This is a genomic window from Streptomyces sp. T12 (assembly GCF_028736035.1).
Lineage (GTDB): Bacteria > Actinomycetota > Actinomycetes > Streptomycetales > Streptomycetaceae > Streptomyces.
The window spans coordinates 4,175,876-4,233,034 of record NZ_CP117866.1 but is presented as its reverse complement, the minus strand read 5'-3'; the positions used below and the strand labels follow the sequence as shown (position 1 = coordinate 4,233,034).

Below are 57,159 nucleotides of genomic sequence, written 5' to 3'. Positions count from 1 at the left end.
GAGCCGGAAGGGGCCATGGCCGTCGGCGACGTGGGGCCGGTCGAGCTCGGTGAGAGGGTGCCGAGCCGGATGCCACCGCTTCCGCCGTTCTACATCCGCCGGGATGAGTTTTCGGATGTCTTGGATGTGATCCTCAAGGGCAACCGTTCGGGGTACAGACGCAAACCGTTGCAGTACGGGACGAGGTGTGTGATCGAGGGAGCTCAGGGCATCGGCAAGACCGCCCTGGCCATCGACTGTGCGCAGGCGTTCGCCCGTACGTTCACCATGGTCCGCTGGATCCGCGCCTACAACGGCGAAGTCCTCCTCGAAGACCTCACCGCCCTTTCGGACGACCTCGGCCTCCCATCTCCTGCAGACCGGGCGGAGTCACGATTGGGCCCCCTCTTCGACTATCTGCGCGACAACCCGGGCTGGCTGCTGATCTACGACGGCGTCACTTCGGAAGCCTTCGTAACCCGCCCTGGGTCGGCACCGTCGTTCCTGTGGTTGCCGCCGTACGCCGGCAGCTTGCTGATCACCGTCTCTGAGGGGACGCCATGGCGAAACAGGGCGCATGAGGCTCTGGAAACGGTAACGGTGACCCTGGGCAACCTCAGCCGTGAATCAGCCGTGAACTACCTCCAGGGGGCGCTTGCCCGATATCGCGGAGAGTTGTGGCACGACGTCGCCGAACTGAACCGCCTCGTCGATGTCACGGGAACGAATCCGCGCATGTTGACTCAAGTTGCGTCGACGTTCGAGACGGGGCCCTGGACGGGCAGTGACCCTGTCCAGTGGATGCTGGTCGGCCGCCCGGAAATCAACCGGTTCCTGGATTCTCTCGTCTGGATCACCGAGGCCGACGTCGTCATCGGTACCGGGATCGCCGTGCGGTCCGACGCGGTTTTGACCACCGTCTTCCGCCCGAGGCGCGGTGTGCTTTGCCACGTTCACGCGCGCAGCGGACCGCCCCTTCCGGTGCGTGGATCATGGGTGCGAAGTGACCATCCAGAGCTGTTCATGCTGAGGGTCGACGAGGGCATTCTCCCGGCGGCGCCCCTTGCCCACCCGGACGATCGCGCGGTCGCCGCGGCGTGGTGGGAGAAGTTCGGGAAGGGCTCGGCGACGGTCATGATGGGCCACGCAGAGTCCAGGGCCCATCCCCCTCCTCCGGGCGCCGCTCTGATCGACGCGAACGGAAGACTGCGCTCCATTGCCGCGCAGTCCGCTGAGGGCGGGGCGCGGATCGACATCACGTCGGCATTTGTCGAGGGCTTTTCGTGGCAGGACGGACTGAAAACCGAGACCCGCGACCGTGAGTGGGAGCTGACGCCGCCGGATGCTCCGCAGCGACGGCCGATGTTCTATCTGAGCTGCGCTCGATCGCACGGTGAATCCCTGGACTCAGTACGCCACTTCTTCGACGATCTGTGCGACGTCCTCTTGGAACTGAGCAGTGCGCGGTCGGCGCCGGGCTACGGCCCCGGCTTCGACTTCAGCGGAGGAGTGCTCCCGGGCATGCGCTGGGACGGGCCGACACAACGCGCACTGGCAGGGGCCCAGGTGTTCGTGCCCCTCTACTCCCCGCAGTACTTCAAGGACGAGCGTTGCGGCAGGGAGTGGGACGCCTTCAGCCGGCGGCAGGTGAGGGAGAAGCGCTCGGCGATCGTGCCCGTGTTCTGGACACCCGTCGGCCCTGTGCCGCCACTCGCCCGGAACCTAGCGCTACGGAGCCGTAGCCGTGACTACACGCGCAGGGGCCTGATGGCTTTGTGGGAATCCGATCGCGTCGAGTACTACAGGGCGGTGCGGGAGATCGCTGAGGGCATCGTGGCAGTGGCTCAGGCGACCCGGCTCAGCCCCTGCGAGCCCAGCCTGTTCAACGGCCTACGCAACGTCTTCGAGGAAGAGCAGGCCTAACGGACCTCGTCGACGAACGCCGTCCAGGCGGGGGCCGAGAAGACGATCGCCGGCCCGGTGGGGTTCTTGCTGTCGCGGACGGGGACGTGGGTGGGGCGGGCGGTGTCGTTGACTTCGAGGCAGTTGTCGCTGCTTCCGCCGCTGTAGCTGGACTTGCGCCAGCCGTGCAGTGCCGATGCGTCAGGGGTGGTCGGCTCGCTGCTCTTCATGTTCGTAATCCTCTGCGACGGACCGGAGCAAGTCCAGGGACTTACGGTGCGACAAGGCGTCGCCCAGTGCTTGATCGTAAAGCTCTTGGCATGCGCGCACTGCGGACGGAAGCTCCAGCACGCGCCCGCTGTTCACGCCCTCTGCGTACGCGATGGGCGGCTGGTCGTCGAACCACATGAGGGAAAGGAAGCCAGCCTGGAGGGCGTGGGCGCCCACGGAGTACGGGAGTACGTGGACCCGGATACGGCGGCTCGCGCCCAGCTCTGCAATGTGACGAAGCTGTTCGCACATGACGCCAGGTCCGCCGACGACCCGCCGCAGTACGGCTTCGTCGATGAGGAAACACGCCTCGGGCGAGTGGAACGTGTCGAGGATCCGGGCCCGTTCGAGCCGGGTGGACACCAGCTTGTCGCGTTCCTCGTCGCTCGGGCGCGGATAGCCGGTGCCAAGCACCTCGTACGCGTACGCCTTCGTCTGCAACAAGCCCGGCACCAGATTGGGGGCGTACTCCTTGACGATCGTGGCCTTTCCCTCGAACTCCAGCGCCTCCTTGAAGTGCTCCGCCACTTTCTTGCCGTCGAGCGTCGGCAGGAAGTTCACGAAGAACCCACCCGCATCCAGCACCTGATCCAACCGCCGCGCATCATCCGGATCCGGCCTCCGCCGCCCACCCTCGATATGCGCAATGTGCGTGCGCGACATCACCGCACGCTGGCTCAACTCCTCCTGCGTAAGCCCCGCCGCCTCCCGCCGCCGCTTCAGCTCCGCCCCGTACTGCTCCCGCGAACGCGGATTGTCCTCGATCGCCACGCGTGCAACTCCCCTCAGTGCAGACACCGTTGTCACGCTGAGCCACCTTCCGAGCGTACCCGCGGTGACGCCACTGTGTGCAGGCAACAGCACGCAAAGTGAAAGGCGTTGGCGTGGAGCGACCCGACCAGGCTGAAGAGCAGGCGCAGGACCCGTGGGACAGCGTTTCCGGCCCCTCCCTCACCCTCCGCGTCTCCCGCGACAGCGGCCGCACATGGGGACCCACAGTGACGTACCAGCCCTCCCGCAAGGACACGCCGTTCGACCTCGCGGGCCGCTTCCCGCCCTGTCAGTGCCCGAGATGCGAGCGCCGATAGCGGATCCCGGGCCGGCCGCCCACAACGACGTCTTCCACGACGGCGAAGGAGTTCCGCTCCAGGACGGCCCGGGACGCCAGGTTGTCCAGGTGGGTGACCGCGACCAGGGCCGTCAGCCCGTACGCCGTACCGGCCAGCCGGCACACCTCCGCCACCGCCGCCGTGGCGACGCCCTTGCCCGCCGCGCGTTCGCCGACGCGGTAGCCGAGTTCGGCGGAACCGTCCTCGACGTCGACCAGGTTGACCCGCCCGACGAGGCGCCCGTCGGCGTCCAGCACGGCGTGGAAGTGGCAGATCCCGGCGTCCTGTTCGGCGAGCAGCGCCTGGAGTCGGGCGTCGAAGTCCGCGAAATAGGCGTCCCCGCGATCCGGGATGGAACGGGCGAAGTACTCCCGGTTCTCCCGCTCGAAGGCCAGCAGGGCGTTCGCGTGGTCGGCGCGTAGGCGCTCCAGGGTCAGCATGGCGGACAGGGTATGTGTACGTCTGTGGTACTACCGGGCGTCCAGGACAGGGGACTCCAGGGCGACGCCAGGTCACGGGCCCGCGGCCTACCGTCCTCCGCATGAACAGATCACGCTTCTTAGCGGTCGCGGCGTCCGCCGTGCTCGCGCTCGGACCGGCCCTGACCCTGCCGATCGCCGCCGCGGGGTCCGCCTCCGCCGCCCCCGCGAACCCTTCTTCCCCCATCGTCTCGGCCCAACTGCCCCGCCCCACCGGCCCCCACGCGGTCGGCCGCAGCACCCTCCACCTCGTCGACGCCGACCGTCCCGACCCGTGGGTCCCGTCCGCCGGCGCCCGGCAGCTGATGGTGTCCATGTACTACCCGGCACGGCCCGGTGCGGGCGGTGCGACGGCTCCCTACATGACCGACGAAGAGGCCCGTCTGCTACTGGAGTTGAGGGTCCCGGACGCCACCATCCCGCCCGAGACGATCAGCGGCGTCCGTACCTGGGCGCACACCGACGCGCGCCCGGCGCCCGGCAGGTTCCCGCTCGTCGTGCTCTCGCCCGGGTTCACGCTCCCGCGTGCGACCCTCACCGGTCTCGCCGAGGATCTGGCCAGCCGCGGATACGTCGTCGCGCTGGTCGACCATCCGTACGAGAACGCCGGTACGACCCTTCCCGACGGGCGGACCCTGCCCTGCGCCATCTGCGACGAGTTCCCCTCGATCGGCGGCTCGACCGTCGCCGAGAGCCGGGCCGAGGACATCTCCTTCGTGCTCGACCGGCTGACCGGGCGCCACCCGGCGTGGCGGCACGCGCGTGTGATCGACGCGAAGCGGATCGGCATGGCCGGGCACTCCATCGGCGGCAACGCCGCCGCCACGACGATGGCCGCCGACGCGCGCGTGCGGGCCGGCGTGAACATGGACGGCACCTTCTTCGCCCCGGTCCCCGACACCGGTCTCGACGGCCGTCCCTTCCTGATGGTGGGGGCCGAGAACAGGCCGCCGCTCGACACGACCTGGGACGAGGCCTGGGCCCACCTGGACGGCTGGAAGCGCTGGCTGACCGTCGCCGGAACCGACCACGGGTCCTTCACCGACGTACCTCTCCTCGCGGAGCTGGTCGGCATCCCGGACACCGCACCGCTTCCCTACGAGCGTTCGTCGGCCCTCACGCGCGCGTACGTCGCCGCCTTCTTCGACCTGCACCTGAAGGGCGTCCCACAGCCGCTGCTCGACGGGCCGTCGCCGGCCAACCCCGAGGTCAGCGTCCGTCTTCCTTGAGCACGTCTTCTTCGAGCACGTCTTCCTTGAGGACGTCTTCATCGAGGGCGTCCTCCTTGAGCACCGGGAACCGCCTCGGCGCCAGCAGCAACAGCACCAGGAAGGCCAGCGCCGCCGCGCACGACGCGCCCAGGTACACGGCGTGCACCGCGTCGGCGATGGCCCGCCTGGTGGCCTCCGGTGCCGTGCCGCCGGAATCCAGCGCCCGCGTCACCGAGTCCAGGTCGCTCGCGCCGCCGAGCCGCGAGGCCAGTACGCCGTTCGCCACCGCGCCGAAGAGGGCCGCGCCCACCGTCTGGCCCGTCTGGCGGCAGAAGAGGACGGATGCCGTCGTCGTGCCCCGCTCCGACCACCCCACCGTCGACTGCACGCCCACGATCAGCGGCAGTTGGAACAGGCCCAGCGCAGCCCCGAGCAGCAGCATCAGCAGCGTCGGCTGCCACGCCTGACCGGGATAGGGCAGGAACAGGAACGCCAGCAGGATCAGCGACGCCGAACCGATCCCCAGCATCGCCGTGTTGCGGAAGCCGATCCTGCGATACACGTGCTGGCTGAGCGCCGCCGACACCGGCCAGCTCAACGTCCAGACCGACAGCACGAATCCGGCCGCCACCGGGGCCAGGCCGAGCACCGACTGGGCGTAGGTGGGCAGGAAGACCGCCGGCGCCACCATCAGCAACCCCAGCGCGCCCAGCGCCAGGTTCACCGCCGCGATCGTCCGGCGCCGCCACACCCAACCCGGGATGATCGGCTCGGCCGCCCGGCGCTCCACGATCACCACCACCGCCACGAGCGCAAGTCCCGTACCGAACAGGGCGATCGACGGCCCCGACAGCCACGGCCACGCCACCCCGCCCTGCACCAGCGCCGTCAGTAGCACACCCCCGCACGCGAACACCGCCAACGCGCCCGCCCAGTCGACACGCGCGCGCGTGCCCGTCGACTCGCGCTCCGGCTCGTGCAGATGGCGCACGATCAGCCACAACGCCACCGCCCCGATCGGCAGGTTGATCAGGAAGATCCAGCGCCAGTTGGCGTACGCCGCCAGGACCCCGCCCAACCCCGGTCCGGCCACCGCCGACACCGCCCACACCGTGGACAACTTGGACTGGATCTTCGGGCGTTCCTTCAGCGGGTACAGGTCGGCGGCCAGCGTCTGCACCGTCCCCTGCAGGGCCCCGCCGCCCAGCCCCTGCACGATCCGGAACGCGATCAGCGCCGCCATGTTCCAGGCCACCGCGCACAGCAGCGACCCCAGCAGGAACAGCGCCGCGCCCGCGACCAGCACCGGCTTGCGGCCGAAGGTGTCGGAGAGCTTGCCGTAGACCGGGAGGGTCACGGTCACGGCGAGCAGGTAGCCGGAGAAGAGCCAGGAGAAGACCGAGAAGCCGCCGAGGTCGCCCACGATCTGCGGTACGGCCGTGGAGACGATGGTGGCGTCGAGCGCGGCCAGCGCCATCGCGAGCATCAGGGCCGCGACCACGGCTGCGCGCTTGTCGGTTCCGGTGTGCGGTGCGGTGTCGCGTATCGCGGGTGTCGTACTGCCCACCGGGTTCCTCTCCTAATGCATTCCCCTTGCACCTATATGCCGAGGAACAGCTTCCCACTTGACCCTGACGTCGCGGGAGGGTGGAGCCTGGATGGGCCGCAGGGTGGAGACAACCCCGAGGCGCGCTCCACCGAAGGGTGGACTGCCCCTAGGGGTACCTCCGTACTAGGTCTCGGGGAGGGTTGGTACCGCCGGAGGACGAGACGCCAGGGGGGCCGTCCTTAATCTGGCTTTACGCCGCTGGGGGGCGGCTGACCGAACCGGCGGGGGTGGGGTTTTCCCCCGCACAAGACGGGGCCGAGCACCAGCGCGCCGAGCCCCTTCCCGTCACGAGACTGAGCGTCGTACCGAATGACCGACCGTCGCAGCGGTCCTCGTGACTCACCTGCTGACTGACTTAGGAGACATACCGTGACATCGGCTGTAACCATTCCCAGGCACGGGGGCACTGGAGGGCGTACGGCCGTTGCCGCGCGGGCGCGGCAGGTCGTCAAGGCGTACGGGTCGGGGGAGACCCGTGTCGTCGCCCTCGACCATGTCGACGTGGACATCGCGCGGGGGCAGTTCACCGCGATCATGGGCCCGTCGGGGTCCGGCAAGTCCACCTTGATGCACTGCCTCGCCGGGCTCGACACCGTCAGCAGCGGCCAGATCTATCTCGACGAGACCGAGATCACCGGGCTGAAGGACAAGAAGCTCACGCAGCTGCGCCGGGACCGGATCGGCTTCATCTTCCAGGCGTTCAACCTGCTGCCGACACTCAACGCCCTCGAGAACATCACGCTGCCCATGGACATCGCCGGGCGCAAGCCCGACCGGGCCTGGCTGGGGCGCGTCGTCGACACCGTCGGGCTCTCCGACCGGCTCAAGCACCGGCCGACCCAGCTCTCCGGCGGTCAGCAGCAGCGTGTCGCCGTCGCCCGTGCCCTGGCCGCGCGGCCGGAGATCATCTTCGGTGACGAGCCGACCGGCAACCTGGACTCCCGGGCCGGTGCCGAAGTCCTGGGCTTCCTGCGCAAGTCCGTCGACGAGCTCGGGCAGACCATCGTGATGGTCACCCACGACCCCGTAGCCGCCTCGTACGCGGACCGGGTCCTGTACCTCGCCGACGGGCGCATCGTCGACGAGATGTACAAGCCGACCGCCGACGCCGTCCTGGACCGCATGAAGGACTTCGACGCCCGGGGGCGTACGTCATGACCGTCCTGAGGACCTCCCTGCGCAACTTCTTCGCGCACAAGGGACGCATGGCCCTGTCGGCCGTGGCCGTCCTGCTGTCGGTGGCCTTTGTCTCAGGGACTCTCGTCTTCACCGACACGATGAACACCACCTTCGACAAGCTCTTCGCCGTCACCTCGTCCGACGTCACCGTCAGCCCCAAGGACGCCAAGGACGAGGACGACGGCGGCGGTACGGGCCGGCCGACCTCGCTGCCCGCCTCGGCCGTCGAGCAGGTCGCGGCCGTGGACGGCGTGAAGAAGGCGGAGGGCGCGGTCGGCTCGACGAGCGTGACCGTCGTCAACTCCGAGAACAAGAACATGGGTTCCTCCACCGGTGCGCCCACCTTCGCCGGCAACTGGACCCAGAGCGACCTGAAGTCCATGGAGATCACCTCCGGGCACGCCCCGCGCGGGCCCACCGAGGTCATGGTCGACGCGGACACCGCCGACAAGCACGACCTGAAGCTCGGCGACGAGCTGCGCACCATCGCCGCCACCGGCGACCTCCGCGCGCGCATCGTCGGCATCGCCTCCTGGAAGGTGACCAACCCGGGCGCGGCCGTCGTCTACTTCGACACCGCCACCGCCCAGCGCACCCTGCTCGGCACCACCGGCCGGTTCACGCAGGTCTCCGTCACCGCGGCGGACGGCGTGAGCGACGCGCGGCTCAAGCAGGACATCGCGCAGGCCATGGACGGCGCGTACAAGATCCAGACGGCCAAGGAGACCGCCGACGAGAACCGCAAGGACGTCGGTGCGTTCATGGACGTCATCAAGTACGCCATGCTCGGCTTCGCCGGGATCGCCTTCCTGGTCGGCATCTTCCTGATCATCAACACCTTCTCCATGCTGGTCGCCCAGCGCACCCGCGAGATCGGCCTCATGCGGGCCATCGGCTCCTCGCGCCGGCAGGTCAACCGGTCGGTGCTGGTGGAGGCGCTGCTGCTGGGCTTCGTGGGCTCGGTGCTGGGCGTGGGTGCCGGTGTCGGCATCGCGATCGGCCTGATGAAGCTCATGTCGATGGCCGGCATGAACCTCTCCACCGACGACCTGACGGTGAAGGTGACGACCCCGGTCATCGGCCTGATCCTGGGCGTCGTGGTGACGGTGCTCGCCGCCTACCTCCCCGCCCGCCGCGCCGGCAGGGTCTCCCCGATGGCCGCCCTGCGCGACGCCGGCACGCCGGCCGACGGCAGGGCCGGCTGGATACGCGGCCTGATCGGCCTGGTCCTGACGGGCGCGGGTGCCTATGCCCTGTACGCCGCCGCCACCGCCGACAAGGCGAGCGAGGGTGCGCTGGTGCTGGGCGGCGGCGTGGTGCTGACCCTGATCGGCTTCGTGGTCATCGGCCCGCTGCTCGCGGGCGGGGTGGTCCGGGTGATCAGCGCGGTCCTGCTGCGCGCCTTCGGCCCCGTCGGCCGCATGGCCGAGCGCAACGCCCTGCGCAACCCGCGCCGTACCGGTGCCACGGGCGCCGCCCTGATGATCGGCCTCGCCCTTGTGGCCTGCCTGTCGGTGGTCGGCTCCTCGATGGTCGCCTCGGCGACGAGCGAGCTCGACAAGTCGGTCGGCGCGGACTTCATCGTCGTGGCCCAGCAGCAGGACATCGTCGCCAAGGCCGAGCGCGCGATGCAGCAGACGCCGCACCTGGAGCACGTCACCCGCTCCAAGGACGTCGGCGCCACGCTGACCTCGCCGGACGGCAAGACCGACGACACCGGACTCACGGCCGCCGACCCGACGTACGCCGAGGACCTTCGCCGTACGACCACGGAGGGCACCCTGTCCGCCGCCTACGGCAAGGACGCCATGTCGGTCGGCTCCGACTACGCCACGAAGCACGGCGTGCACGTCGGCGACACCCTCACCGTCGCCTTCAAGGGCGGTGAGACGGCGAAGCTGAAGGTCGCGGCCATCACGGACGACGACACCTCCTTCGACCAGGGCGCGCGCTACATCAGCATCGAGACGCTGCAGAAGTACCTCCCCGCCGACCGGATCCCGCAGAGCCAGATGCTGCTCGGCAAGGCGAAGGACGGCCAGGAGAAGGCGGCGTACGCGGCCCTGAAGAAGTCGCTGCACGACTACCCGCAGTACCCGGTCCGCGACCAGACCGACTACAAGCAGGAGCTCAAGGACCAGATGGGCCAGCTCCTGAACATGGTCTACGGCCTGCTCGCCCTGGCGATCATCGTGGCGGTCCTGGGCGTGGTGAACACCCTGGCCCTGTCGGTGGTGGAACGCACCCGCGAGATCGGCCTGATGCGCGCCATCGGCCTCTCCCGCCGCCAGCTGCGCCGCATGATCCGCATGGAGTCGGTGGTGATCGCCCTGTTCGGCGCCCTGCTGGGCCTCGGACTCGGGATGGGCTGGGGCGCGACGGCCCAGAAGCTCCTGGCTCTGGAGGGCCTGAACGTCCTCGACATCCCGTGGCCGACGATCATCGGGGTCTTCATCGGCTCGGCCTTCGTGGGCCTGTTCGCGGCACTGGTGCCGGCGTTCAGGGCGGGCCGGATGAACGTACTGAACGCGATCGCGACCGAATAGCCACCGCACACGGGGGTTGCGGGGGACGGGCCCGGTCCGGAGAGGTTTCACCCTCCGGACCGGGCCTCCTGTCATGGCCCGCTCTACCTCGGTCCGCTCTGCCCCGGTCCGCTCTGCCGCTCCAGCAGTACGACCCCGTAGGCGGTGCCCTTGACGGTGTACCGCGCGTCGGGGTGAAGGGCCTCGGCGTAGGCCTCGACGTCGCGATAGCGCTTGCGGGAGTTGTCGAGGGCGATGAAGTCGGGGTTGATGCCCCGTGTGGTGCTGACCCAGAAGACCCGGCAGCGCGAGGTGAGCCGGCTGATCGGAGCGATGTTCGCCTCGACGGAGGCGTTGTCGGGCACTTGAGCGAGGAGCCGCTCGATGGCCGTCACGCGCGCGGGCTTGCGATAGATCTCGCTCTCGGTCAGCGCGGCGAGCGGCAGTGAGGTGGTCAGCGCGAGCGAGGCGGCCGCGACGGCGGCGGGCAGGTGAGGGACGTACGACCGCAGCCACGCGCGCGTGCTGTGCCGGGCGGTGTCGAGGGCGTCGACGAGGGCGAGGAAGACGATGGGCATCAGGACGGCGCTGTAGTGCCAGTCCGTCCCCCAGTACTGCGGGTAGGAGGAGACGAAACGCCAGCCGATGGTGGGCAGCGCGACGAGAAGGACGGGGGACCGCAGGGCGAGCAGTCCGGTGGTGGGTATGAGGAGCCAGCAGAGCGTACGGAACTTGGTGTCGAGGCCGTCGAAGGGCCCGCCGCCGCCCGACGACTCGCTCACCTTGTTCCAGTAGTCGTAGGTGCCGGCGCTGTTGAAGCTCGGTATGACCAGCAGGAGGGTGGCCGCGACGGCCACCACGCCGAAGACGGCGACGCCGATCGCGTACCGGGACGCGCGCGGCGCGCCTCGGCGGGCCCGCCAGGCGACGACCAGCGCGATGCCCGTGAGGGTGAACCCCAGATCCTCCTTCACCAGGACGAGCGGAATCGCCCAGAGCAGAGCGGCCCGCCAGCGCCGCGCGAGCAGCGCCTCCAGGCTGAAGGCGATGAGCGGTACGGCGAAGCAGATCTCGTGAAAGTCGAAGTCGACGGCCTGCTGAAGCCCCCACGACAGCCCGTACGCCACCCCGATCGCAAGCCCACGCCACCGCCCGAGCAGCCGGGCCGCGGCACGCGTGACGGGGACGGCGGACAGGGCGAACAGCGCGGCCTGCGCCACGAGCAGGGTGACCGGGGAGGGAAACACCCGGTAGAGCGGCGCGAGCAGGGCCGTCACCGGGCTGAAGTGATCGCCCAGGATGTTGAACCCGGGCCCCTTGAGGTCGGCGATCGGAGCCTGAAGATGCGCGTAGGACCGGATGACCTGCTCGAAGATCCCGAGATCCCACGACCGCTGCCCCAGATGCCGGTAACGGCCGACGGAGACGATCGCATAGCCCACGAAGAGCGCGGCGGCGAGCAGCCAGGGTTCACGCCGGGCGGGGGCGGGCCGCGCCTGCCCGTCAGGGGGCGTGGCCGGCGCCGGTATGTGGGGGTCCGAGGACGTGTTCGGCGTCGAGGAGGTGGCGGGGGTGGGCATGGGGGGACCTTACGCGGTACGGGGCCGGGGGCCTTTGGCCGCCCACGTCACGTCGACGCCGGCCACAACGCCGGCCACCTGAGAACGGACGTTATCCACAGGCCCGGCACCCGCCCGCGCAGCGACGTACGCTGGAAGCCCCCGGCCCGTCACACGCGTCGGGCCCTTCGTGTTGCCCACCCCGGACGGAAGCGCCCCCGAATGAGCCTGCACGGTCTGCTCGACGCCGTAGTCAAGGACACCGCCCTCGCGGAAGCGATCACGGCGGCCGCAGACGGCAACCGCATGCACGTCGACCTGGTCGGCCCCGCGGCGGCCCGCCCGTTCACGATCGCCGCCCTCGCGCGCGAGACCGACCGCCCGGTCCTCGCGGTGACCGCGACGGGCCGCGAGGCCGAGGACCTGGCGGCAGCACTGCGCTCCCTGCTTCCACCGGAGGGCGTCGCGGAGTACCCGTCCTGGGAGACCCTCCCGCACGAGCGCCTCAGCCCCCGCAGCGACACCGTCGGCCGCCGTCTCGCGGTCCTGCGTCGCCTCGCCCACCCCCGCCCCGACGACCCCGAGACGGGCCCGGTCTCCGTCGTCGTGGCCCCCATCCGCTCGGTCCTCCAGCCCCAGGTCAAGGGCCTCGGCGACCTGGAGCCGGTGGCCCTGAGGACCGGACAGACCGCCGACCTCAACGCCATCGTGGAGGCCCTCGCCGCCGCCGCGTACGCGCGCGTGGAGCTCGTCGAGAAGCGCGGCGAGTTCGCCGTACGAGGCGGCATCCTCGACGTCTTCCCGCCCACCGAAGAGCACCCCCTGCGCATCGAGTTCTGGGGCGACGACGTGGAGGAGATCCGCTACTTCAAGGTCGCCGACCAGCGCTCCCTCGAAGTCGCCGACCACGGCCTGTGGGCCCCGCCCTGCCGCGAACTCCTCCTCACCGACGACGTCCGCGCACGCGCGCGTGCCCTCGCCGAACAGCACCCCGAGCTCGGCGAACTGCTCGGCAAGATCGCCGAGGGCATCGCCGTCGAGGGCATGGAGTCCCTCGCCCCCGTCCTCGTCGACGACATGGAGCTGCTGCTCGACGTCCTGCCCAAGGGCGCCATGGCCGTCGTGTGCGACCCGGAACGGGTACGCACGCGTGCCTCCGATCTCGTAGCGACGTCGCAGGAGTTCCTGCAGGCGTCCTGGGCCGCCACGGCCGGCGGCGGCGAGGCGCCCATCGACGTCGGCGCGGCCTCCCTGTGGTCCATCGCGGACGTCCGCGACCGCGCCCGCGAGCTGGACATGATGTGGTGGTCGGTCTCGCCCTTCGCGGCCGACGAGACACTCGACGCGGACACCCTCAAGCTCGGCATGCACGCGCCCGAGTCGTACCGCGGCGACACCGCGAAGGCCCTGGCCGACACCAAGGGCTGGCTCGCCGACGGCTGGCGCACGGTCTTCGTGACCGAGGCCCACGGCCCGGCCGCGCGCACGGTCGAGGTGCTCGGCAGCGAGGGCGTGGCGGCCCGCCTGGAGACCGACCTGGGGGAGATCTCCCCCTCGATCGTCCATGTCGCGTGCGGCTCCATCGACTACGGCTTCGTCGACCCCGCGCTCCGGCTGGCCGTCCTGACCGAGACCGACCTGTCCGGGCAGAAGGCGGCAGGCAAGGACGGCGCCCGCATGCCGGCCCGCCGCCGCAAGACCATCGACCCGCTCACCCTGGAGGCGGGCGACTACATCGTCCACGAGCAGCACGGCGTCGGCCGCTACATCGAGATGGTGCAGCGCACCGTCCAGGGCGCCACGCGCGAGTACCTCGTCGTCGAGTACGCCCCCGCCAAGCGCGGCCAGCCCGGCGACCGGCTGTACATCCCCACCGACCAGCTGGAGCAGATCACCAAGTACGTCGGTGGCGAGGCCCCCACCCTGCACCGCCTGGGCGGCGCCGACTGGACGAAGACCAAGGCGCGCGCGAAGAAGGCCGTCAAGGAGATCGCGGCCGACCTGATCAAGCTCTACAGCGCGCGCATGGCGGCCCCGGGGCACACCTTCGGCCCGGACACGCCCTGGCAGCGCGAGCTGGAGGACGCCTTCCCGTACGCGGAGACCCCCGACCAGCTGACGACCATCGCCGAGGTCAAGGAGGACATGGAGAAGTCGGTCCCGATGGACCGCCTGATCTGCGGCGACGTCGGCTACGGCAAGACGGAGATCGCGGTCCGGGCCGCCTTCAAGGCCGTCCAGGACGGCAAACAGGTGGCGGTGCTGGTGCCGACGACCCTGCTGGTGCAGCAGCACTTCGGGACGTTCTCCGAGCGCTACTCGCAGTTCCCGGTGAACACCCGGGCCCTGTCCCGCTTCCAGACCGACACCGAGGCGAAGGCGGTCCTGGAGGGCCTGCGCGAGGGCTCGGTGGACATCGTCATCGGCACCCACCGGCTGTTCTCGTCGGAGACCAAGTTCAAGGACCTGGGCCTGGTCATCGTCGACGAGGAACAGCGCTTCGGCGTCGAGCACAAGGAGCAGCTGAAGAAGCTGCGCGCGAACGTCGACGTCCTGACGATGTCCGCGACCCCGATCCCGAGGACCTTGGAGATGGCGGTCACCGGCATCCGCGAGATGTCCACGATCACCACTCCCCCCGAGGAGCGCCACCCGGTCCTGACCTTCGTCGGCCCGTACGAGGAGAAGCAGATCGGCGCCGCGATCCGCCGTGAACTGCTGCGCGAGGGCCAGGTCTTCTACATCCACAACCGCGTCGAGTCGATCGACCGCGCGGCCGCCCGCCTGCGCGAGATCGTCCCCGAGGCGCGCATCGCGACGGCCCACGGCCAGATGTCGGAGCAGGCGCTGGAGCAGGTCGTCGTCGACTTCTGGGAGAAGAAGTTCGACGTCCTCGTCTCGACGACGATCGTCGAGTCCGGCATCGACATCTCCAACGCCAACACCCTGATCGTGGAGCGCGGCGACAACTTCGGTCTGTCCCAGCTGCACCAGCTGCGCGGCCGGGTCGGGCGAGGCAGGGAGCGCGGCTACGCCTACTTCCTCTACCCGCCGGAGAAGCCCCTCACGGAGACGGCCCACGAGCGCCTGGCGACCATCGCCCAGCACACGGAGATGGGCGCGGGCATGTACGTCGCGATGAAGGACCTGGAGATCCGAGGCGCCGGCAATCTGCTGGGCGGCGAGCAGTCCGGCCACATCGCGGGAGTCGGCTTCGACCTGTACGTCCGTATGGTCGGCGAGGCGGTCGCGGACTACCGGGCGTCCCTGGAGGGCGGCGTCGAGGAGGAGCCACCGCTCGAGGTCAAGATCGAACTCCCCGTCGACGCCCACGTCCCGCACGACTACGCGCCCGGCGAGCGGCTCCGGCTGCAGGCCTACCGCTCCATCGCCTCCGCCAACACGGAGGAGGACATCAAGGCCGTACGCGAGGAACTCGTCGACCGCTACGGCAAGTTGCCGGAACCGGTCGAGAACCTCCTGCTGGTGGCGGGGCTGCGCATGCTGGCACGCGCGTGTGACGTCGGCGAGATCGTCCTGCAGGGCAACAACATCCGCTTCGCGCCGGTGGAGTTGCGCGAGTCCCAGGAGCTCAGGGTCAAGCGGCTGTACCCGGGCACCGTCATCAAGCCGGCGGCGCACCAGGTGCTGGTGCCGCGCCCGAAGACCGCGAAGGTGGGCGGGAAGCCGCTCGTCGGGCGGGAGTTGCTCGGGTGGGTCGGGGAGTTCCTGGCGTCGATTCTGGGGTCGTGAGCGACGCGGCTACCGGGCGCCGCGCACTTCGGTGTTCTGGCAGGCGTGCAACAGCCACCTTCCGTCGTCCTGCCTGGTCATGACGTACAGCGGGGCGCCCTCCGTGTCGCCGGTCGGTGAGTGGTAGACCTGCCGGACCTTGACGGCCGCCACGTCGGGACGCAGGAACTGTGTGTGCACCACCTCGTAGGTGACCTCGCCGTCCCAGGTCGCGGTGGGCAGCACGGTGCGGGTGAACTCGGCGATCGCGTCGAAGCCGATGAGCACCCTGCCGTGGCCGGTCGTCCACAGCGCGTCGGGGTGGAAGAGGGCGAGGAAGCCGTCGGCGTCCTTGGCTCGCTGGGTGCGTTCGACGGTGGCGACGACCTGCTCGACGGCCTTGCGGTCGGCATCCTGGACGGCCTTGACGCGGGCGGCTTCGGCGGCGTTGATGTCCGCGGTTTCGGTGGTCATGCGGATCACTCTGCGACCTCAACCGGACTTGAGGTCAAGCGCTGTCCCGGGACTGCGGATCGTTGCCCCGGCCGCGCGAAGCCGTCCGCGGGAGGTGGTCTCCGCGGACGGCCTCTGTTCTCGGGTCATTCTCGGGTCAGGTGTCCTCCGTGGGGCTCCGGTCCTACGGCTGATCGGGCCTGTCGCGGTCCATGCCGAGTTCGCGTTCCATCCGCTGCTGTGCGTCGTCGACCTGGCTCTCGTACTTGTTGCCCGTCTTCTCGTTGGCCTTCCGTTCCGCGGCGTCGGACATGTTCCCGGCCCTGTCCTGCGCGTGGCGGTTCTTGAACCTGTCGAAGATGCCCATCCAGAGCTCCTTCCGGAGGTGACTCACCACCGACGATACGCCCGGGTTGTGAGGTATGCGCGCTTGAGGGAGCCTATGGTCTGGACCTCTTGAATGCCGCGGTGCGCCGGGTCGCTACCGTGTGCCCGACGGTGTACCAGGGAAAGCCGCCTGTGCGGGGCGGAGCGGGCGACAGAGAGAGGGGCGCGTCGTGATGCGTCTGAGGGGCGGGGCGGCGAGCGCCGCGGCGATGCTCGGCATGGTGCTGGTACTGGCAGGGTGCGAGAACGTCGACCTACCCGTGGACAGCGAGCCCACCGGCTCCGTCCCGGCCACGGGTTCCGGCCGCGCCGTGAGCCCACTGGACAACCCCGACGGCACCAAGCCGGGGCTCGCGCCCCTCACCTCGGACGCCGACCGGGCCGAGGCACGGGCCCTCATCGAGAAGGTGGCGACGAAGGGCCGCGGCCCCAAGACGGGCTACGACCGGGACAAGTTCGGCTACGCCTGGATGGACTCGGCCCCGGGCGGCATCCCGTTCGCGCGCAACGGCTGCGACACCCGCAACGACCTCCTCCAGCGCGATGGCGAGGACGTCGGCTTCCGCTCCGGTTCGGACTGCGTCGTGACCTCCATGACGCTGCACGACCCGTACACGGGCCGGACCATCGACTGGGCCAAGTCCCGTGCGACGACCGTGCAGATCGACCACGTCATGCCGCTGTCGTACGACTGGCAGATGGGCGCCTCCCGCTGGCCGAAGGGCAAACGCCAGGACATAGCCAACGACCCCCTCAACCTCATACCGGTCGACGGCCCCACCAACGGCTCCAAGGGCGACTCCGGCCCCGCGTCCTGGCTGCCTCCGAACAAGCAGATCCGCTGCTCGTACGCGGTGCGCTTCGCCCAGGTGTCCCTGAAGTACGAACTTCCGGTGACCACCGCCGACAAGGAGATGATGCTGGGCCAGTGCGGGGGGTGACCCGGCACGCGAAAACGGCTTTCCGGTGCGGCCGCCCCGCTCCTACGGTGGCGGGCATGGAACTGAAGGTATCGAGCCTCGCCGAACGCCCCGAGATGCTGGAGCGGGTCGTCGACATGGAGGACAACTGGCCGGAGTTCACGGTCCAGGACCTCGTGGGCAACGCCCACTACGGCCGGATCCCGCACGAACTCCCCGAGTACGTGCTGTTCGCCGAGGACGAGCGGGGCGAGGTCGTCGCCCACGCCTACAGCGTGCCCTTCGCCCTCGCCGCCGAGGGCCGCGGCCGGCTGCCCGCCCGAGGCTGGGACGAGGTGCTGGTGTGGGCCTTCGCCGACCTGCGCCGCGGCACCCGTCCCGACACGGTCAGCGCCATCTCCGTTGTCATCGCCCCGCACGCCCAGGGCGGCGGCCTGTCCGCCCGGATGCTCTCCGCGCTGCGCGACAACGCCCGATCCCACGGCTTCCACGAGGTCGTCGCCCCGGTCCGCCCCAACGCCAAGCACCTCGAACCGAGCACGCCCATCGAGGAGTACGCCCGTCGCGTACGCCCCGACGGCCTGCCCCACGACCCGTGGCTGCGCGTCCACGCCCGCGCCGGCGCCACCATCGACTCCATCGCCCCGGCCTCCATGACGATCGCCGGCTCGCTGGAGCAGTGGCGCCGCTGGAGCGGCCTGCCCTTCGACACCGCGGGCGACATCGAGGTGCCCGGCGCGCTGGTGCCGGTGCGCTGCGAGCCGGAGCGGGACTACGCGGTGTATGTCGAGCCCAACGTGTGGATGCGGCACCCGCTGTGAGGCCGCTTCCGCAAGGTGCGGGTGATCACCCCGCCAGGGCTGCCGCGCGGGTGAGCTCGAAGGCGGGCTCGACGCCCAGCTCCTTGCGCAGGCGGCGCCGGAATTCCTGGTACAACTCCGTGGACCTGCCCGGCGCTCCCAGCTTCATGTGGGCACGGATCAGCAGGAGATGGCTGGGCTCGTCCAGTGGTTCCCACGTGACCAGGAGTTCCGCGATCTCGACGGCCTCCCGCGGCCTGCCGCTGTGGAGCAGGGTCTCGCCCGCTTCGCGCAGAGCGTGGAACCTGCGCTGATCCCACGTCCTTTGGTGTTCCTCCACCCAGGACGAGTGCACGTCCACCAGCAAAGGGTGCTGCAGCAGTTCGAGATCCGTCGTGAGCGACGGAGTGTGCGGCCAGTCCGGGTGGGCCAGTGCGTCGCGTGCCTGCTGCCAGTCGCTCATGAGCATGTCAGCGACGCGTACGGTCTCGCCCTCCGCGATCACCAGCTCCCGGGGCGCCACCTGGTTCACCCGCCACAGCAGTCGGCTCAGCCTGCGCCGCCCGGGGCGTTCCGCCTCGTCGGGCCACAGGGACCTGATGATCGCGGGGCGGCGCGCGGTCCGCCCTTCGCGCAGTTCGAGGTAGGCCAGGAGTTCCGCCGTCTGCGGTGGCAGACGGTAGGACTCGTCATCAGCGAGGTGGACGCCGTCATGGCCCAGCAACCGGAGTTGTACGGAACCTGGATCTCTTGTCGCACGCGTCATCGAGCTCGACATAAGTCCCCCTGATTGTCTGGAAGGACGGACCGGTCGCTCGCCTTCTGGGTAGGACCAGTCCGCTGGATGCGACGCAGTGGTCAGCAAACGCGCATCACGTGCCTTAGCAATAACAAGAGCTGATCACGAATGGCAAGAAGTATCCGGCTCGGCGCGACGAGCCCGGGCAGGCCGCCAAAAAGATTCCACGAGTGTGCTGAATCGACGCAGTCCAGCCGCCTGACCAGCGCAAGAGGCGGATCGGAGATACATCGGAGACACCTGAGGGGCATGATCTCCACATGCCTGAGGCACCCAGGAGTCGCGACGAAGCGATCGCGAAGAGAGGGCTTCGTGAACCTCTGCGAGCCGCCGGCCAACCGGCCACGGCGACTTGGCAGTTGACTCACGGAGGAACCCTTGAACAAGAACCGCATCATCGCGAGCACCGTGCTCGTCGGCGCGCTCATAGGCGTCGGGGCCCCGGCGGCCTCCGCGATGCCTCAGGCCCGCCCCACCGCCGTTGCCCAGGTTCAGACGGTCGACACACACCGTGCGGTGTCGTCGGCCGCCGAGGTGAAGCTGACGCCGTCGGCTTCGACCGCCGGCAAGGCCGCCACGGCGTCGGCGGAGGCCCAGGCCGACCGGGCCGGGGAGCGGGGCCGGTGGACCTGGATCATCAACAAGCTCAAGGACCTCGGCTCCGGTGCCTGGAACAAGCTGAAGGACGCGGCGCGGGCGGGCTACGACGCGTTCAAGCGGGCCTACGAGCGCTACGTGCCGTGGCTCGTCCGCAAGGCGATCGAGGTCGGCGCCACGGTCTACGAGGTCTACTCGGCCGTTCGGGACTTCATCGGTCTCTGACATCCGGGCTCTGACAACTGGGCTCTGACATCCGGGCGATCTGACCGAGGCGCCTCAGGGTGACTCGGGCAGTGGTGAAGCGGTGTGCGGGCCACGGGAAGTTCCCCCTCCGTGGCCCGCACACCGCACACCCCCTCCCCCCGCCCCGCCGCATTCCACTTCGACGACTCAAGGAAGACATGAGTAAAGCAAGGCCCTCCGTGACGGCGAACGAGGCTCCCGCCTCCGTGAGCGGCGATGCCTGGCCGGTGCTCCCGCTCGGCCTGGCCGCGCTGCTGCTGCGCACCCTGGGCGACCACACGTGGGCGTACGTCGTGGGCGCGGTGATCGGTGGCATCGGCCTGCTGGCAGCGCTGGTCGGTCTGGTCGAGTGCGTGCGCGCGGTGCGACGCGGTCTCGCCCTCGGCAAGGCGGTCTGGGTGGTGTTCCTGCTCGTGGCCGGCGGGTTCGCCGTGGTGCACCAGCTCATCACGGCCTGACGGGGCGGGGTGTCACCGATGTCTACGATCGAGATCGCTGATCTGACCAAGTCGTACGGGAAGAAGCGCGTGGTCGACGGCCTGTCGTTCACGGTGCGCCCGGGATCCGTCACCGGATTCCTGGGGCCCAACGGCGCCGGCAAGAGCACCACCCTGCGCATGACGCTCGGCCTGACCCGGCCGGACAGCGGTACGGCCCGCATCCAGGGCCGCAGCTATCACGAGCACGCCGAGCCGTTGCGCGTCGTGGGCGCGTTGCTGGACGCGCGGTGGGCGCATCCCAAGCGCAGCGCACGGGCTCACCTGACGTGGCTCGCGCACAGCAACCGGATCCCCGTCGGCCGCGTGGACGAGGTTCTGTCCCGGGTCGGGCTCAGCGATGTGGCGGAGCAGCGGACCGGAGGCTTCTCTCTGGGCATGTCCCAACGGCTCGGCCTGGCCGCCGCGTTGCTGGGGGACCCCGGAATCCTGATCCTGGACGAACCGGCGAACGGCCTCGACCCCGAGGGCATCGCATGGATGCGCGGGCTGCTGAGACAACTCGCGGCCGAAGGACGCAGCGTCCTCGTGTCCAGTCATCTCCTCGCCGAGATGGCACAGCTGGCCGACGAGGTGGTGGTGATCGGCCGCGGGCAGCTCATCAAGCAGTGCTCCATCGCGGAACTCACCTCGGTCGGTGCCTCCGCGCAGGGTGAGGTGCTCGTACGCGGTCCGGAACCCGGCCGCCTGCGCGAGATGCTCATGCAGGCGGGCGCCACCGTGGCCGACGGCGTGCCGGGAGCGGATCCGTCCGCCCCGCCCCTGCTGGTCACCGGGCTGAGTTGCGAGGACATCGGCAGGGCCGCGGCCGGGGCCGGGCTCGTGCTGTTCGAACTGACCCCGCGCCGCGGCACGGTCGAGGATGCCTACCTCCAACTCACGGGCGGCTCGGTGGAGTACCGGGGCTCGGTGGCACCAGCGGAAGAGAGGGCCGTATGACCAGCACCGCCGTGCTGCGAGCCGAGGCGCACAAGCTTCGTTCGCTCACTTCCACACCGTGGCTTCTCGGCATCACCGCGGTCGTCTCGCTCACCCTCAGCGGCCTCGCTGTGCGTTCGCCCACGGAGGGGGAGGCGGCCGGCCTGTCCGAAGTGATGGTCGGCCCCGCCTTCGCGCAGTTCCTGATCATGGTGTTCGCGGCCCGCAGCGCGACGATGGAGTTCCGTACGGGCACGATCTGGCTGTCCCGTCTCGCCGTGCCGTCCTGGACACGGCTGTTGCTGGGCAAGGCCGGGGTGATCGCGGGGCTCGCGGCGCTGATGGGCGTCCTGTTGGGGGCGGGGGGAGTCGCCGTCGCGGCCGTCGTGGCGCCGGACGCCGATGTCGCGCCCTCCGGCGGGCTCGAATGGCGCCAACTCCTCACCCTTCCCGTCGCGCTCGCCATCGTGGCTGTGCTGAGCATGGCCATCGGTCTCCTCCTCAAGAGCGGTGGCGCGACCATCACCGTCGTCCTGGTCTGGGCGCTGGTCGTCGAACCGGCTCTGTCGGCCACGGGTGACTGGCTGGCGGGGGTCGACATCGGCCCGTGGATGCCGTTCCTGGCGCTGAGCGACTTCCAGGGACAGTCCGGCGGCGTCTCCTTCCCCGGCGGGCCCTATCTGGCCTGTGTCTACGTGGCGTCCCTGACGGCGGCGGTCCTGGCGGCTGCGATCAAGGTGCAGGACCGTCGGGAGCCGTGACCGCCCGACCCGGAACACCTGAACTCCGGGAAGGAACCGTGGCCCGCTCCAGAGGGCTTGTCCTTCCCGGTGCGGAGATGAGGCGCTGACTGGTCATCGGCAGCCGGCGGCTCCGCGATTCCCCCCGTGCCGCGGAACCACCCTTCTCCGAGCCCCGCCCGCCTTCCCCGGCAGGGCGGGGCGTTTCGTCGTTCCTGGTGCCGTACTACGTCCTTGCCTTACGGACGGGGGAGGTCGTGTCCGACTGATTCGGAGGCCGAGCCTCCGTGCGACCTGCGGCGTCGTGCGAAGTGATCAGCATGGCAACGGTTCGGTACAACCGGTGACCGTATGTCGGTGTCGACCTATACGCTCGAAGCGACAATCGCACGACCGAGGTTGCCCCGCACCGGGCAGGGGCGGTCGACGCCGTACACCTACTTCAGGCATCAGGAGCAGTCATGCAAGGCCACGGCTACACGCAGCCGGTGAAGCAGCAGCCGCCCACCGGGGTGCTGGTCTTCCTGCGCGTGTTGTTCGTCGTGATCTCGGTGTGCAGCTTCGGCCTGCTGATGTGGACGATGATGCTGCGCCTGGCCATCGTGACCCGCAAGGCGCTCGACTGGTGTCTGTTCGCGGCGTCGATCGTGGTGGTGTTCCTCGGCTTCTACCTGATGGGTTCCGAGCCCGGCGAGGAGATCCACACCGCGGGCGGCTGGACGGGCCTCGCCCTCGTCCTGGGCGGCCTCGTGGCCTCGATCTCCTACTACCTCTCCGCGGACATACGCCACTTCCACCAACTCCGCTTCCCCGGCTACCCCGCCCAGCAGCCCCCGGCCCCGGCCTACGGTTACCCGCAGCCCCAGTCGCCGTACACCGCCACGACCGTGCCGCAGGCGCCGCCGATACCCCACACACCGATACCCCGGCCGCCGATAACGCCGACAGCGCCGACGCCGACACCCCGCGACGCCGCCCCCCACACCCCCGTACCGCCGCCCCCGGCCCCGCGCCCCGCGCCCGCGCGTATCGACCAGGTGCGTGCCGAGCTCGACGAGCTCAGTGACTACCTGCGCCAGCACGACGGCCGGCAGGACGGCAACCACGAGGGCGGAAGGTGACCGTGGCGACAGGACGTGTCGTCGCAGGCCGCTATGAACTGTCCACGCTCATCGGGCAGGGCGGCATGGGACAGGTATGGACGGCGTACGACCAGCGGCTCGACCGGCGTGTGGCGGTGAAGCTGCTGCGCCCCGACAAGGTGGCCGGGCAGGAGGCGGACGAACTGCGCCGCCGGTTCGTGCGCGAGTGCCGGGTGACCGCGCAGGTCGACCACCCCGGGCTCGTCACCGTGCACGACGCGGGCAGCGAGGGCGAGGAGCTGTTCCTCGTCATGCAGTACGTCGACGGCGCCGACCTCTCCGACCACCTCGCCGAGCGCAACCCGTACCCCTGGCAGTGGGCGGTCGCGGTCGCCGCGCAACTGTGCGCCGTACTGAGCGCCGTGCACGCCGTGCCGATCGTCCACCGCGACCTCAAGCCGCGCAACGTGATGGTGAAGCAGGACGGCACGGTCACCGTCCTCGACCTCGGCGTCGCCTCCGTCATGGACGCCGACACCACCCGCCTCACCCACACCGGCACCCCCATCGGCTCACCCGCCTACATGGCCCCCGAGCAGGCGATGGGCGGCGCGGTCGGCCCGTACACCGACCTGTACGCACTCGGCGTACTCCTGCACGAACTCCTCAGCGGCGACGTGCCGTTCTCCGGCTCGACGGCACTCGGCGTGCTGCACCGGCACCTGTACGAGCCGCCGCTGCCCGTGCGCCGTATCCGCCCCGAGGTCCCCGAGGCACTCGAAGCCCTGGTCCTGCGCCTGCTCGCCAAGGACCCGCAGCACCGCCCCGCCTCCGCGCAGGAGGTGTACGAGGACCTGGAGCCGCTCCTGCCCGCGCGCGGGACACCCACCGGCTCGCCCCTCGACCCCACCCGCCCCTTCCTGCGCCCGCACGCCCCCTGGCCGGATCGCGCCCGCACCCCCGCGCCCCAGCCCGCCCCCGTCACACCGGCCGCGCCCGCCACCGAGAAACCGGACGTCGCGCGCGCCGTTGACGAGGTCAAGCGCCTCCTCGGCGAGGGCCGTATCACCCAGGCCGTCGACATCCTCGGCGCGATCCTGCCCGCCGCCGCCGAACAGCACGGCGAGCACTCCCCGGTGGTCCGCACCCTGCGCAAGCAGTACGCGGCCACCCTCATGGACGACGGCCAGTACCGGCGCGCGCTGCCCGAGCTGCGCCGCCTCGCCGACGAACGCGCCGCCGAGGCCGGCCAGGCCGACCCGCAGTCCCTGCGCTTCCGCTACGACGTCGCCCACTGCCTGGAACAGCTCGGCGAACCGGCGGCCGCGCTCGCCGAGTACCGCGCGCTGCTGCCGTACTACGAGAACCAGTACGTCTCCGGCGACCCCCAGCTCGCCCACGACGTGCGCCGCCGCATCGGCCACCTCCTGCTCGCCCTCGGCGACCGCCCCGCCGCCCACGACACCCTGGGCCGCCTGCTGCTCGACGTGGAACGGCTGCACGGCCCCGGCCACCCGCTCGCGGGGGAGGTACGGCGGACCCTGCAGTGGCTGGGGCAGGTGCGCGGCTAGTTTTTGCCGGGGGTTGAGGGATCCCCGTCCTGGGTTCGGGAAACACCGTCCCGCGGGCGTCACAAAATGGCCGGCGCAGCGGACGTACACCGGCCGTGCCTTCGACACCTGCGCCGCACCCTCCCTCTCCGCGATGAAGGCCTGGCGCACCAACGGCTTCTACGGCGCCGCCGCCGTCTACGTCGGCGGCGGGAACCGCGGCTGCTCCCAGCCCAACCTCACCGCCTCCACGGCCGCCTCCCTCGGCGCTCGGCATGAAGGCCGGCAGCCCGATCTACTTCCTCTGGTACGCGCTGTGGGCTGTGCGGGTCGTGCGGGGGAGGCGTCGGTGCCCGAAGTCCTGGTGAATCGTTGGTCGAATGGGTTGGCCAGAGCTTGCCGACTGCCTACCATCGATCACCGCAAGACTTTGTGCACCGTCGCACAATCTCCTCGGGAGGTTTCCTTGCACCGCCGCCGTCGCACCGCGCTCCTGCTCTCCGCCGTGATCGCCGCGGCGCCTTTGCTCACCGCCTGCGGAAACGACGCGCATCCCGGCGCGGCGGCCGTCGTCGGCGGCCAGCGGATCACCGTCGCCCAGCTGGAGAACCGGGTGGGCGAGGTGCGTGCGGCACAGCGCGCGGCCGTGTCGGACGACGCCCAGTACGCGCAGGTCATCGCCAAGTCGGGCACCCTCCCGCGCGACGTCCTGCACAACCTCGTCCTCGACCAGGTGCTGCACCGCGCCGCGCGGGACGCGGGCGTGACCGTCACCCGCAAGGAGCTCCAGAAGATGCGCTCCGAGCTGGAAGAGCAGGTCGGCGGCGCCAAGGCGCTGGAAACGGCGTGGCTCCAGCAGTACGGCATCGCCCCCGAGCGCCTCGACGAGAACCTCCGCCTCCAGCTCGAGGCCCAGAAACTCGCCGCCGCCCTCGGCACCGACACCGGCAAGCCGGCCTTCTGGAACGCCCTGGCCGAGGCGTCCAAGAAGCTCGACATCGACCTCAACCCGCGCTACGGCACCTGGGACGTCCAGAAGAGCAGCCGGGTCGACGCGAAGACGCCGTGGGTACGCGAGGTGACGGCGGCGGGGACGCCGCAGACGGCGTAACGGTACGGCGCGGCCGCCCGCCCCCTGTGGAAAACGGCGGGGCCGCCCGGCCTGTGGATAACTCAGGGGGTTGTGCGTGGCTTGGGTTACGTTCGGATCGTGAACGCAACCAGTCCCGAAGCCGCCCCCGGCCGCATCGTCCTGCTCACCACCAGCCACCGCGTTGCGCCCGGCCTGCTGTCCTGGCCGGCGTGGCAGGCGCTGCACGGCGCCGACCGCGTGCTGTGCGCGGACGGCGCGCATCCGCTGCTGCCGTATCTGCGTGAGGCCCGGATAGCGGTCGACGAGGCCGCCCCGACCGCCGAGGAACTGATCGACGCGTGCGCCGGCGGCCGCACGGTCGTGGTCGTGGCCACGGGTGAGGGCGAGCCGGCCCTGACGGACGGGCTGGCCCGCCTGGCGGGCAGCGGCCGCATCCAGATGCCGGAGCTGGAGCTGCTCCCCGCCTCCTACGACCTCCCGGGCGCCCGCCTCCTCGACCTCGTCCAGGTCATGGACCGCATCCGCGCCGAGTGCCCGTGGTCCTCCCAGCAGACCCACAAGGGCCTGGCCAAGTACGGCATCGAGGAGGCGTACGAACTCGTCGAGGCGATCGAGGACGGAGACCGCGACGAGCTCCGCGAGGAGCTGGGCGACGTACTGCTGCAGGTCGTCTTCCACGCGCGCATCGCCGAGGAGGACCCGGAGTCCCCCTTCTCCATCGACGACGTGGCCGGCGGCATCGTCACCAAGCTCATCCACCGCCACCCGCACGTCTTCGGCGACGAGACGGCGACGACCCCCGAGGAGGTCAAGGAGCACTGGCTGCGCACGAAGGCCGTCGAGAAGCAGCGGGAGTCGGTGACCGAGGGCATACCCCTGGGCCAGCCGGGCCTCGCCCTCGCGGCGAAGCTGGCGTCGCGGGTGCGTACGGCGGGGCTGGAGGTGCCGCTGCCGTCGGGGGAGGGCATCGGGTACGAGCTGCTCGCGATGGCGGTGCGGGCGGAGGCGGCCGGGGTGGATCCGGAGGCGGCCCTGCGGGTTGCCGCGCGGGCCTACCGGGATGCCGTGCGGGCTGCTGAGGGGGTGTCCCCTTAGTACCGTTGGCGCAACGGGTGGGTGCGAGGAGCGGGGGCCGGTGTGGCAACGGAGTTGGAGGAGCTGAGGGACGCGCTGATGCGCGCCATGATCGACTCGCGGGGCACATCGCAGCGGGTCCTGGATCCGCTGATGCGGTCGAGCATTCCAGGGGCGGTGGACCTCTGGATCCGGACAGCCGGAATCGCTTCCATGGACAGTGCGGACGCCCGCGACTGGGTCGGGTTGCTGTCGGTCCTGCGCAGAAACCATCCCCAGGAGTTCTCCGACCTCAAGGCGATCGCAGCCGAGCACGCCACCCCCGCACCCCCTCCGACCAGCACCGCTTCCGGCGTCACGGCCGGCGGGCCCCGTTCCGTAGTGGCGGACGGTGTCATGGGCGTCGCTTTGACCGGGGGCAACGACCCTGTGGTGATCGGTGGCATCACCCCCCACGTCGCCGGTGACCACATCGACTTCCGCGACTCCACGTTCCGCGACCGCGTCGTCGGCGTGCAGCACAACCACTACGGCACCGTTCCCGCCCCGGCGGAGTGGCGGCCGGTGGGTGATGTGGGGCCGAGGGAGTTCGGCGTACGCCCGACCCGGCCCGTGCCCGGGCTGCCCGACGTGCCGCCGTACGTCCCGCGCGACCGCGACGAGGACCTGCGCACCCAGCTCGCCGGCAACAGCCTCGTGCTGATCCTGGGCGAACCGTGCGTGGGCAAGTCGTACACCGCATGGCATGGCGTGCGGTCGTTGGAGGGGCACCGCCTGTACGCCCCGGACCCGGGCGAGGACCTACGGCCCCTGGCGGCCACGCTGAAGGGCAGCCCCGGCAAATACGTCGTGTGGCTGGACGAGCTGACCGGCCATCTCGGCGCGGGCGGCCTGGACCTGCGGCTCCTGGGGCGGATCAACGATCTTGGTGCCGTCGTGCTCGCGACGATGAGCCCCGACGAGTACTACCGGCGCCGGGCCGGGACCGCCCCCGGCGACCGGGTCGTCGCCGCGGCCCGCACCGTGGAGCTCGGGCGCGAGTGGAGTGAGGCGGAGCTGGCGCGGCTGGCGGCGCTCGACGATCGGCGTGCGTATCCGGCGTACATGTGGAGCGGCCGGGAGGGCGTGGCCTCGTACTTCGGCGTCGGACATCACCTGTTCGACGAGTGGCGTCGGGTGGGAACCCAACTGGAGCACCCGCGTGGGCAGTTACTCGTCCGGGCGGCCGTCGATCTGGCCCGGTGCGGGGTCACGGGAGCGGTCCCCGTCGAGCTGCTCAGGAGGGTCCAGGAGCTGTACAGGGTGGAGGAGCGGGAGTCGTTCGAGGATGCTCTCGCCTGGGCGACGGCGCCGATGTTCGGCGTTTCGGGGCTGCTCGTGGCGGGCGAGGAGGACGGCACCTGGCGGGCGTACGGGGCGCTTGTCTCGGAGGCGCTGAGGTCGGGTGGCGATCTGGAACCGGTGCCGGACGAGGTGTGGTGGACGCTGCTCGACGCGGCCCGGGAGCCGGGCGCTGCGCTGGACTTCGCCGCCGTCCTCGACGCGGCCCGCGCCGCGTTGCACGACCGCGTGGAGGCGGGGGACACCGCGGTGGCGCTCGGGTTCGCCCGGCGCACCGAGGGCGGTGAGCGTGAGGGGTGGCTGCGGCTGGCGGCGGAGGCGGGAGATCCGTGGGCAGCTGTGGAACTGGCGGAGATTCTGCGGGACCGGGGGGAGGAGGGCAGCGCGCTCCCGTACCTGGAGCGGGCGGCTGAGGCGGGCAGCGCGAAGGCCGCGGCGCGGCTGGGCAGCCTGTTGCGGGACCGGGCCGAGCACTGGCTGCGCACTGCGGCGGAAGCCGGTGAGGCGGCCGCGGCGCATGAGCTGGGCGACATGGTCGTGGGGGACGGGCGTGAGGACGAGGCGCTCCGCTGGTACCGCAGAGCCGCGGCTCTGGGCCGTCGTGAGGTTGCCGCCAGCCTGGGCACGATCCTCAGTACTTGGAGGGATCCCGAGGCGGAGATGTGGCTTCGTTACGGCACCGAATGGGGCGACCCCCGCTCTGCAGGTGAACTCGCCGTCTATCTCTCGTGGCAGGTCGGGCCCGACGACCCCGAGGTGGGCGCCCTTCTCCGGCAGGCTGCACTGAGTGGAGATCCATCCTCGTTGCGCAACCTCGGCAAGCTGTTGGAGCACGAGGGCCTGCTCGACGAGGCGATGAGGATCTATCGCCGGGCCCAGGAAGGCGGTGCCCTGGACGCCGAGCAGTGCATCGGAGACCTGCTGCGAAAGCAGGGCAAGCATGAGGAAGCCGAGGAATGGCTGCGCAAAGCCGCTGACGCGAACCCCACGGGAATCCCCGAAACCCTCGCTCCACCACCCCACCGCACTCCCACCCCGGCTCCGGATACCGTCAAGGAGTGACTGACCAGCCCACCCCCACCAGCACCACTCCCGCGGCCCCCGACCTCTTCAGCTGGGAGTTCGCCACCAACCCCTACCCCGCCTACGCCTGGCTCCGCGAACACGCCCCCGTGCACAGGACGCGCCTGCCCAGCGGCGTGGAGGCCTGGCTGGTCACCCGCTACACCGACGCCAAGCAGGCCCTCGCCGACGCCCGCCTCTCCAAGAACCCGGCCCACCACGACGAGCCCGCCCACGCCAAGGGCAAGACCGGCATCCCGGGTGAGCGCAAGGCCGAGTTGATGACGCACCTGCTGAACATCGACCCGCCCGATCACACCCGCCTGCGCAGGCTCGTCTCCAAGGCCTTCACCCCTCGCCGCGTCGCCGAGTTCGCTCCCCGGGTGCAGGAGCTCACGGACCACCTCATCGACCAGTTCGCGCAGAACGGCAGCGCCGACCTCATCCACGAGTTCGCCTTCCCGCTCCCCATCTACGCCATCTGCGACCTGCTCGGCGTCCCCCGCGAGGACCAGGACGACTTCCGGGACTGGGCGGGCATGATGATCCGGCATCAAGGCGGGCCCCGGGGCGGTGTCGCGCGGTCCGTGAAGAAGATGCGCGGCTATCTCGCCGACCTCATCCACCGCAAGCGCGAGGCACTCCCCGACACCCCCACCCCCGGCGAGGACCTCATCTCCGGCCTCATCCGCGCCTCCGACCACGGCGAGCACCTCACCGAGAACGAGGCCGCGGCGATGGCCTTCATCCTGCTGTTCGCCGGCTTCGAGACGACCGTCAACCTCATCGGCAACGGCACCTTCGCCCTGCTCACCCACCCCGAGCAGCGCGCCCGCCTGCAGACCTCCCTCACCCGCGGCGAAACCGCCCTCCTCGCCACCGGCATCGAGGAGCTCCTGCGTTACGACGGCCCCGTCGAACTCGCCACCTGGCGCTTCGCCACCGAACCCCTCACCATCGGCGGGCAGCACATCGCACTCGGCGATCCTGTCCTCGTCGTCCTGGCCGCCGCCGACCGTGACCCGGAGCGGTTCGCGGACCCCGACGTCCTCGACCTCGGCCGCCGCGACAACCAGCACCTCGGCTACGGCCACGGCATCCACTACTGCCTCGGCGCCCCGCTCGCCCGCCTGGAGGGCCAGACCGCCCTCGCCACGCTCCTCACCCGCCTGCCGGACCTGGAACTCGCGGTGGATCCAACCGAGTTGCGGTGGCGGGGCGGCCTCATCATGCGAGGACTGCGCACGCTGCCCGTCGAGTTCACGCCGGGCGCGAGCAATCGCAGTTCACACCCGTCCGGTTACTGACCGGAACGAAGCGCTGCATGTACCCCGTACAGCGCCTTCGCACACCTGAAGATGAGAGACCCTCAAGTCTGTGATCTTCACGTGATCTACGCGGCATTAACTTGTGACAAGTGATCGCCTGCCTATACGTTCACGGATCAGCGCGGCCCCCCGCATCACCCGGCTTCACCCGCCGCGCCGGTCCCTGCTGTCTCGCGAAAGGCCCCCTGCATGCTCTCCGGGAACGGTCGTCACCGTCGCCCCCGTCAGGCTCCGGCGCTCCTCGTCGCGGCCGGAGTGACCGGGTCCGCCATCGCCATCCCGCTCCTCGGCGCCACCGGCGCGAGTGCGGCCGAGGGCAACGTGTGGGACAAGGTGGCCGACTGCGAGACCGGCGGCTCCTGGAGCGCCGACGAGGGCAACGGGCGCTACGGCGGACTGCAACTGACCCAGGACGACTGGGAGAAGTACGGCGGCCTCGACTACGCCTCCAGCCCCGACCTGGCGAGCCGTTCCCAGCAGATCGCCGTGGCCCAGGACATCCTCGCCGACCAGGGTGTCGGCGCCTGGCGTACCTGCGGACTGCTCAGTGGGCTCACCAAGGAGTCCGGTTCGGTCGACCTCGACACCGGCGTCGACGAGGGCTCACCCTCCGAAGTGTCTGGATCGTCCGGATTGCTCGATTCGCTTAACTCGTCGAGTTCATCGAGTTCGTCGAGTTCATCGGACTCGTCGGATTCGGCGAACTCCTCCGGCGACTCCTCGGATTCCTCGAACCCGTCGAGCGGCTCTCCCGACGCTTCGTCCGATTCTTCCGACTCGTCCAAGAATTCCTCTCCTTCTTCCTCTTCGCACTCTTCGTCCTCTTCGGCGGACAACTCCTCGAAGTCCGATGCGCCCGCCGATGCGAGTGCCCCGCAGTCGCCCGACGGCTCGCCCGTGGAGACGCCCAAGAGCGACAATCTGGACAAATCAGAGCAAGGAGAGGGCTCCCGGAGCCTCGTCGACACCGGGGCCATCGACTCCGGGACAGTCGGCTCGGGACGTCATCGCGGACCCAGTGCCGACGAGAGCGGGGCGAGCGAAGCCGCCGCCAAGTCCTCCGGTCGCCATGCCTCGTACACCGTCCGCGCCGGCGACACTCTCGCCTCCATCGCCGACTCCCTTGGCCTCGACGGCGGATGGTCCGCGCTGTACGACGCGAACAAGCAGGCCATCGGTACTGACGCGAACCACATCTTCCCCGGTCAGACCCTGGAAGTCCCCACCAAATAGGGGGCGAACAGGGCGAAAAACAGCGACAGTTCGCGTCATGGTTCGCGCTGAATGTCCGTTTTGAATGTACTGAGAGATAGATCTCAGAAGCCCTGATCGTCTTTGAAATTCCGCGAATCGCGTGGCTACGGTCATGACCGCTCGTCACCACGAGCCCCGGCTGCCGCAACGCCGAATCCTGCCAGCGGCCGTACGGGAACAGTCGTCGCGTAAAGCGCCGTAGGCAGGAGCGGGGGACCCAAGGTAAGTGCCGGGTCCGGCAGTTGAGGCCCTTCGGGGCCGCACGGCCGGAGTCGGCTTGGGGTGAAGCCGCGCAACGCGAGCCGAAAGGCGAACGTGCGCGGCCGGGCAACTCAACCGGCCCGAACCCGACAGCTCACCTCGCAGGCGTCGGTGAGGGGATCTCTCCATGCTGTTTTCCAGCAAGGGCAAGCACCGTCGTCCGTCCAAGGCCGCTCGCGCCATAGCCGTCGTCGGCGTCACCGGCGCCGCCGCCGTCGCCGCCCCGCTGATGGCGGCCGGCAGCGCCTCCGCCGCCACCGCCTCCGAGTGGGACGCCGTCGCCCAGTGCGAGTCCGGCGGCAACTGGTCGATCAACACCGGCAACGGCTACTACGGCGGTCTGCAGTTCTCGGCCTCCACCTGGGCCGCGTACGGCGGCACGGCGTACGCCTCCACCGCCGACCAGGCCAGCAAGGGCCAGCAGATCGAGATCGCCGAGAAGGTCCTCGCCAGCCAGGGCAAGGGTGCCTGGCCGAACTGCGGCACCGGCCTGTCGAGCGCCGCGTACAGCGGCTCCGGCTCCTCGTCGAGCGGTTCCTCGCAGAGCAGCGAGAGCACCACCCGCTCCACCGAGCAGCAGTCGGCCTCCCGCTCCAGCGAGCGTCCCGCCGCCAAGAAGAGCACCAAGACCGTCACCACCCCGACCGGCAAGAAGGTCAAGAAGGGCGACGGCGAGTACAAGGTCGTCAAGGGCGACACCCTCAGCTCGATCGCCGCGGAGCACGACGTCAAGGGCGGCTGGGAGAAGCTCTTCCAGCTGAACAAGGACATCGTCGAGGACGCGAACCTGATCTACCCGGGCCAGCAGCTGCACCTGAAGTAATACGGACAGCTGAACCACAGCGCCCTCACATGCGTGGACCTCATAGTGAAGTCCTCGTGAGGGTCACCCCCGTCCCCCACGGGCTCCCCGCTCCGGTGCGTCTTCCCCCGTACGCACCGGGGCGGGGCTTTTTCTTTCCCTGAATGCCACCCGCCCTTTGTTCCGGCGGGGAACAATGGGTACGGTTCGCTTCTGTCCACGGGACGGTCGGTCGGCTGCCGATGTCCCCGAGGCGGTTAGGCTCTAGTCGCAAGGCTCACAGCCCCGCACCAACAGCGTCACATCCACGAAGGAGATGCTCGTGCCGTCCATCGACGTCGTCGTAGCCCGGGAAATCCTCGACTCGCGAGGCAACCCCACCGTCGAGGTCGAGGTCGGCCTCGACGACGGCAGCACGGGTCGTGCCGCCGTTCCGTCCGGCGCCTCCACCGGCGCCTTCGAGGCCATCGAGCTTCGCGACGGCGACCAGAACCGCTACCTCGGCAAGGGTGTCGAGAAGGCCGTCCTCGCCGTCATCGAGCAGATCGGCCCGGAGCTCGTCGGCTACGACGCCACCGAGCAGCGCCTGATCGACCAGGCGATGTTCGACCTGGACGCCACCGACAACAAGGGTTCCCTCGGCGCCAACGCCATCCTCGGCGTCTCGCTCGCCGTCGCCCACGCCGCCTCCGAGGCCAGCGACCTCCCGCTCTTCCGCTACCTGGGCGGCCCGAACGCGCACCTGCTGCCGGTGCCGATGATGAACATCCTGAACGGCGGCTCGCACGCCGACTCCAACGTGGACATCCAGGAGTTCATGATCGCCCCGATCGGCGCGGAGACCTTCTCCGAGGCCCTGCGCTGGGGCACCGAGGTCTACCACACCCTCAAGAAGGTGCTGAAGGGCCGCGGCCTGTCCACCGGCCTCGGCGACGAGGGCGGCTTCGCCCCGAACCTCGGCTCCAACCGCGAGGCCCTCGACCTCATCCTCGAGGCCATCAAGGAGGCCGGCTACACCCCCGGCGAGCAGATCGCCCTCGCGCTCGACGTCGCCGCGTCCGAGTTCTACAAGGACGGCTCCTACCTCTTCGAGGGCAAGGCGCGCTCCGCCGCCGAGATGACCGACTACTACGCCGAGCTGGTCGAGGCGTACCCGCTGGTCTCCATCGAGGACCCGCTGTTCGAGGACGACTGGGACGGCTGGAAGACCATCACCGACAAGCTCGGTGACAAGGTCCAGCTCGTCGGCGACGACCTGTTCGTCACCAACCCCGAGCGCCTGGCCCGCGGCATCGACGAGGGCGCGGCCAACGCCCTGCTGGTGAAGGTGAACCAGATCGGCTCGCTCACCGAGACCCTGGACGCCGTCGAGCTCGCCCAGCGCAGCGGCTTCAAGTGCATGATGTCCCACCGCTCCGGCGAGACCGAGGACGTCACCATCGCCGACCTGGCCGTCGCCACCAACTGCGGCCAGATCAAGACCGGCGCCCCGGCCCGCTCCGAGCGCGTCGCCAAGTACAACCAGCTGCTGCGCATCGAGGAGATCCTCGACGACGCCGCGGTGTACGCCGGCCGTAGCGCGTTCCCGCGCTTCAAGGGCTGAGCCCCGGCTGACCCCAACCTGGGGTGAGCCTTAGCCAGTCGTACGTACGTCCCCGTACTCGGTCCCGTACCGTGTGCGGGGACGTACGCGTGTGAAACGGGAGGCGGGACATGGCCGTGAAGGACCGGGACCGGTTCTCCACCGCGACCAGGATCCGGTTGCTCGGAGAGCAGACGGCGGCCCGCGTCTACCGCTCCCAGACCAAGCGGCAGGCCCGGCGCTCCAGGCTCACCGGACGCGCCGCGCTGCTCGCGCTGGTCGTCTGCTCCCTGGTCGTGGCGCTCGCCTACCCCATAAGGCAGTACGTCTCCCAGCGTGCCGACATCGCCGACATGCAGCGGGAGAAGGAAGAGGCCGCCGAGCGGGTCGAGCGGCTGCGCGACATCAAGGCGCGCTGGCAGGACGACGCGTACGCGGAGCAGCAGATCCGGCTGCGGCTGCACTATGTGATGCCCGGGGAGACCGGTTACATCGTGATCGACCCGGACGCGGCCAAGCAGTCTCGGACCGAACTGGGCGCGGCCGACCGGCCCTGGTACACGAACATCTGGGACGGGGTCGACAAGGCCGACGCCTCCGACCAGTGAACCGATCGCCGGGCCCGATCCACGGATCGCCGACGAGAACCGATAGAAAGACAGGCATGGAAACGCCCCCGCCGCCCACCCCGCGCACCGAGCCCACCGACGCGGATGTCGAGGCCTTCAAGCAGCAGCTCGGACGTCCGCCGCGCGGGCTGCGCGCGATCGCGCACCGGTGCCCCTGCGGGCAGCCGGACGTGGTCGAGACGGCTCCCCGGCTGCCCGACGGCACGCCCTTCCCGACGCTGTACTACCTGACGTGCCCCAAGGCGTCGTCGGCGATCGGCACGCTGGAGGCGAACGGCGTGATGAAGGAGATGACGGCGCGGCTGGAGAGCGACCCGGAGCTGGCCGCCGCCTACCGTGCCGCGCACGAGGACTACATCCGGCGCCGCGACGAGATCGAGGAGCTGAAGGGCTTCCCGAGCGCGGGCGGTATGCCGGATCGGGTGAAGTGCCTGCATGTGCTGGTCGCGCACTCGTTGGCGGCCGGGCCCGGTGTCAATCCGCTGGGGGACGAGGCGATCGCGATGTTGCCCGAGTGGTGGGCGAAGGGGCCGTGCGTGGTCTCCGCCGAGTGATCTCGCCCCCGCCGCCCCTACCCGTCCAGTCCTGAAGGGGCTGCCGCCCCTTCGACCCCGCCAGGGGGCTGCCGCCCCTTGGACCCCCGCTTCGGCCCGAACGGCCTCGTCCTCAAACTCCCCCAGAGGGGGCACCCCCGGACGGGCTGAGAATGTCCCGCACATCGAAAGGCACCCCCATGACCCGCGTCGCCGCCATCGACTGCGGTACCAACTCCATCCGGCTTCTCGTCGCCGATGTGGACCCCGCCACCGGTGAACTCGTCGACCTGGACCGCCGTATGACCATCGTGCGGCTCGGACAGGGCGTCGACCGGACCGGCCGGCTCGCCCCCGAGGCGTTGGAGCGCACCTTCGCCGCCTGCCGTGAGTACGCGGCGATCATCAAGGAGCACGGCGCCGAGCGGCTGCGCTTCGTCGCCACGTCCGCCTCCCGGGACGCCGAGAACCGGGACGAGTTCGTGCGCGGGGTCATGGACATCCTGGGGGTCGAGCCCGAGGTCATCTCCGGGGACCAGGAGGCCGAGTTCTCCTTCACGGGCGCGACGAAGGAGCTGGCGGAGCACGATCACCTCCCCAAGCCCTATCTGGTGGTGGACATCGGCGGCGGGTCGACCGAGTTCGTCGTCGGCGAGGAGCACGTGCGCGCGGCACGCTCCGTGGACGTCGGCTGTGTGCGGATGACCGAGCGTCACCTGGTCCGCGACGGCGTCGTCTGCGACCCGCCGTCCGCGGAGCAGATCGCGGCGATGCGGGCCGACATCGAGGCGGCCCTCGACCTCGCCGAGGAGACAGTGCCATTGCGCGAGGCGCGCACGCTGGTGGGGCTGGCCGGTTCGGTCACCACGGTGTCGGCGATCGCCCAGGAGCTGCCCGAGTACGACTCGGCCCGCATCCACCACTCCCGGATCACCCACGATCGGGTCCGGGAGATCACCGACTGGCTGCTGCGCTCCACCCACGCCGAGCGCGCGGCCGTACCGTCCATGCATCCGGGGCGGGTTGACGTCATCGCGGCGGGCGCTCTGGTGCTGCTCGCGATCATGGAACGGATCGGTGCGCAGGAGGTCGTCGTCAGCGAGCACGACATCCTCGACGGCATCGCCTTCAAGGTGGCGGAAGCCGCGGAAGAGCAAGGACACGGCGGCTGATCTGCGGCGGCGACGCAAAACGGCCCCGGTACCTCGTGGTGAGGAACCGGGGCCGTCGTCTTGGCCCGTGCGGGCTGTCCGTCAATTGCAGAGAAGGACCAGGAGGCCGCTGCACGACCCGCCGTCGTGGTCGCCGTGGCCGTGGTGGTCGTGGTGGTGGTGATGGTGGTGGCCGTGGCCGCCGTCCGCGGCCCTTGTGACGACGTGTGAGGTGGCCGGTGCTGCCGCAGCGGATGCGGCGGTTGCCGCCCCCACCGCGAGAGCGATGCCCAGAGCCGCGCCGACCGAGACTATTCGCGAGGTGGCCCGCTTGAGGGCCTTCTGTGAGGTGATCATGGCTGCACGCTATGCACACTTCTGTCCAAGCGCGCGCGGAATGCGGCTGACGGGTGAACGGTGATCCAGGCCGCCGCAGGAGGGTGGTCCGGGTCTCGTTTGCTACTGGACGGTAGCCGTCGACTGAGCAGGTCGGCTAGCGTATGAGCGCTCCCGAGGGGGCCTTCCGAGCCCTTCGGGAACCCTCCGGAGGCACCCGCCGAAGAAACTTCGTGAAGTTCTTCACAAGGAATTCTGCCCTGTCGGGGCACAGATCGGTGGCGGTTGACCCGTCCGAGGGGTGAACAGGGCCTTGAACGTGTTCAGATGGACGGTGTAAGGGTGCTCCGGGAGGTTCTCGCCGGAGGGTGTTCCGACCCGCTCACAGGGGGCCCGGCGGCCCAGAGAGGCAGCTCACGCGGCATTGACAACGGGGTGTAGCGCACCCGGGTTCCCGATCGTGACCATGACCTGCGTCACGCGGGCCGGGGAGTGTAGCACAGGGCCTGCAAGAGCTTGTGAAGGGGCGCACGAGCGACCCCCCTGAGGCGGGTGGATACTCGATGGCATGAGCACCACGGAGCGTCCCAGGATCCTCGTAGTAGGCGGTGGGTACGTAGGCCTGTACGCAGCTCGGCGCATCCTCAAGAAGATGCGCTACGGCGAGGCGACCGTCACGGTCGTCGACCCCCGGTCGTACATGACCTACCAGCCCTTCCTCCCCGAAACCGCCGCCGGCAGCATCTCCCCGCGCCACGTCGTTGTCCCGCTGCGACGCGTGCTGCCCAAGGCGGAGGTTCTCACCGGCCGGGTCACCACCATCGACCAGGACCGCAAGGTCGCCACGATCGCCCCGCTGGTGGGCGAGGCGTACGAGCTGCCTTTCGACTACCTGGTCATCGCGATGGGCGCGGTCTCCCGCACCTTCCCGATCCCCGGCCTCGCCGAGCAGGGCATCGGTATGAAGGGCATCGAGGAGGCCATCGGCCTGCGCAACCACGTCCTCGAGCAGCTCGACAAGGCCGACTCCACGACCGACGAGGAGATCCGCCGCAAGGCGCTCACCTTCGTCTTCATCGGCGGTGGCTTCGCGGGTGCGGAGACCATCGGCGAGGTCGAGGACATGGCCCGCGACGCGGCCAAGTACTACACCAGCGTCTCCCGCGAGGACATGCGGTTCGTCCTCGTCGACGCCGCCGACAAGATCCTCCCCGAGGTCGGCCCCAAGCTCGGCCAGTACGGCAAGGAGCACCTGGAGGCCCGCGGGGTCGAGGTCTACCTCTCCACCTCCATGGACTCCTGCGTCGACGGCCACGTCGTGCTGAAGAACGGGCTCGAGGTCGACTCCAACACGATCGTGTGGACGGCCGGCGTCAAGCCGAACCCGGCCCTCGCCCGCTTCGGTCTGCCGCTCGGCCCCCGCGGTCACGTCGACTGCGAGACGACGCTCCAGGTCAAGGGCACGGACTACATCTGGGCCGCGGGCGACAACGCCCAGGTCCCGGACCTCGTCGGCCGCAAGGCGGGCAACGACAACGCCTGGTGCCCGCCGAACGCCCAGCACGCGCTGCGTCAGGCGCGCGTCCTCGGCGACAACGTGATCTCCGGTATGCGGGGCTTCCCGCAGAAGGACTACTCGCACGCCAACAAGGGCGCGGTGGCGGGCCTCGGCCTCCACAAGGGCGTGGCGATGATCGTCATGGGCAAGATGAAGATCAAGCTCAAGGGCCGTCTCGCCTGGTACATGCACCGTGGCTACCACGGCATGGCCATGCCGACCTGGAACCGCAAGGTCCGCGTCTTCGCCGACTGGACCCTCGCCATGTTCCTCAAGCGCGAGGTCGTCTCCCTCGGCGCGATGGAGCACCCGCGCGAGGAGTTCTACGAGGCCGCCAAGCCGGCCCCGGTCGCTGCCGCGAGCAAGGCCGGCAAGGGCGAGAAGGCCAAGGCCTCCTGACCCCTTCCGGTCGCTGAACCAACCGAAGGACCTCCCGCCATCCGTGGTGCGGGAGGTCCTTCGGCGTTCGTCCCTCCGGGACGGTTGTTTGCCCAGCTGTAACGCGCGTGGGGGACTGCGCACGGGGCTCCCAGGTGTTTACGTGGTGTTGGACATTCCGGGATCCGATCACGGAGGTGTGCGCCATGGCAGACGCCGCTGTGCGGCTGAAGAGCCTTCTCGAACAGTTGCTGGGAGTCCCGCTCCCGGTGCGCATCCGCGCCTGGGACGGTTCGCAGGCGGGTCCGCCTGGCGCGCCGACCCTCGTCGTACGCAACCGCCGTGCCGTACGGCGGCTGTTGTGGAAGCCCGGCGAGTTGGGGCTCGCCCGGGCCTGGGTCGCCGGGGACCTGGACATCGAGGGGGATCTGTACACCGCCCTCGACCTGCTCGCCGGCCTGGTGTGGGAGCGGGGAGAGGACACCCGGAGCCTGGCTCAGGCGCTGCGGGATCCCGAAGTGCGCGCCGCCGTACGGGGACTCGTCCGGCTCGGCGGCCTTCCGCTGCCGCCCGCGCCGCCGCCGGAGGAGGTGCGTCGGGTCCGCGGCCATCTGCACACCAAGCGCACCGACAGACGCGCCATCAGCCACCACTACGACGTCGGCAACGACTTCTACGAGATCGTCCTCGGGCCGTCCATGGTGTACTCCTGCGCCTACTGGTCGGCCCCGCCCCCGGACAGCACCCTCGAAGCCGCCCAGCACGACAAGCTCGACCTCATCTGCCGCAAGCTCGCCCTCGGGCCCGGCCGGCGGCTGCTCGACGTCGGCTGCGGCTGGGGCTCCTTGGCCGTGCACGCCGCCCGTGAGTACGGCGTGCGCGTCGTCGGCGTCACCCTCTCCCAGGAGCAGGCGGCGTACGCCCGCAAGCGCGTCGCCGACGAGGGGCTCACCGACAAGGTCGAGATCCGCGTACAGGACTACCGGGACGTCGAAGACGGGCCGTACGACGCCATCTCCTCCATCGGCATGGCCGAGCACGTCGGCGCCGAGCGCTATCTGGAGTACGCCGATGTGCTGTACCGGCTCCTGAAGCCCGGTGGGCGGCTGCTCAACCACCAGATCGGGCGGCGGCCGCAGCGCGACGAATCCACCTACCAGGTCGACGAGTTCATCGACTCCTACGTCTTCCCCGACGGCGAGCTCCAGCCCATCGGCGTCACCGTCGCCCAGCTGGAGCGGGCCGGCTTCGAGGTGCGCGACGTGGAGTCGATCCGGGAGCACTACGCCCTGACCCTGCGCCGCTGGGTCGCCAACCTGGAGGCCGACTGGGCTCGGGCCGTCAAGCTCACCAGCCCGGGACGCGCCCGCGTCTGGCAGCTGTACATGGCCGCCTGCGCACTCGCCTTCGAGCGCAACCGCATCGGGGTCAACCAGGTGCTGGCGGTGAAGACACCGGAACGGGGCGCTTCCGGGATGCCGCTGCGGGCCCGCAAGTGGAGTGAGCCCGAGCGCCGTTGACCCGGACGCAGGCGGAAGGGCCGGGCTCCCCCGTCGTGGGGAAGCCCGGCCCTTCGGTGTGCCGGGGCCTGGTCACTCGGCCTTGATCGCGTTCAGCATGTTCAGCTTCGCGGCGTTGCGGGCCGGCCACAGCGCGGCCAGGACGCCCACCAGACCGGCCAGCACCAGGAAGATCCCGATCCGGTCCCAGGGCAGGACCAGCGCGTAGCCCGGGATCTGGTCCGCGAAGGTCTCGCCGATCGCCCAGCCGAGGAACGAGCCGAGACCGATGCCGACCACCGCGCCGAACACCGAGATGACCACGGCCTCCAGCCGGACCATCCGCTTCACCCGGCGCCGGTCGAGACCGATCGCGCGCAGCATGCCGATCTCCTGCTGCCGTTCGAAGACCGACATCGCGAGGGTGTTGACGACGCCCAGCACCGCGATGATCAGGGCCATCGCCAGCAGGCCGTACATGATGTTCAGCAGGGTGTTGATGACGCCGCCGAACTCGTTGCGGATGTCCTGCCGGTCCATGACCGTGATCGCGGGGTTGTCGCCCAGCGCGTCGACGAGGACCTTCTCGTTCGCCGAGGACTCGCCGCCGTCCACCTTCACGAAGATCTGCTGGATGTACGGCTGCACCTCGTGCGGGTTCACGACCTTCGTGTCGACGAGGACCGGGGAGAGGAACTCGCTGTCCTTGAAGACGGCGCCGACCGTCAGCGTGCCCTTCTTCTCGTCGTCGAAGGTGACGGGGAGGCTGTCGCCGGGCTTCCAGCCCTTGCTCTTGGCCGTCTTCTCGGCGACCGCGATCTGGCCCTTGGCGAGCGAATCGATGGTGCCGCTGACGACGTCGACGTTCAGGACCTGCTCGATGTCGCCCGGCGTGACTGCCGAAGCGGACACGAAGTCCTCGTCACCGAGGTGGAAGTAGGCGCTCTGCTGCGGCGAGACCGCCGAGACACCCTTGGCCTTGCGCAGCGCCGTCAGCGCGGACTGGTCGAGGTCGCCGCCGTTCGCCATCGAGACCATGTAGTCGGCCTTGATGTTGTCCGTGGTCATCTTGTCGATGGCCGTGCCGACCGTGACACCGAGCACCGAAAGGCCGGTCACCAGCGTCAGCCCGATCGCCAGCGCCGAGGCGGTGGCGCCGGTACGGCGCGGATTGCGGACCGCGTTCTGGCCGGCCAGCTTGCCGGCCACCCCGAAGGGGCCGACGAGCAGCGGACGGACGAGCGCGATCACGGGCCGGGACAGCAGCGGGATCAGGATGATCACACCGACCAGGGCGAAGAACGCGCCCGCCGCGATGTACATCCGGCCGTTGTCGCCGCCGGACGAGGCACCCAGCACGATCCCGCCCGCGCCGAGGGCGGTGATGGCCGCACCGATGGAGTTGCGCACCACCAGCGACTTGGTGGTCGCCACCGCGTGGACGCTGCTCATGGCCGCCACCGGCGGGATCTTCGCGGCCCGGCGCCCGGGCAGCCAGGCGGCGAACATCGTGATCAGCACACCCACGCCGAGCGCGGCGAGCACCGGCGTGACGGACACGATCAGCGGACCGCCCGGAATCTTCATGCCGAACGCGGCCATCCCGGACCGCAGACCGACCGCAAGGCCGATGCCGAGGACGAAGCCGATCACCGAGGCGACCAGGCCCACCACCGCGGCCTCGGCGAGCACCGAGCGGGTGATCTGCTTGCGCGAGGCGCCGACGGCCCGCATCAGCGCGATCTCCTTCGTGCGCTGGGCGACCAGCATCGTGAAGGTGTTGGAGATCAGGAAGACCCCGACGAACAGCGCGATGCCCGCGAAGCCGAGCAGGACCTGCTTGAGCGAGCCCAGACCCTGCTCGATCTGCTCGGCCTGCTCGTCCGCGAGCGCCTGGCCGGTCTTGGCCTCGGCGCTGTCCGGCAGCAACGGCTTGACCGCGTCCAGGATCTTCGCGTCGGACGCGCCGGGGGCGGCGGTGACGGTGGCGCTCTCGAAGTAGCCGGGCTTGAGGTACTGCTTCTGGGCGACCGCGGTGTCGAAGAGGACGAGGCTGCCGCCGGCGTTCACGGCGCCGTCCTCGGTGGTGAACACGCCGCTGAGGGTGTACTCCTTCACCGGCCCGTTGGTCGCGACCCGGACCCGGTCGCCGACCTGGTACTCGCCCTTGGCCGCGGAGTCCTTGTCCAGGGCGATCTGATCGTCCTTCACCGGGCCTGAGCCGTCGGTGAACGTGTAGGCGGCGTCCTTGCCGTCCTTGCCGGGGGCGAAGTTGGAGCCCTTGTTGGACCAGCCGACGCCGATCAGCTTCCCGTCGGGGTCGGCGACCCCGGCGAAGCCGTCGACGCGACCGTACGCGGCGTCGACGCCGTCCACCGCGGCGATCTTGTCGAGGGTCTTGCGGGAGAGACCGGGCTCTTCCTTGGCGTCGTCCGCGTTCGCGTACGAGGTGATGGCGACGGCGACGTTGTCGTAGCTCTTCGCCGACTGGTTGCGGAAGGCGTTGGAGAGGGTGTCGGCGAAGACCAGGGTGCCGGAGACGAACGCGACGCCGAGCATCACGGCGAGCACGGTCATCAGGAGCCGGGCCTTGTGCGCGAGTACGTTGCGCAGGGCGGTGCGGAACATCAGCTGGTGCGGCCCTTCGCGTCGAACTGCTTCATGAAGTCCAGGACCGTGTCAGCCGTCGGTCGGTACATCTCGTCGACGATCCGGCCGTCCGCGAGGAACACCACGCGGTCCGCGTACGCCGCCGCCACCGGGTCGTGGGTCACCATCACCACCGTCTGCCCCAACTCCCGTACGGAGTTGCGCAGGAAGCCGAGCACCTCGGCGCCGGAGCGCGAGTCGAGGTTTCCGGTCGGCTCGTCGCCGAAGATGATCTCGGGCTTGGAGGCGAGTGCGCGGGCGACGGCGACGCGCTGCTGCTGGCCGCCGGAGAGCTGGGCGGGGCGGTGGCTGAGGCGATCGGCCAGGCCCACCATCCGGATGACCGAATCCAGCCACTGCTTGTCAGCCTTGCGGCCCGCGATGTCCATCGGGAGGGTGATGTTCTCCAGGGCCGTCAACGTCGGCAGCAGGTTGAACGCCTGGAAGATGAATCCGATCTTGTCCCGGCGCAGCTTGGTCAGCTGCTTGTCCTTCAGGGAGCCCAGCTCGGTGTCGCCGATGCGCACCGACCCGGACGAGAAGGTGTCCAGCCCGGCCACGCAGTGCATCAGCGTGGACTTGCCGGAGCCCGACGGGCCCATGATCGCGGTGAACTCGGCCTGCCGGAACTCGGCGGTGACCCGGTCCAGGGCGACCACCTGGGTCTCGCCCTGTCCGTAGATCTTCGACAGATCCGTGGCACGCGCGGCCACGCTGGTGGCCCGGTCGGCGATGGATGCGGTGGTCACGAGAAGGCGCTCCTGAGGGACGACGGTGTGTTCGGGGACTTCATCCATCGTCCTGGCTGACTGGCGCCGTGTAGTCAGTCGCTGTTCCGGTTCCGAAGACAGACTCCGGAGGGACCGGGCACCGTCGCGTCATACCTGAGGATGACGAGGGACCCTGACGGGTGTTCGCGTCGAGAACAGGTGGAGCGTCCTCGTTTGGACGGTGAAATTCCGTCATTCCGTATGCGCCGCCGAGCGCCGCACGTAAGGCTATTGGCAAGTGCGGATGGCGTGTTCCATGGGCTGATGCACCCTCAGGCATCAATAAAATAAGACAACATCGGTCCGCCCGCCCGCTGTTCGGGGGAGGTACCCCGATAGGCTCGGAACCTCGATGCGGAGCCCATGGCCTGCCCAGATGGTGGAATGCAGACACGGCGAGCTTAAACCTCGCTGCCCCTTCGCGGGCGTGCCGGTTCAAGTCCGGCTCTGGGCACTTCCGAGTCTCTCCTTCCCTTCAAGAGTTCGCGCGCAACCGTTGACAGGGGGCGCGCGCGGCCGGAGACTCCCGTCAGGAAGTGGTGAATAAAACTTCACTACACGAACTCACCGCGCGAACAATGACGAGCAGTGACGAACAGCGAAGGGAAGCGACCGATGCGCACCACCGTCGGCATCATCGGAGCGGGCCCCGCCGGCCTCCTCCTCGCCCGGCTGCTCCACAACGCAGGCATCGACTCGGTCGTCCTGGAGAGCCGCGACCGCGCCTACGTCGAGCACCGCCAGCGCGCCGGAATCCTGGAGCAGGGCACGGTGGACGTGCTGCGCGCGGCCGGCGCCGCGGAGCGCATGGACCGCGAGGGCCTGCGCCACGACGGCATCGAGCTCCGCTTCGACAAGCAGCGCCACCGCGTCGACTTCCCCGCCCTCACCGGCGGCCGGTCCGTGATGGTCTACGCCCAGACCGAGGTCTGCAAGGACCTCATCGCCCTCCAGCTCAAGGAGGGCGGCCCGCTGCTCTTCGAGGCGGAGGCCCTCGCGGTCGAGGGCGCGGACACCGACAGCCCGCGCGTGCGCTTCCGGTACGAGGGGAGCGAGGACGTCCTCGAATGCGACTACGTCGTCGGCTGCGACGGCTTCTGGGGCGTGTCCCGCAAGGCGGTCCCCGCCGAGCTCACCCGCGTCTTCGAGCGGACGTACCCCTTCGGCTGGCTCGGCATCCTCGCCGACGTACCGCCCTCCCACGACGAACTCGTCTACGCCCGCCACGACCGCGGCTTCGCCCTGCTGTCCATGCGCTCCCCGTCCGTCTCCCGCCTCTACCTCCAGGTACCCGAGGGCACGGACGCCGAGGCGTGGAGCGACGACGCGATCTGGGCCGAGCTGGAGCGCCGCTTCGAGACCGCCGACGACTGGCGCCTGGAGCGCGGACCCGTCACCCAGAAGTCGGTCACGCCCATGCGGTCCTACGTCCACGAGCCCATGCGCCACGGCCGTCTCTTCCTCGCCGGCGACGCGGCGCACATCGTGCCGCCGACGGGCGCGAAGGGCCTGAACCTGGCCGTCGGAGACGTCGTCACCTTCGCGAGGGCGCTGACGCACGAGCGGGAGACCGGTTCGGCGGAGCTCCTCGACGCCTACTCCGAGACCTGCCTGCGCCGCGTCTGGCAGGCCGAGCGGTTCTCGTACGACATGACGACGCTGCTGCACCGCGCCCCCGACGCCACGCCCTTCGAGGACCGGCTCCAGCTGGCGCGGCTGGAGCGGATCGCGGGGTCCAGGGCGGCCGAGGCGGATCTGGCCGAGGGATACACGGGGTTCCCGTTCGGGTGATCGAACCTGTGGGGCGGGGGAGTGATCTCCGGATCTCCGGCCGGTTCCGGCCACGTACCAGGTTCGTCATGAATGAGCCCCTCCGTGGCTGGGAATCACCCGGCCGCGTAGCGTGTTGCGCAGCACGACGAGGGAAAGATCCTCCCCAAGCACTAGGGTCAATCCTTTGCCTACCTATTACTCTTGAGCCAAGGCCACGCCTGGTGGCCATGGAGGAGTGAAATGAGGAGCAGCAACCCGGTCTTCTCGCGACGGGGGTTCAGCCGCGACAACGGCTACGCGGGCTTCAACACCGCGCCGCAGGCCGGGGGCGCCGCTGTCGGCACGCAGGGCAACCCGTACGCCCAGCCGCAGGCCGGCAACCCGTACGCGCAGAACCCTTACGCCCAGAACCCGTACGCCCAGCAGGACCTGCAGCACGGCGCACCGCCGCAGGCCCCGGCCACCACCGGCCGGATGACGATGGACGACGTCATCCTGCGCACCGGCACCACGCTCGGCGTCCTGATCGTCACGGCCGCGCTCGCCTGGGCGCTGCTGCCCGTCGACGACGCGAACATCAGCCGGTCCTACGGCATCGGCATCGGCGCCGCGCTGATCGGCATGGTCCTGGCGTTCGTCCAGTCCTTCAAGCGCAAGGCCTCGCCCGCGCTGATCCTGACGTACGCCGCGTTCGAGGGCGTGTTCCTCGGCGTGATCTCCAGCATCGTCGACAACCGCATCGCCAGCGGTGCGGCCATGCAGGCGGTGCTCGGCACGATGGCGGTCTTCGCCGCGGTGCTGGTGGCCTACAAGGCCGGCTGGATCCGCGTCAACCGCCGCTTCGTCGGCTTCGTGATGGCGGCCGCGCTCGGCTTCATCCTGCTGATGGCGGTCAACCTGCTGTTCGCCGTCTTCGGCGGCGGTGACGGCCTCGGCTTCCGCAGCGGCCCGCTCGGCATCCTCTTCGGTGTCGTCGGTATCCTGCTCGGCGCCTGCTTCCTCGCCCTGGACTTCAAGCAGGTCGAGGACGGCCTCGCCTACGGCGCGCCGCGCGAGGAGGCCTGGCTGGCGGCCTTCGGCCTCACGCTGACGCTGGTGTGGATCTACATGGAGTTCCTGAGGATCATCGCGATCCTCAACAGCAGCGACTAGCAGCGCCGGTCTGCGACGGCCGTTGCAGCAAAGGGCCCCGGGTTCGTACCCGGGGCCCTTCGTCGTCTGTGCGCGCCTAGAGGAATTTGCGCGCCGCCCTCCTCAGGTCGTACTCGTGGACGATCGCCTTCGCGTGGCCGTACGCGAGGTCGTATTCGTGGCGAAGCCAGCTGACCTTCTCTTCGAAGCGGAAGAGAGCCGGTCCTTCTTCTACGGTGCGGAGCCAGTCGGAGACTTCACGACCGGTGCAGTGGGGGATGCGGGCGAGCATGTTGCGGTGGGTCTCCTCGGAGAGGACGTGGGACATCGGCGCCTCCGGACGCAAAGGGGATGTAAGCCGGTCCTTCAGGTCACCGTGCCTGAGCGTTCGCCCGTTGGCAACAGTCGTGGTGCGACGCGTAGGTTTGTGGGGTGGTTGATACGACGCCCTTGACTCGTGCCGTTGATCACTTCGCCGACCGCTTGCGGGCCGCGCCCCAGAGTCGGCTGCAGAGAGGCGCCGCCGGCGAAGCGTTGCGGCTGGCCAGGGAGTTGGCTCGGTGGGCACAGGTTCTGGAGGTGCCCGGGGTGGAGCCTCGGGAGATGCCGGACGCCGGGATGTTCGCCGCGGCCGACCAAATCACCGTGGCCGTGCACGACTTGACCCTCGTACTCACGAACGAGGGTGAGGTCGAGGACGCGCTGAGGCTGGTGGAGGAGGCGCAGAAGCGGGCGGGAGTGTAACCCCCACAGGGATGTCCCCACAGGGATGTCCCTGCAGCGATGTCCCTACAGGGACGCTATGACCCGGTCCGCCAGGATGTAGACGTTCTCCTCGCCGCACGCGAAGGTCAGGGTGTACGCCCCCGACACCCCCGAACCGCCCAGCAGCACCGGCGTCTCGCCCGCGCGCAGGGCCGCCGCCAGGCGCTCCGCGGTCTCCCGGTGGCCCGGGGTCATGCAGAGCGTGGTGCCGTCGGCGAAGACGTAGACGTCGAGGGTGCCGAGCGGGCCCGGACGGACGTCGGTCAGTTCGGTGGCGGAGGCGGCCAGGTCCTCAAGGGCGGAGACCGTACGCTCATGGTCGTTCACCGCGGGTGAGGAGACCGGGACGAAGTCCGGGTGGGAGGGGTGGCGGCGGCGGGCCGCGGCCAGCTCGGGGGATTCCCCGGCGAACTCGTCGGCGTCCGCGGTCGTCTCGCTCACCGGCTCCAGGTACTCCAGGCCCGCGAAATCGGCCTGACGGGGCAGGAACAGCTCGCTGTCGGACAGGCCCAGCAAAGTGGGCGCGTCGGAGGCGTCACGGGCCTCCTGGGCGGCCCAGAAGGCGCGCGCCTCGGCCAGCTCCCGCTCGCGTTCCTCGGCGAGCGCCTCGGCCACCGCGGCGCGTATCTCATCGGCCTCGGCGGAGAGGCGGGCCGGCGGGACCAGGCCGCGGGCCGCGGCGGCGTTGTTCTGTGCCAGCTCGGTGTGCAGGGCCGCGACCTGTCGGCGCAACACCATCAGGGTGCGCAGGACGGCGACGCCCACGGCGCCGGTGGCGGCCGTGGTGAGCAGCAAGGCGATCGGCATGGCGCTCACTGACGTACTCCCGGTTCAAAGTCGACCCCCGACTTCCTACATCAGCTTGAAGGGCGGACTATCCAGCTGTCAGTGCGTAACGTCACGAAACGGGCAGGACTTTGGGGCCTGTGTTTCGTGGTGAAGCGGCTCTGACCTGCGTATCTCCCTCCGCGAAGGGAGATAGGTCACATCCTGGGGGAGATTGGATCACAAATCGGCCCAGAACCTTGGAGTTTCCCGGATTCTGGGCCGAAGGCTCACGCTGGGTCGTGAGTTGACTACTTAGGGGCTCTGGGTCGGTGGTTCAGCTCAGGCGCTCGATGACCATCGCCATGCCCTGGCCGCCGCCGACGCACATCGTCTCCAGGCCGAACTGCTTGTCGTGGAACTGGAGCGAGTTGATGAGCGTGCCGGTGATGCGGGCGCCGGTCATGCCGAAGGGGTGGCCGACGGCGATGGCGCCGCCGTTGACGTTCAGCTTGTCGAGGTCGATGCCCAGCTCGCGGTAGGAGGGGATCACCTGGGCGGCGAACGCCTCGTTGATCTCAACCAGGTCGATGTCGTCGATCGTCAGGCCGGCGCGGCGCAGGGCCTGGTTGCTCGCGTCGACCGGGCCGAGGCCCATGATCTCGGGGGAGAGGCCGGAGACGCCGGTGGAGACGATGCGGGCGAGCGGGGTGAGGCCGAGCTCGCGGGCCTTGGTGTCGGACATGATCACGACCGCGGCCGCGCCGTCGTTGAGGGGGCAGCAGTTCGCGGCGGTGACGAGGCCGTCGGGGCGGAAGACCGGCTTGAGGTCCTGGACGCCCTCCATGGTGACGCCGGGGCGGGGGCCGTCGTCCTTGCTGACGACCGTGCCGTCGGGGGTCGTGACCGGGGTGATCTCGCGCTCCCAGAAGCCGTTCTTGATGGCTTCCTCGGCGAGGTTCTGCGAGCGGACGCCGAACTCGTCCATGTCCTGGCGGGTGATGCCCTTCACCCGGGCGAGGTTCTCGGCGGTCTGGCCCATGGCGATGTACGGGTCGGGGACGAGGCCGTCCTCGCGCGGGTCGTGCCAGGTCGTGCCCTCCTGCTGGGCGACCTCGGCGGTGCGGGCCTCGGCCTCGGCGAAGAGGGGGTTGTGCGTGTCGGGGAGGCTGTCGGAGTTGCCCTTGGCGAAGCGGGAGACCATCTCCACGCCGGCCGAGATGAAGACGTCGCCCTCGCCGGCCTTGATGGCGTGCAGGGCCATGCGGGAGGTCTGCAGGGAGGAGGAGCAGTACCGGGTGATGGTGCAGCCCGGGAGGTGGTCCATTCCCATCTGTACGGCGACGATGCGGCCGAGGTTGTTGCCCTGCTCGCCGCCGGGGAGGCCACAGCCGAGCATCAGGTCGTCGATGTCGCGCGGGTCCAGCTCGGGGACCTTGGCGAGGGCCGCCTGGATGATCGTGGCGGTGAGGTCGTCGGGGCGCAGGTCTTTCAGGGAGCCCTTGAAGGCGCGGCCGATGGGGGAGCGGGCGGTCGAGACGATCACGGCTTCGGGCATCACGGCTCCAGTGGCGTACGGGGGGTTGGGCAGGGCTGGTTGGGAAGTTACCCGTACGTATGGTCAGGGTCACGTGTAGGGCGGTGTGACCCTTGCCGCAATTGTCTAAGCGCTTGCTTTCCTCGCCCCGCCGCCCCTGCCCGTCCCATCCCTGGGGGCTGCCGCCCCCAGACCCCCGCTTCGGCCCTGAACGGGCCTCGCCCTCAAACGCCGGACGGGCTGAAAATCCAGCCCCTCCGGCTGGTTCAGGGCGATGGCGTCACCGGGGCCCGGTCCGGCTCGGGGACGCGGCGACGCCGCCGGCGCTTCAGCAGGGCCCACGGCCCCTTCGGCCCCGTCGGCATCGCTGCCGTGACCTCCGTGCCCGCCTCCGACGCGGCCTCGGCCGCCGCGCGGGCCACCGGGAGGAAGCCCTCGCGGCGGGTGACGTCGGGGCGTTCCTCTTCCGCCGGCCACAGGCCCAGGGCCGCGCAGACCGTCGGGAGGACCGCCATCGCCGCCGTGGCGTAGCCCTCCGCCGAGGGGTGGTAGTTGTCGGGGCCGAAGAGCTCCCGAGGGTTCGCCGCGAACTCCGGACCCAGCAGGTCGCCCAGCGACACCGTGCGGCCGCCCTGTTCGACGACGCCGATCGTCTGGGCGGCCGCCAGCTGGCGTGAGGCCCGTCGGGCCAGCCAGCGCAGGGGTTGCTGGACCGGTTCGATGGTGCCGAGGTCGGGACACGTGCCGACCACTACCTCCGCGCCGGCCGTGCGCAGACGCCGTACCGCCGAGGACAGGTGGCGCACCGAGCGTGTCGGTGGCATGCGGTTCGTGACGTCGTTGGCGCCGATCATGATCACGCAGATGTCGGGCAGCAGGGCGGGGTCGGCGAGCACCAGGGCCACCTGGCGGTCCAGGTCGTCCGAGCGGGCGCCCGGCAGGGCCACGTTGCGCATCAGCACCGGACGTTCCGCCACCGCAGCCAGCCCCGACGCCAGCAGCGCCCCCGGCGTCTGACCCGCTCGGTGCACGCCCTGGCCCGCCGCCGTCGAGTCACCCAGGATGGTCAGGCGCAGCGGCGGTTCGCCCGGGGCGTCGTACAGGTGGCCGTAGCGGCCGTCGGCGTTCGGTACGTGGTTGTTGGTGCCGTTGCCCACGTGGCGCCTGGCCAGCCGCACCTCGGCGAGGAGGAGACCGACGGCCGCCGCGCCGGCCAGACCGATCCCGCCTCCGCCGTACGCGGCTCCCGCCGCGATCCGCCGGGCCACCCGGGCCCTCGACATGCTCGTCATACGTCGCCGCCACCTCCTCATAGCCGTACACCCACTGCTTGCCCCGCACGGACCGTGGCCCAATCCCAACGGCGAGTGAACGACCTCTACGAGCCCCCCGCAGGCCATAGGCTGGCGGAACCACTACGACCACCTCTTTTTCAGCATCCGGAGACAACGGTGCATTTCCACGACTCGCTGATCAGCCTCGTCGGCAACACCCCGCTGGTGAGGCTCAACAACGTGACCAAGGGCATCCGGGCGACCGTCCTCGCCAAGGTCGAGTACTTCAACCCGGGCGGCTCCGTGAAGGACCGCATCGCCCTGCGCATGATCGAGGCCGCGGAGGAGAGCGGTGCGCTCAAGCCCGGCGGCACGATCGTCGAGCCGACCAGCGGTAACACCGGTGTCGGGCTCGCCATCGTGGCTCAGCAGAAGGGGTACAAGTGCATCTTCGTGTGCCCCGACAAGGTCAGCACCGACAAGATCAACGTGCTGCGGGCCTACGGCGCCGAGGTGGTCGTCTGCCCGACCGCCGTCGACCCTGAGCACCCGGACTCCTACTACAACGTCTCCGACCGGCTCGTGCGTGAGACGCCCGGCGCGTGGAAGCCGGACCAGTACTCCAACCCCAACAACCCGCTCTCCCACTACCACTCCACCGGCCCCGAGCTGTGGGAGCAGACGGAGGGGAAGATCACCCATTTCGTGGCGGGCGTGGGGACCGGCGGGACGATCTCCGGTACCGGTCGCTATCTGAAGGACGTCAGCGACGGCAAGGTGCAGGTCGTCGGCGCCGACCCCGAGGGCTCCGTGTACTCCGGCGGGTCCGGGCGGCCGTATCTCGTCGAGGGCGTCGGTGAGGACTTCTGGCCGACCGCGTACGACCGGACCCTCGCCGACGAGATCGTCCCCGTGTCCGACAAGGACTCCTTCCAGATGACCCGGCGGCTGGCCCGCGAGGAGGGGCTGCTGGTCGGTGGTTCGTGCGGCATGGCCGTCGTGGCCGCGCTGCGGGTCGCCGAGCGGCTCGAAGAGGACGACGTCGTGGTGGTGCTGCTGCCGGACAGCGGGCGCGGCTACCTCTCCAAGATCTTCAACGACGAGTGGATGGCCGACTACGGCTTCCTCGAGGACGAGGGCCCGAGCGCGCGCGTCTCCGACGTCCTCAACGACAAGGAGCACGGCGCCATCCCGTCCCTCGTCCACATGCACCCGGACGAGACGGTCGGCGAGGCCATCGAGGTGCTGCGCGAGTACGGCGTCTCGCAGATGCCGATCGTGAAGCCGGGCGCCGGCCACCCGGACGTCATGGCGGCGGAGGTCGTCGGGTCCGTCGTCGAACGGGAGCTGCTCGACGCGCTGTTCACCAAGCGGGCCTCGCTCGACGACCCGCTGGAGAAGCACATGTCCGCCCCGCTGCCGCAGGTCGGCTCCGGCGAGCCGGTCGGCGACCTGATGTCCGTGCTGGGCGCGGCCGACGCGGCGATCGTCCTCGTCGAGGGCAAGCCGACCGGTGTGGTCAGCCGGCAGGACCTGCTGGCCTTCCTCGCCAAGGGCGGGAAGTAGCGGCGAACCTGCGGTGAACGGGCGGTGTCCGCGGCGAACTTGCGGTGACCGGGGCCGCTCGGGCCGTCGCGGAACTGGTACGAGCGCGTCACGTTCACGCAGCACCGGCTTAACACGGGTCCGGCACATTAGTGGGTGTCGGCAGGGCGGGAGCGGCTCCCCGCCCCGGCCGGCACCAAAACGGCGTCAAGGACCTCCGGAGCGGCTCCCGGACCTCCACCGACGCCTAGGACGCGTAAGCCCGGCCTGACCCGGCCCGCGTCCCTCGCGGGGACCGCCGTCGTCCCGCCCCCCGGAAACGGGGGTGCGGCGGTCCCCGCGCACAGCTTTTTCAGCAGCGCTACGCGTGGGTCGTCGTCCAACTGGCCAGCAGCGCAAGCCTCTCCGCCGTCTCCGAGCCCGGCTCCGGCGTGTAGACCACGAGTGTCTGTTCCGGTGCCTCCGGGAGCGTCAGCGACTCGTACGGGAGGGTCAGCAGGCCCGCGACCGGATGCCGCACCCGCTTCACGCCGTACATGCATGCCTTGACCTGGTGGTCGGCCCACAGGCGGCGGAAGTCCTCGCTCTTGACGGAGAGTTCGCCGACGAGTTCGCGCACGCCGCGGTCGTCGGGGCGGGCGCCCGCGCTCAGCCGCAGGTGGGCCACGGTCTGAGCGGCGATCGCGGCCCAGTCGGGGTAGAGGTCGTGGCCCTCGGGTTCGAGGAAGAGCTGGCGGACCATGTTGCGCCGGGAGGGGGCCATGCGGCTGAAGCCGGTCAGGGCGTCGGCCAGGGCGTTCCAGGCCAGGACGTCCAGGCTGGGCCCGAGGACGAAGGCCGGCGTGCGCTCCATGCTGTCGAGCAGCAGTTGGATGCCAGGGCGGACGCGTGGCGTACTGCGGCGGCGCTCGCCCTTCTTCGGTGGCCGGGCCACCGTGTGCAGATAGGCGTGCTCGGTCTCGTCCAGGCGCAGTACGCGCGCGATCGAGTCCAGTACGGCGTCCGAGACACTCGGACCCCGGCCCTGCTCCAGGCGGATGTAGTAGTCGACGCTCACCCCGGCCAGCTGCGCCACTTCCTCGCGGCGCAGCCCGGGCACCCGGCGCCGGCCGTGCGAGGCCAGCCCCACCTCCTCGGGTTGGATGCGGGCGCGGCGTGAGCGCAGGAAATCTCCGAGGTCCCCGTCCATGGGTTCGATCGTAGGGGAGCCGCAGCCGCGGAACCTGGTACTGGCAGACCCAGGAAAAGCGCATCCCTGGGTACGGCGGCGCGGGCGGCGCAGGGTGGTGGACGAGCCGGGGAGACGCCCCGGCGGACTTCCCCGACGAGGAGCACCTCCATGTCTTACGAGAACCTGGCCGGACGCACCGCCGTCGTCACCGGGGCCGCCAGTGGCATCGGCGAGGCCGTCGCCGTACTGCTGGCCGCCCAGGGGGCGCGGGTCGCGCTGCTCGCGCGGCGCGGGGAGCGGCTGGAGGCGATCACCGAGAAGATCCGGGCCGACGGCGGACGGGCGCTGGCCGTGGTCGCGGACGTCACCGACGACGCGTCCGTGGCGGCCGCCGCGGACCGGATCCACGAGGCGTACGGGACCGTCGACCTGGTCGTCAACAACGCCGGCGTCATGCTGCCCAACCCGATCGAGGACGCGCGCGTCGACGAGTGGCAGCGGATGATCGACACCAATGTCACCGGTGTCCTGCGGGTCATCGGCGCCTTCGCCAAGGATCTGACGGAGGCGGCCGCGCAGGGCCGCAGCGCGGATCTGGTGAACGTCTCGTCCATCGGCGCGCACGTCACCGGCTTCACCAACTACGCCGTGTACGGGGCGACGAAGGCCGCTGTCACTCATCTCTCGGCGCTGCTGCGAGGCGAGTTCGGGCCGCGGGACGTGCGGGTCACCAACATCGAGCCTGGGCTGACCGAGAGCGAACTCGCCTCGCACATCGACAACGACGGTCTGCGGGAGCAGGTCGGCGGGATGGTCGAGGCGATGGGCACACTGGCGGCCGGGGAGCTCGCCGATCTCGTCGCCTACGTCACCAGCCGCCCCCGGCACGTCAACCTGCGGCAGGTCGTGGTGCTGCCGACCCGGCAGGCGTGAGCGCCGTAGCCGCTCAGGGAGATCAGTCCTCCCAGCGGTCCTCGTCCTTGGCCGACTTGCGGCGCCAGCCCCGGAACAACCCGGGGTTGGTGCGGGCCGCCTGGACGACGTTGACGCCGACGATGCCGATCCAGCTGACCAGCAGGCCGGGGAGGTGGGCGGTGCCGGCGCCGATCGCGGACAGCGGGATCGCCAGGACCAGCGAGACGATGCCGAAGCCGAAGCGCTCGCCGAAGGAGTCCGTGGCCTTCGGCGACCGGGCGCCCCGGGCCACCACCATCTGCTGCTCGGCCAGCTGCCGCCGCAGCCGGCGCTCGACCGCCCCGTCGATACGCTGGTCGACCTTCTCCAGGAACGAGTCGACCAGCGCGGACTCGTATTCGTCGCCCAGTTCCCTGCGGGCCTGCAGGGTGGCGTTGAGTTCCCTCTTGAGCTCGGTGTCCCGCGCATCCATTCCGGTCATACGCCCACGGTAGGGAGCGCGGGCGGTGGCCGCACTGGGGTTAGCCCCCCTGTTGGGATGGGGGTACGCGGCAGGGCGCCGTCACTTCACCAACCCGTGCTCCTTCGCGTACGCGTCCGCCACGTCCTCCGGGTCCTTCTTGTCCTTGTCGACCTGCCGGTTCAGCTCGGTGAGCTGGGCGGTGGTCAAGGTGTTGCCGAGGCGGGCCAGGGCCTTGCGGACCGTGGAGTCGGCCTTGCGGTCGGCGATGAGGGGGACGACGTGCTGGCCGGGGATGAGGTTCTTCGGGTCGGTCAGGACCACCCAGTCGTTGGCCTGGATGTCGGTGTCGGTGGTGAAGAGGTTCGCCACGTCCACGTCGCCCTTCTTGAGGGCGCCCTTGACCAGCGGACCGGAGGAGTCGAGGGATTTGAACTCCTTGAACTCCACCCCGTACACGTCCTTCAGACCGACCGCGCCCACCTCCCGCTTCTTCACCTCGGGTGCCGCGCCGATGACCAGCTTGCCGTTCTGCTTCTTCAGGTCGGCGAGGGAGGTCAGGCCGTACTTCTCGGCCGTCTCCCGGGTGACGACGAAGGCGTCGGAGTCCTCGGCCATGCCGTACGGCAGCACCTGGAGGCCGCTGGGCAGGGCGATGGTGAGGGCGTTCTGCATCTCGCCCTCCTCGGTCGCGGTCGCCTTGGGGGCGACGTAGTGGAGCAGGGCGCCCTGGTACTCGGGGAGCAGGTCGATGTCGCCGCCCCTGAGGGCGGGGATGAGGATCTCGCGGGTGCCGAGGTTGGGGCGGACGTTGACCTTCACGCCGGCCTCCTGCAGCACGGCGGCGTACAGGTACCCGAGCACCTGATTCTCGGTGAAGTTGGCGGTGCCGACGGTGATGCCGCCCTTGCTGGAGCCGCCGCCACCGCTGGTCGAGCCCTGGTTCTCCAGGGACGTGATGCCGCTCGCGCAGGCGGCGAGGGCGGGGACGGAGGCCGCTGCGAAGAGGCCGCCGAGGAGAGTGCGTCGGTTCATCGAGAGGGTCCCTAGGCAGTGCGGTGGCGGAAGAGGATGCGCTGGAGGCCGGACAGGGCCAGGTCCAGGGCGACGGCGACCACGGCGACCAGCACCGCGCCGCCGAGCACCTGCACGAGGTCGCGCTGGGCGAGGCCGTCGAAGACGTAGCGGCCCAGGCCGCCGAAGGAGACGTACGCGGCGATGGTGGCGGTGGCCACGACCTGGATCAGTGCCAGGCGCAGGCCCGTCATGATCAGGGGGAGGGCGAGGGGGAGTTCCACCTGGAGGAGGACCTGGTGACCGCGCAGTCCTTGCCCGCGCGCCGCGTCCTTCACGTCCGGGTCGACGGCCGTCATCCCCGCGTAGGTGTTGGTGACGATCGCCGGGACCGCGAGGGCGACCAGGGCGACGTAGACCGGGAGCATGGACAGTCCGCCGGCCAGGAAGACCAGGACGACCAGGCCGACGGTCGGCAGGGCCCGGCCGAAGGACGCGAGGTTGATCGCGAGGAAGGCGCCGTTGCCGGTGTGGCCGATCAGCAGGCCGAGGGGGAGGCCGATCGCCGCCGCGATGAGGGTGGCGACGAGGGAGTACTGGAGGTGTTCGGCCAGGCGGTGGCCGATGCCGTCCGGGCCCGACCACTGCTCGCCGCTGACCAGCCAGGCGCCGAGGTTGCTGAAGAGTTCGTACATGTCAGGCTCGCCGCCTCCGCCAGGGGGTCAGGACGTACTGCAGGGCGACCAGAGCCGCGTCCGCGACCACGGCGAGCAGGAGGGTGAGGACCACTCCGACGATCACCGGGGTCGGGAAGTTGCGCTGGAAGCCGTCGGTGAAGAGCTGGCCGAGGCCGCCGTCGCCGATGTAGGTCGCGACCGAGACCAGGGAGATGGACATGACCGTCGCGATCCGGACGCCCGCCATGATCACGGGGAGGGCGAGCGGGAACTCGACCGTCAGCAGCGT

At 70.0% G+C, this 57,159-nt stretch carries 50 protein-coding genes, 1 tRNA gene and 1 riboswitch (2 of these 52 only partly in view); of the genes, 31 read left to right on the top strand and 20 right to left on the bottom strand.

All coding sequences use genetic code 11. The annotated features are described in order from the left end of the window. Positions 1-1,902, top strand: partial view of a toll/interleukin-1 receptor domain-containing protein gene (locus PBV52_RS18780; protein ID WP_274239609.1) — the 3' portion only. The gene continues 1,761 nt to the left of window position 1, outside the view; the window shows 1,902 of its 3,663 coding nt (coding positions 1,762-3,663); its start codon lies beyond the left edge, outside the window; the stop codon is at positions 1,900-1,902. On the opposite strand, the gene PBV52_RS18775 is transcribed toward PBV52_RS18780, so the two are convergent. The 3 genes from PBV52_RS18775 to PBV52_RS18765 all read right to left on the bottom strand — a co-directional run bounded on the left by PBV52_RS18775 (position 1,899) and on the right by PBV52_RS18765 (position 3,700). Next, positions 1,899-2,111 (bottom strand): DUF397 domain-containing protein, encoded by a 213-nt coding sequence (locus tag PBV52_RS18775; RefSeq protein WP_274239607.1) that lies wholly within the window; start codon positions 2,109-2,111, stop codon positions 1,899-1,901. The two genes, PBV52_RS18780 and PBV52_RS18775, sit on opposite strands and share 4 nt — an antisense overlap. Then, positions 2,083-2,922, bottom strand: a complete 840-nt coding sequence (locus PBV52_RS18770; RefSeq protein WP_274239606.1) for a helix-turn-helix transcriptional regulator — start codon at positions 2,920-2,922, stop codon at positions 2,083-2,085. The genes PBV52_RS18775 and PBV52_RS18770 overlap by 29 nt, the downstream gene beginning before the upstream one ends. Before the next feature lie 289 nt (positions 2,923-3,211). Further along, positions 3,212-3,700: a GNAT family N-acetyltransferase gene (locus PBV52_RS18765; RefSeq protein ID WP_274239603.1), complete on the bottom strand. Its 489-nt coding sequence runs from the start codon at positions 3,698-3,700 to the stop codon at positions 3,212-3,214. A 101-nt stretch (positions 3,701-3,801) separates the two neighbouring features. Here PBV52_RS18765 and PBV52_RS18760 point away from each other — a divergent pair, with 101 nt between their 5' ends. Beyond that, on the top strand, positions 3,802-4,968 hold the full coding sequence (locus tag PBV52_RS18760) for an alpha/beta hydrolase (RefSeq protein WP_274239602.1): 1,167 nt from the start codon (positions 3,802-3,804) through the stop codon (positions 4,966-4,968). Here PBV52_RS18760 and PBV52_RS18755 read toward each other — a convergent pair. Next, a complete protein-coding gene (locus PBV52_RS18755) occupies positions 4,949-6,517 on the bottom strand; it encodes an MFS transporter (protein ID WP_274239601.1) in 1,569 nt (522 codons plus the stop codon). The genes PBV52_RS18760 and PBV52_RS18755 overlap by 20 nt on opposite strands. Before the next feature lie 411 nt (positions 6,518-6,928). Here PBV52_RS18755 and PBV52_RS18750 point away from each other — a divergent pair, with 411 nt between their 5' ends. Then, positions 6,929-7,717: an ABC transporter ATP-binding protein gene (locus PBV52_RS18750; RefSeq protein ID WP_274239600.1), complete on the top strand. Its 789-nt coding sequence runs from the start codon at positions 6,929-6,931 to the stop codon at positions 7,715-7,717. Further along, positions 7,714-10,284, top strand: a complete 2,571-nt coding sequence (locus PBV52_RS18745; protein ID WP_274239599.1) for an ABC transporter permease — start codon at positions 7,714-7,716, stop codon at positions 10,282-10,284. Before PBV52_RS18750 ends, PBV52_RS18745 begins: the two co-directional genes overlap by 4 nt. Before the next feature lie 83 nt (positions 10,285-10,367). Here PBV52_RS18745 and PBV52_RS18740 read toward each other — a convergent pair whose 3' ends face one another. Further along, entirely contained in the window at positions 10,368-11,843 is a 1,476-nt protein-coding gene (locus PBV52_RS18740; protein WP_274239597.1) for a DUF2079 domain-containing protein, read from the bottom strand. A 201-nt stretch (positions 11,844-12,044) separates the two neighbouring features. Between PBV52_RS18740 and mfd the strand changes: the two genes are divergently transcribed. Next, the gene (gene mfd / locus PBV52_RS18735; RefSeq protein WP_274239594.1) at positions 12,045-15,575 is read left to right on the top strand and encodes a transcription-repair coupling factor; all 3,531 of its coding nucleotides are present in this window, start codon (positions 12,045-12,047) and stop codon (positions 15,573-15,575) included. 9 nt (positions 15,576-15,584) lie between these two features. On the opposite strand, the gene PBV52_RS18730 is transcribed toward mfd, so the two are convergent. Continuing rightward, positions 15,585-16,037 (bottom strand): SgcJ/EcaC family oxidoreductase, encoded by a 453-nt coding sequence (locus PBV52_RS18730; protein ID WP_373921885.1) that lies wholly within the window; start codon positions 16,035-16,037, stop codon positions 15,585-15,587. A gap of 154 nt (positions 16,038-16,191) precedes the next feature. Next, a complete protein-coding gene (locus PBV52_RS18725; RefSeq protein WP_274239591.1) occupies positions 16,192-16,374 on the bottom strand; it encodes an Rv0909 family putative TA system antitoxin in 183 nt (60 codons plus the stop codon). Positions 16,375-16,567: 193 nt separating this feature from the next. On the opposite strand from PBV52_RS18725, the gene PBV52_RS18720 reads away from it, so the two are divergent. Both PBV52_RS18720 and PBV52_RS18715 read left to right on the top strand, forming a co-directional pair. Next, positions 16,568-17,335, top strand: a complete 768-nt coding sequence (locus PBV52_RS18720; protein WP_274249448.1) for an HNH endonuclease family protein — start codon at positions 16,568-16,570, stop codon at positions 17,333-17,335. Positions 17,336-17,391: 56 nt separating this feature from the next. Continuing rightward, entirely contained in the window at positions 17,392-18,135 is a 744-nt protein-coding gene (locus PBV52_RS18715; protein WP_274239590.1) for a GNAT family N-acetyltransferase, read from the top strand. Positions 18,136-18,160: 25 nt separating this feature from the next. Here the strand turns inward: PBV52_RS18715 and PBV52_RS18710 are convergent, their stop codons facing one another. Then, complete coding sequence (locus PBV52_RS18710) at positions 18,161-18,880, bottom strand: bacterial transcriptional activator domain-containing protein (RefSeq protein ID WP_274239588.1); 720 nt, start codon at positions 18,878-18,880, stop codon at positions 18,161-18,163. Between the two features lie 411 nt (positions 18,881-19,291). On the opposite strand from PBV52_RS18710, the gene PBV52_RS18705 reads away from it, so the two are divergent. The 16 genes from PBV52_RS18705 to PBV52_RS18630 all read left to right on the top strand — a co-directional run bounded on the left by PBV52_RS18705 (position 19,292) and on the right by PBV52_RS18630 (position 36,674). After that, positions 19,292-19,735, top strand: a complete 444-nt coding sequence (locus PBV52_RS18705) for a hypothetical protein (RefSeq protein ID WP_274239586.1) — start codon at positions 19,292-19,294, stop codon at positions 19,733-19,735. 179 nt (positions 19,736-19,914) lie between these two features. Beyond that, positions 19,915-20,214, top strand: a complete 300-nt coding sequence (locus PBV52_RS18700) for a hypothetical protein (protein WP_274239584.1) — start codon at positions 19,915-19,917, stop codon at positions 20,212-20,214. 18 nt (positions 20,215-20,232) lie between these two features. Continuing rightward, positions 20,233-21,192, top strand: a complete 960-nt coding sequence (locus PBV52_RS18695; protein WP_274239582.1) for an ABC transporter ATP-binding protein — start codon at positions 20,233-20,235, stop codon at positions 21,190-21,192. After that, entirely contained in the window at positions 21,189-21,932 is a 744-nt protein-coding gene (locus tag PBV52_RS18690) for a hypothetical protein (RefSeq protein WP_274239581.1), read from the top strand. Before PBV52_RS18695 ends, PBV52_RS18690 begins: the two co-directional genes overlap by 4 nt. Before the next feature lie 440 nt (positions 21,933-22,372). Further along, positions 22,373-23,032: a hypothetical protein gene (locus PBV52_RS18685; RefSeq protein ID WP_274239579.1), complete on the top strand. Its 660-nt coding sequence runs from the start codon at positions 22,373-22,375 to the stop codon at positions 23,030-23,032. Between the two features lie 38 nt (positions 23,033-23,070). Then, positions 23,071-24,564, top strand: a complete 1,494-nt coding sequence (locus PBV52_RS18680; RefSeq protein ID WP_274249446.1) for a serine/threonine-protein kinase — start codon at positions 23,071-23,073, stop codon at positions 24,562-24,564. A 445-nt stretch (positions 24,565-25,009) separates the two neighbouring features. Next, a complete protein-coding gene (locus PBV52_RS18675; protein WP_274239577.1) occupies positions 25,010-25,654 on the top strand; it encodes a SurA N-terminal domain-containing protein in 645 nt (214 codons plus the stop codon). A gap of 99 nt (positions 25,655-25,753) precedes the next feature. Continuing rightward, the gene (locus PBV52_RS18670) at positions 25,754-26,731 is read left to right on the top strand and encodes a nucleoside triphosphate pyrophosphohydrolase (protein WP_274239575.1); all 978 of its coding nucleotides are present in this window, start codon (positions 25,754-25,756) and stop codon (positions 26,729-26,731) included. Between the two features lie 42 nt (positions 26,732-26,773). Next, positions 26,774-29,113 (top strand): tetratricopeptide repeat protein, encoded by a 2,340-nt coding sequence (locus tag PBV52_RS18665; RefSeq protein ID WP_274239573.1) that lies wholly within the window; start codon positions 26,774-26,776, stop codon positions 29,111-29,113. Then, positions 29,110-30,420, top strand: coding sequence for a cytochrome P450 (locus PBV52_RS18660; protein WP_274239570.1), 1,311 nt, complete (start codon positions 29,110-29,112; stop codon positions 30,418-30,420). The genes PBV52_RS18665 and PBV52_RS18660 overlap by 4 nt, the downstream gene beginning before the upstream one ends. Before the next feature lie 210 nt (positions 30,421-30,630). Continuing rightward, the gene (locus PBV52_RS18655) at positions 30,631-31,674 is read left to right on the top strand and encodes a transglycosylase family protein (RefSeq protein ID WP_274239569.1); all 1,044 of its coding nucleotides are present in this window, start codon (positions 30,631-30,633) and stop codon (positions 31,672-31,674) included. Positions 31,675-31,879: 205 nt separating this feature from the next. Then, a riboswitch (cyclic di-AMP (ydaO/yuaA leader) is annotated at positions 31,880-32,079 on the top strand. 4 nt (positions 32,080-32,083) lie between these two features. Further along, positions 32,084-32,779, top strand: a complete 696-nt coding sequence (locus PBV52_RS18650; protein WP_274239568.1) for a transglycosylase family protein — start codon at positions 32,084-32,086, stop codon at positions 32,777-32,779. Positions 32,780-33,080: 301 nt separating this feature from the next. Next, complete coding sequence (gene eno / locus PBV52_RS18645; RefSeq protein ID WP_274239567.1) at positions 33,081-34,361, top strand: phosphopyruvate hydratase; 1,281 nt, start codon at positions 33,081-33,083, stop codon at positions 34,359-34,361. A 110-nt stretch (positions 34,362-34,471) separates the two neighbouring features. Then, positions 34,472-34,948, top strand: a complete 477-nt coding sequence (locus tag PBV52_RS18640; protein ID WP_274239566.1) for a septum formation initiator family protein — start codon at positions 34,472-34,474, stop codon at positions 34,946-34,948. Between the two features lie 56 nt (positions 34,949-35,004). After that, the gene (locus tag PBV52_RS18635) at positions 35,005-35,523 is read left to right on the top strand and encodes a DUF501 domain-containing protein (RefSeq protein WP_274239565.1); all 519 of its coding nucleotides are present in this window, start codon (positions 35,005-35,007) and stop codon (positions 35,521-35,523) included. Between the two features lie 179 nt (positions 35,524-35,702). Beyond that, positions 35,703-36,674, top strand: a complete 972-nt coding sequence (locus PBV52_RS18630; RefSeq protein WP_274239564.1) for a Ppx/GppA phosphatase family protein — start codon at positions 35,703-35,705, stop codon at positions 36,672-36,674. Positions 36,675-36,755: 81 nt separating this feature from the next. Here the strand turns inward: PBV52_RS18630 and PBV52_RS18625 are convergent, their stop codons facing one another. Next, on the bottom strand, positions 36,756-37,010 hold the full coding sequence (locus PBV52_RS18625) for a hypothetical protein (protein ID WP_274239562.1): 255 nt from the start codon (positions 37,008-37,010) through the stop codon (positions 36,756-36,758). A gap of 547 nt (positions 37,011-37,557) precedes the next feature. Here PBV52_RS18625 and PBV52_RS18620 point away from each other — a divergent pair. Continuing rightward, positions 37,558-38,946: an NAD(P)/FAD-dependent oxidoreductase gene (locus tag PBV52_RS18620; protein WP_274239560.1), complete on the top strand. Its 1,389-nt coding sequence runs from the start codon at positions 37,558-37,560 to the stop codon at positions 38,944-38,946. 185 nt (positions 38,947-39,131) lie between these two features. Then, positions 39,132-40,445 carry a class I SAM-dependent methyltransferase gene (locus PBV52_RS18615; RefSeq protein ID WP_274239558.1) on the top strand — a complete coding sequence of 438 codons (1,314 nt, stop codon included), beginning with the start codon at positions 39,132-39,134 and terminating at the stop codon, positions 40,443-40,445. Positions 40,446-40,517: 72 nt separating this feature from the next. On the opposite strand, the gene PBV52_RS18610 is transcribed toward PBV52_RS18615, so the two are convergent. Together PBV52_RS18610 and PBV52_RS18605 are read right to left on the bottom strand one after the other, a co-directional pair. Further along, a complete protein-coding gene (locus PBV52_RS18610; RefSeq protein ID WP_274239556.1) occupies positions 40,518-43,052 on the bottom strand; it encodes an ABC transporter permease in 2,535 nt (844 codons plus the stop codon). Further along, positions 43,052-43,822 carry an ABC transporter ATP-binding protein gene (locus PBV52_RS18605; protein ID WP_274239554.1) on the bottom strand — a complete coding sequence of 257 codons (771 nt, stop codon included), beginning with the start codon at positions 43,820-43,822 and terminating at the stop codon, positions 43,052-43,054. Before PBV52_RS18605 ends, PBV52_RS18610 begins: the two co-directional genes overlap by 1 nt. 391 nt (positions 43,823-44,213) lie before the next feature. Between PBV52_RS18605 and PBV52_RS18600 the strand changes: the two genes are divergently transcribed. From PBV52_RS18600 to PBV52_RS18590, 3 genes are all read left to right on the top strand, one after another. Then, a tRNA-Leu gene (locus tag PBV52_RS18600) sits at positions 44,214-44,297 on the top strand. A gap of 161 nt (positions 44,298-44,458) precedes the next feature. Then, complete coding sequence (locus tag PBV52_RS18595; RefSeq protein WP_274239553.1) at positions 44,459-45,634, top strand: 4-hydroxybenzoate 3-monooxygenase; 1,176 nt, start codon at positions 44,459-44,461, stop codon at positions 45,632-45,634. A gap of 222 nt (positions 45,635-45,856) precedes the next feature. Continuing rightward, a complete protein-coding gene (locus PBV52_RS18590; protein WP_274239550.1) occupies positions 45,857-46,768 on the top strand; it encodes a Bax inhibitor-1/YccA family protein in 912 nt (303 codons plus the stop codon). 76 nt (positions 46,769-46,844) lie between these two features. Here the strand turns inward: PBV52_RS18590 and PBV52_RS18585 are convergent, their stop codons facing one another. After that, the gene (locus PBV52_RS18585; RefSeq protein ID WP_095753563.1) at positions 46,845-47,075 is read right to left on the bottom strand and encodes a DUF4287 domain-containing protein; all 231 of its coding nucleotides are present in this window, start codon (positions 47,073-47,075) and stop codon (positions 46,845-46,847) included. 104 nt (positions 47,076-47,179) lie between these two features. Between PBV52_RS18585 and PBV52_RS18580 the strand changes: the two genes are divergently transcribed. Beyond that, a complete protein-coding gene (locus PBV52_RS18580; protein ID WP_274239547.1) occupies positions 47,180-47,491 on the top strand; it encodes a hypothetical protein in 312 nt (103 codons plus the stop codon). 45 nt (positions 47,492-47,536) lie between these two features. Here the strand turns inward: PBV52_RS18580 and PBV52_RS18575 are convergent, their stop codons facing one another. The 3 genes from PBV52_RS18575 to PBV52_RS18565 all read right to left on the bottom strand — a co-directional run bounded on the left by PBV52_RS18575 (position 47,537) and on the right by PBV52_RS18565 (position 51,106). After that, the gene (locus PBV52_RS18575) at positions 47,537-48,319 is read right to left on the bottom strand and encodes a hypothetical protein (RefSeq protein WP_274249444.1); all 783 of its coding nucleotides are present in this window, start codon (positions 48,317-48,319) and stop codon (positions 47,537-47,539) included. 295 nt (positions 48,320-48,614) lie between these two features. Beyond that, on the bottom strand, positions 48,615-49,835 hold the full coding sequence (locus tag PBV52_RS18570; RefSeq protein ID WP_274239546.1) for an acetyl-CoA C-acetyltransferase: 1,221 nt from the start codon (positions 49,833-49,835) through the stop codon (positions 48,615-48,617). A 245-nt stretch (positions 49,836-50,080) separates the two neighbouring features. Continuing rightward, positions 50,081-51,106 (bottom strand): SGNH/GDSL hydrolase family protein, encoded by a 1,026-nt coding sequence (locus PBV52_RS18565; protein WP_274239544.1) that lies wholly within the window; start codon positions 51,104-51,106, stop codon positions 50,081-50,083. A 159-nt stretch (positions 51,107-51,265) separates the two neighbouring features. On the opposite strand from PBV52_RS18565, the gene PBV52_RS18560 reads away from it, so the two are divergent. Beyond that, positions 51,266-52,654, top strand: a complete 1,389-nt coding sequence (locus tag PBV52_RS18560) for a cystathionine beta-synthase (protein ID WP_274239543.1) — start codon at positions 51,266-51,268, stop codon at positions 52,652-52,654. Positions 52,655-52,994: 340 nt separating this feature from the next. Here PBV52_RS18560 and PBV52_RS18555 read toward each other — a convergent pair whose 3' ends face one another. After that, a complete protein-coding gene (locus PBV52_RS18555) occupies positions 52,995-53,822 on the bottom strand; it encodes a helix-turn-helix transcriptional regulator (protein WP_274239542.1) in 828 nt (275 codons plus the stop codon). 150 nt (positions 53,823-53,972) lie between these two features. Here PBV52_RS18555 and PBV52_RS18550 point away from each other — a divergent pair, with 150 nt between their 5' ends. After that, positions 53,973-54,737, top strand: a complete 765-nt coding sequence (locus PBV52_RS18550) for an SDR family oxidoreductase (protein ID WP_274239541.1) — start codon at positions 53,973-53,975, stop codon at positions 54,735-54,737. A gap of 22 nt (positions 54,738-54,759) precedes the next feature. Here PBV52_RS18550 and PBV52_RS18545 read toward each other — a convergent pair whose 3' ends face one another. The 4 genes from PBV52_RS18545 to PBV52_RS18530 all read right to left on the bottom strand — a co-directional run. Then, positions 54,760-55,191, bottom strand: coding sequence for a hypothetical protein (locus tag PBV52_RS18545; protein WP_274249442.1), 432 nt, complete (start codon positions 55,189-55,191; stop codon positions 54,760-54,762). Between the two features lie 90 nt (positions 55,192-55,281). Continuing rightward, positions 55,282-56,214 carry an ABC transporter substrate-binding protein gene (locus tag PBV52_RS18540; protein WP_274239540.1) on the bottom strand — a complete coding sequence of 311 codons (933 nt, stop codon included), beginning with the start codon at positions 56,212-56,214 and terminating at the stop codon, positions 55,282-55,284. An 11-nt stretch (positions 56,215-56,225) separates the two neighbouring features. Beyond that, positions 56,226-56,888, bottom strand: a complete 663-nt coding sequence (locus PBV52_RS18535; RefSeq protein WP_274239539.1) for an ABC transporter permease — start codon at positions 56,886-56,888, stop codon at positions 56,226-56,228. 1 nt (position 56,889) lies between these two features. Then, positions 56,890-57,159, bottom strand: the 3' portion of a protein-coding gene (locus PBV52_RS18530; RefSeq protein WP_274239538.1) for an ABC transporter permease. The gene runs 372 nt beyond the window's last position; the window shows 270 of its 642 coding nt (coding positions 373-642); its start codon lies beyond the right edge, outside the window; it ends in the stop codon at positions 56,890-56,892.

Bases quoted from the DNA above. Each gene is read 5' to 3' on its own strand.
- PBV52_RS18575 (WP_274249444.1), bottom strand. From the start codon at position 48,319: ATGCCGATCGCCTTGCTGCTCACCACGGCCGCCACCGGCGCCGTGGGC.
- PBV52_RS18685 (WP_274239579.1), top strand. From the start codon at position 22,373: ATGCAAGGCCACGGCTACACGCAGCCGGTGAAGCAGCAGCCGCCCACC.
- PBV52_RS18550 (WP_274239541.1), top strand. From the start codon at position 53,973: ATGTCTTACGAGAACCTGGCCGGACGCACCGCCGTCGTCACCGGGGCC.
- PBV52_RS18555 (WP_274239542.1), bottom strand. From the start codon at position 53,822: ATGGACGGGGACCTCGGAGATTTCCTGCGCTCACGCCGCGCCCGCATC.
- PBV52_RS18565 (WP_274239544.1), bottom strand. From the start codon at position 51,106: ATGACGAGCATGTCGAGGGCCCGGGTGGCCCGGCGGATCGCGGCGGGA.
- mfd (WP_274239594.1), top strand. From the start codon at position 12,045: ATGAGCCTGCACGGTCTGCTCGACGCCGTAGTCAAGGACACCGCCCTC.
- PBV52_RS18695 (WP_274239582.1), top strand. From the start codon at position 20,233: ATGTCTACGATCGAGATCGCTGATCTGACCAAGTCGTACGGGAAGAAG.
- PBV52_RS18630 (WP_274239564.1), top strand. From the start codon at position 35,703: ATGACCCGCGTCGCCGCCATCGACTGCGGTACCAACTCCATCCGGCTT.
- PBV52_RS18745 (WP_274239599.1), top strand. From the start codon at position 7,714: ATGACCGTCCTGAGGACCTCCCTGCGCAACTTCTTCGCGCACAAGGGA.
- PBV52_RS18545 (WP_274249442.1), bottom strand. From the start codon at position 55,191: ATGGATGCGCGGGACACCGAGCTCAAGAGGGAACTCAACGCCACCCTG.
- PBV52_RS18540 (WP_274239540.1), bottom strand. From the start codon at position 56,214: ATGAACCGACGCACTCTCCTCGGCGGCCTCTTCGCAGCGGCCTCCGTC.
- PBV52_RS18690 (WP_274239581.1), top strand. From the start codon at position 21,189: ATGACCAGCACCGCCGTGCTGCGAGCCGAGGCGCACAAGCTTCGTTCG.
- PBV52_RS18620 (WP_274239560.1), top strand. From the start codon at position 37,558: ATGAGCACCACGGAGCGTCCCAGGATCCTCGTAGTAGGCGGTGGGTAC.
- PBV52_RS18625 (WP_274239562.1), bottom strand. From the start codon at position 37,010: ATGATCACCTCACAGAAGGCCCTCAAGCGGGCCACCTCGCGAATAGTC.
- PBV52_RS18610 (WP_274239556.1), bottom strand. From the start codon at position 43,052: ATGTTCCGCACCGCCCTGCGCAACGTACTCGCGCACAAGGCCCGGCTC.
- PBV52_RS18535 (WP_274239539.1), bottom strand. From the start codon at position 56,888: ATGTACGAACTCTTCAGCAACCTCGGCGCCTGGCTGGTCAGCGGCGAG.
- PBV52_RS18650 (WP_274239568.1), top strand. From the start codon at position 32,084: ATGCTGTTTTCCAGCAAGGGCAAGCACCGTCGTCCGTCCAAGGCCGCT.
- PBV52_RS18700 (WP_274239584.1), top strand. From the start codon at position 19,915: ATGAGTAAAGCAAGGCCCTCCGTGACGGCGAACGAGGCTCCCGCCTCC.
- PBV52_RS18725 (WP_274239591.1), bottom strand. From the start codon at position 16,374: ATGGGCATCTTCGACAGGTTCAAGAACCGCCACGCGCAGGACAGGGCC.
- PBV52_RS18615 (WP_274239558.1), top strand. From the start codon at position 39,132: ATGGCAGACGCCGCTGTGCGGCTGAAGAGCCTTCTCGAACAGTTGCTG.
- PBV52_RS18590 (WP_274239550.1), top strand. From the start codon at position 45,857: ATGAGGAGCAGCAACCCGGTCTTCTCGCGACGGGGGTTCAGCCGCGAC.
- PBV52_RS18595 (WP_274239553.1), top strand. From the start codon at position 44,459: ATGCGCACCACCGTCGGCATCATCGGAGCGGGCCCCGCCGGCCTCCTC.
- PBV52_RS18740 (WP_274239597.1), bottom strand. From the start codon at position 11,843: ATGCCCACCCCCGCCACCTCCTCGACGCCGAACACGTCCTCGGACCCC.
- PBV52_RS18635 (WP_274239565.1), top strand. From the start codon at position 35,005: ATGGAAACGCCCCCGCCGCCCACCCCGCGCACCGAGCCCACCGACGCG.
- PBV52_RS18655 (WP_274239569.1), top strand. From the start codon at position 30,631: ATGCTCTCCGGGAACGGTCGTCACCGTCGCCCCCGTCAGGCTCCGGCG.
- PBV52_RS18585 (WP_095753563.1), bottom strand. From the start codon at position 47,075: ATGTCCCACGTCCTCTCCGAGGAGACCCACCGCAACATGCTCGCCCGC.
- PBV52_RS18760 (WP_274239602.1), top strand. From the start codon at position 3,802: ATGAACAGATCACGCTTCTTAGCGGTCGCGGCGTCCGCCGTGCTCGCG.
- PBV52_RS18775 (WP_274239607.1), bottom strand. From the start codon at position 2,111: ATGAAGAGCAGCGAGCCGACCACCCCTGACGCATCGGCACTGCACGGC.
- PBV52_RS18720 (WP_274249448.1), top strand. From the start codon at position 16,568: ATGCGTCTGAGGGGCGGGGCGGCGAGCGCCGCGGCGATGCTCGGCATG.
- PBV52_RS18765 (WP_274239603.1), bottom strand. From the start codon at position 3,700: ATGCTGACCCTGGAGCGCCTACGCGCCGACCACGCGAACGCCCTGCTG.
- PBV52_RS18570 (WP_274239546.1), bottom strand. From the start codon at position 49,835: ATGCCCGAAGCCGTGATCGTCTCGACCGCCCGCTCCCCCATCGGCCGC.
- PBV52_RS18640 (WP_274239566.1), top strand. From the start codon at position 34,472: ATGGCCGTGAAGGACCGGGACCGGTTCTCCACCGCGACCAGGATCCGG.
- PBV52_RS18710 (WP_274239588.1), bottom strand. From the start codon at position 18,880: ATGACGCGTGCGACAAGAGATCCAGGTTCCGTACAACTCCGGTTGCTG.
- PBV52_RS18715 (WP_274239590.1), top strand. From the start codon at position 17,392: ATGGAACTGAAGGTATCGAGCCTCGCCGAACGCCCCGAGATGCTGGAG.